The organism is Streptomyces flaveolus, from assembly GCF_000716535.1.
GTDB classification, from domain to species: Bacteria; Actinomycetota; Actinomycetes; order Streptomycetales; family Streptomycetaceae; genus Streptomyces; species Streptomyces flaveolus_A.
The window spans coordinates 1-57488 of the sequence record NZ_JNWV01000035.1 but is presented as its reverse complement, the minus strand read 5'-3'; the positions used below and the strand labels follow the sequence as shown (position 1 = coordinate 57488).

Annotated in this window: 51 protein-coding genes (1 of these 51 running past the window's edge); 27 read left to right on the top strand and 24 right to left on the bottom strand. The window is 71.4% G+C overall.

Going from position 1 to position 57488, the window contains the following annotated elements:
• On the bottom strand, positions 1-376 hold the start of the coding sequence (locus tag OO52_RS33310) for a LacI family DNA-binding transcriptional regulator (RefSeq protein WP_030650734.1). 671 nt of this gene lie to the left of the window's left edge; 376 of the gene's 1047 nt are visible here — the first part of the coding sequence; it begins with the start codon at positions 374-376; its stop codon lies off the left edge, out of view.
• Between the two features lie 235 nt (positions 377-611).
• On the opposite strand from OO52_RS33310, the gene OO52_RS33305 reads away from it, so the two are divergent.
• Genes OO52_RS33305 through OO52_RS33295 form a run of 3 tightly spaced genes read left to right on the top strand, consistent with a single transcriptional unit; the run spans position 612 to position 3747 of the window.
• Positions 612-1763, top strand: coding sequence for a Gfo/Idh/MocA family protein (locus OO52_RS33305; RefSeq protein ID WP_030650731.1), 1152 nt, complete (start codon positions 612-614; stop codon positions 1761-1763).
• Positions 1760-2911 (top strand): dihydrodipicolinate synthase family protein, encoded by a 1152-nt coding sequence (locus tag OO52_RS33300; protein ID WP_030650727.1) that lies wholly within the window; start codon positions 1760-1762, stop codon positions 2909-2911. Before OO52_RS33305 ends, OO52_RS33300 begins: the two co-directional genes overlap by 4 nt.
• Complete coding sequence (locus OO52_RS33295; RefSeq protein WP_030650724.1) at positions 2908-3747, top strand: sugar phosphate isomerase/epimerase family protein; 840 nt, start codon at positions 2908-2910, stop codon at positions 3745-3747. Before OO52_RS33300 ends, OO52_RS33295 begins: the two co-directional genes overlap by 4 nt.
• 186 nt (positions 3748-3933) lie before the next feature.
• Here the strand turns inward: OO52_RS33295 and rbsD are convergent, their stop codons facing one another.
• The 5 genes from rbsD to OO52_RS33270 all read right to left on the bottom strand — a co-directional run bounded on the left by rbsD (position 3934) and on the right by OO52_RS33270 (position 9818).
• Entirely contained in the window at positions 3934-4323 is a 390-nt protein-coding gene (gene rbsD / locus OO52_RS33290) for a D-ribose pyranase (RefSeq protein WP_030650721.1), read from the bottom strand.
• On the bottom strand, positions 4320-5222 hold the full coding sequence (locus OO52_RS33285; RefSeq protein WP_030650718.1) for a ribokinase: 903 nt from the start codon (positions 5220-5222) through the stop codon (positions 4320-4322). The genes rbsD and OO52_RS33285 overlap by 4 nt, the downstream gene beginning before the upstream one ends.
• An 81-nt stretch (positions 5223-5303) precedes the next feature.
• Positions 5304-7253: an ABC transporter permease/substrate-binding protein gene (locus OO52_RS33280; protein WP_030650715.1), complete on the bottom strand. Its 1950-nt coding sequence runs from the start codon at positions 7251-7253 to the stop codon at positions 5304-5306.
• The gene (locus OO52_RS33275; protein WP_030650712.1) at positions 7243-8763 is read right to left on the bottom strand and encodes a sugar ABC transporter ATP-binding protein; all 1521 of its coding nucleotides are present in this window, start codon (positions 8761-8763) and stop codon (positions 7243-7245) included. Before OO52_RS33275 ends, OO52_RS33280 begins: the two co-directional genes overlap by 11 nt.
• Entirely contained in the window at positions 8760-9818 is a 1059-nt protein-coding gene (locus OO52_RS33270) for a LacI family DNA-binding transcriptional regulator (RefSeq protein ID WP_030650709.1), read from the bottom strand. The genes OO52_RS33275 and OO52_RS33270 overlap by 4 nt, the downstream gene beginning before the upstream one ends.
• Positions 9819-10046: 228 nt before the next feature.
• Between OO52_RS33270 and OO52_RS51055 the strand changes: the two genes are divergently transcribed.
• The 3 genes from OO52_RS51055 to OO52_RS33260 all read left to right on the top strand — a co-directional run bounded on the left by OO52_RS51055 (position 10047) and on the right by OO52_RS33260 (position 11939).
• Entirely contained in the window at positions 10047-10445 is a 399-nt protein-coding gene (locus OO52_RS51055; protein ID WP_158712588.1) for a hypothetical protein, read from the top strand.
• Positions 10446-10634: 189 nt separating this feature from the next.
• Positions 10635-11237: a DUF2637 domain-containing protein gene (locus OO52_RS33265; protein WP_234339746.1), complete on the top strand. Its 603-nt coding sequence runs from the start codon at positions 10635-10637 to the stop codon at positions 11235-11237.
• A gap of 321 nt (positions 11238-11558) precedes the next feature.
• On the top strand, positions 11559-11939 hold the full coding sequence (locus OO52_RS33260; protein ID WP_030650702.1) for a VOC family protein: 381 nt from the start codon (positions 11559-11561) through the stop codon (positions 11937-11939).
• 20 nt (positions 11940-11959) lie between these two features.
• Here the strand turns inward: OO52_RS33260 and OO52_RS52220 are convergent, their stop codons facing one another.
• On the bottom strand, positions 11960-14113 hold the full coding sequence (locus tag OO52_RS52220) for a hypothetical protein (RefSeq protein ID WP_051818738.1): 2154 nt from the start codon (positions 14111-14113) through the stop codon (positions 11960-11962).
• 130 nt (positions 14114-14243) lie between these two features.
• Here OO52_RS52220 and OO52_RS33250 point away from each other — a divergent pair, with 130 nt between their 5' ends.
• From OO52_RS33250 to OO52_RS33240, 3 genes are all read left to right on the top strand, one after another.
• Positions 14244-14507, top strand: a complete 264-nt coding sequence (locus OO52_RS33250) for a hypothetical protein (protein ID WP_030650696.1) — start codon at positions 14244-14246, stop codon at positions 14505-14507.
• An 86-nt stretch (positions 14508-14593) separates the two neighbouring features.
• Complete coding sequence (gene recD2 / locus OO52_RS33245) at positions 14594-16846, top strand: SF1B family DNA helicase RecD2 (RefSeq protein ID WP_030650693.1); 2253 nt, start codon at positions 14594-14596, stop codon at positions 16844-16846.
• 304 nt (positions 16847-17150) lie between these two features.
• Positions 17151-18440, top strand: a complete 1290-nt coding sequence (locus OO52_RS33240) for a citrate synthase (protein ID WP_030650690.1) — start codon at positions 17151-17153, stop codon at positions 18438-18440.
• A gap of 624 nt (positions 18441-19064) precedes the next feature.
• On the opposite strand, the gene OO52_RS33235 is transcribed toward OO52_RS33240, so the two are convergent.
• Both OO52_RS33235 and OO52_RS33230 read right to left on the bottom strand, forming a co-directional pair.
• On the bottom strand, positions 19065-21035 hold the full coding sequence (locus tag OO52_RS33235; RefSeq protein WP_037671053.1) for a heavy metal translocating P-type ATPase: 1971 nt from the start codon (positions 21033-21035) through the stop codon (positions 19065-19067).
• Positions 21036-21121: 86 nt separating this feature from the next.
• Positions 21122-21361, bottom strand: coding sequence for a heavy-metal-associated domain-containing protein (locus tag OO52_RS33230; RefSeq protein ID WP_030650687.1), 240 nt, complete (start codon positions 21359-21361; stop codon positions 21122-21124).
• A 234-nt stretch (positions 21362-21595) separates the two neighbouring features.
• On the opposite strand from OO52_RS33230, the gene OO52_RS33225 reads away from it, so the two are divergent.
• On the top strand, positions 21596-22345 hold the full coding sequence (locus OO52_RS33225) for a chaplin (RefSeq protein ID WP_030650684.1): 750 nt from the start codon (positions 21596-21598) through the stop codon (positions 22343-22345).
• Between the two features lie 758 nt (positions 22346-23103).
• On the opposite strand, the gene OO52_RS33220 is transcribed toward OO52_RS33225, so the two are convergent.
• Both OO52_RS33220 and OO52_RS50070 read right to left on the bottom strand, forming a co-directional pair.
• On the bottom strand, positions 23104-23379 hold the full coding sequence (locus OO52_RS33220) for a hypothetical protein (RefSeq protein WP_030650680.1): 276 nt from the start codon (positions 23377-23379) through the stop codon (positions 23104-23106).
• Between the two features lie 64 nt (positions 23380-23443).
• Entirely contained in the window at positions 23444-24262 is an 819-nt protein-coding gene (locus OO52_RS50070) for a hypothetical protein (protein WP_030650678.1), read from the bottom strand.
• 458 nt (positions 24263-24720) lie between these two features.
• Between OO52_RS50070 and OO52_RS33210 the strand changes: the two genes are divergently transcribed.
• From OO52_RS33210 to OO52_RS33200, 3 genes are all read left to right on the top strand, one after another.
• Positions 24721-25203, top strand: a complete 483-nt coding sequence (locus tag OO52_RS33210) for a hypothetical protein (protein ID WP_030650676.1) — start codon at positions 24721-24723, stop codon at positions 25201-25203.
• A gap of 220 nt (positions 25204-25423) precedes the next feature.
• Complete coding sequence (locus OO52_RS33205; RefSeq protein ID WP_030650674.1) at positions 25424-25714, top strand: hypothetical protein; 291 nt, start codon at positions 25424-25426, stop codon at positions 25712-25714.
• A 226-nt stretch (positions 25715-25940) separates the two neighbouring features.
• Positions 25941-26228, top strand: coding sequence for a hypothetical protein (locus tag OO52_RS33200; RefSeq protein WP_030650673.1), 288 nt, complete (start codon positions 25941-25943; stop codon positions 26226-26228).
• A gap of 159 nt (positions 26229-26387) precedes the next feature.
• On the opposite strand, the gene OO52_RS33195 is transcribed toward OO52_RS33200, so the two are convergent.
• The 5 genes from OO52_RS33195 to OO52_RS33175 form a co-directional block, all read right to left on the bottom strand.
• Positions 26388-26732, bottom strand: coding sequence for a hypothetical protein (locus tag OO52_RS33195; protein WP_030650666.1), 345 nt, complete (start codon positions 26730-26732; stop codon positions 26388-26390).
• A 326-nt stretch (positions 26733-27058) separates the two neighbouring features.
• The gene (locus OO52_RS33190; RefSeq protein ID WP_158712587.1) at positions 27059-27343 is read right to left on the bottom strand and encodes a hypothetical protein; all 285 of its coding nucleotides are present in this window, start codon (positions 27341-27343) and stop codon (positions 27059-27061) included.
• Positions 27344-27508: 165 nt separating this feature from the next.
• Entirely contained in the window at positions 27509-27850 is a 342-nt protein-coding gene (locus tag OO52_RS33185; protein WP_051818736.1) for a hypothetical protein, read from the bottom strand.
• A gap of 173 nt (positions 27851-28023) precedes the next feature.
• Positions 28024-28266, bottom strand: a complete 243-nt coding sequence (locus tag OO52_RS33180; RefSeq protein WP_030650655.1) for a hypothetical protein — start codon at positions 28264-28266, stop codon at positions 28024-28026.
• A gap of 255 nt (positions 28267-28521) precedes the next feature.
• Positions 28522-29934, bottom strand: a complete 1413-nt coding sequence (locus OO52_RS33175; protein ID WP_030650652.1) for a condensation domain-containing protein — start codon at positions 29932-29934, stop codon at positions 28522-28524.
• A gap of 285 nt (positions 29935-30219) precedes the next feature.
• Between OO52_RS33175 and OO52_RS33170 the strand changes: the two genes are divergently transcribed.
• On the top strand, positions 30220-31263 hold the full coding sequence (locus OO52_RS33170; RefSeq protein WP_030650648.1) for a zinc-dependent alcohol dehydrogenase family protein: 1044 nt from the start codon (positions 30220-30222) through the stop codon (positions 31261-31263).
• 67 nt (positions 31264-31330) lie between these two features.
• Here the strand turns inward: OO52_RS33170 and OO52_RS33165 are convergent, their stop codons facing one another.
• Positions 31331-31531, bottom strand: a complete 201-nt coding sequence (locus OO52_RS33165) for a helix-turn-helix transcriptional regulator (RefSeq protein WP_030650646.1) — start codon at positions 31529-31531, stop codon at positions 31331-31333.
• A gap of 347 nt (positions 31532-31878) precedes the next feature.
• Here OO52_RS33165 and iolC point away from each other — a divergent pair, with 347 nt between their 5' ends.
• The 5 genes from iolC to mmsA all read left to right on the top strand — a co-directional run bounded on the left by iolC (position 31879) and on the right by mmsA (position 38049).
• Entirely contained in the window at positions 31879-32829 is a 951-nt protein-coding gene (iolC, locus tag OO52_RS33160) for a 5-dehydro-2-deoxygluconokinase (RefSeq protein WP_030650643.1), read from the top strand.
• Between the two features lie 134 nt (positions 32830-32963).
• The gene (locus tag OO52_RS33155) at positions 32964-33824 is read left to right on the top strand and encodes a Cgl0159 family (beta/alpha)8-fold protein (RefSeq protein WP_030650638.1); all 861 of its coding nucleotides are present in this window, start codon (positions 32964-32966) and stop codon (positions 33822-33824) included.
• Between the two features lie 7 nt (positions 33825-33831).
• Positions 33832-34656 carry a 5-deoxy-glucuronate isomerase gene (gene iolB / locus OO52_RS33150; RefSeq protein WP_030650636.1) on the top strand — a complete coding sequence of 275 codons (825 nt, stop codon included), beginning with the start codon at positions 33832-33834 and terminating at the stop codon, positions 34654-34656.
• A complete protein-coding gene (iolD, locus tag OO52_RS33145; protein ID WP_030650633.1) occupies positions 34653-36530 on the top strand; it encodes a 3D-(3,5/4)-trihydroxycyclohexane-1,2-dione acylhydrolase (decyclizing) in 1878 nt (625 codons plus the stop codon). Before iolB ends, iolD begins: the two co-directional genes overlap by 4 nt.
• Before the next feature lie 16 nt (positions 36531-36546).
• A complete protein-coding gene (gene mmsA, locus OO52_RS33140; protein ID WP_030650631.1) occupies positions 36547-38049 on the top strand; it encodes a CoA-acylating methylmalonate-semialdehyde dehydrogenase in 1503 nt (500 codons plus the stop codon).
• Positions 38050-38103: 54 nt separating this feature from the next.
• Here mmsA and OO52_RS33135 read toward each other — a convergent pair whose 3' ends face one another.
• The gene (locus OO52_RS33135) at positions 38104-38934 is read right to left on the bottom strand and encodes a hypothetical protein (protein WP_030650629.1); all 831 of its coding nucleotides are present in this window, start codon (positions 38932-38934) and stop codon (positions 38104-38106) included.
• Between the two features lie 433 nt (positions 38935-39367).
• On the opposite strand from OO52_RS33135, the gene OO52_RS33130 reads away from it, so the two are divergent.
• The 5 genes from OO52_RS33130 (at position 39368) to OO52_RS33110 (ending at position 48058) form a co-directional block, all read left to right on the top strand.
• Positions 39368-40759 (top strand): APC family permease, encoded by a 1392-nt coding sequence (locus tag OO52_RS33130; RefSeq protein WP_030650625.1) that lies wholly within the window; start codon positions 39368-39370, stop codon positions 40757-40759.
• Positions 40760-40880: 121 nt separating this feature from the next.
• Positions 40881-43529 (top strand): CocE/NonD family hydrolase, encoded by a 2649-nt coding sequence (locus OO52_RS33125; protein ID WP_030650622.1) that lies wholly within the window; start codon positions 40881-40883, stop codon positions 43527-43529.
• Entirely contained in the window at positions 43526-44380 is an 855-nt protein-coding gene (locus OO52_RS33120; RefSeq protein ID WP_030650619.1) for an ABC transporter permease, read from the top strand. Before OO52_RS33125 ends, OO52_RS33120 begins: the two co-directional genes overlap by 4 nt.
• 158 nt (positions 44381-44538) lie before the next feature.
• The gene (locus OO52_RS33115) at positions 44539-46029 is read left to right on the top strand and encodes a vWA domain-containing protein (RefSeq protein WP_030650616.1); all 1491 of its coding nucleotides are present in this window, start codon (positions 44539-44541) and stop codon (positions 46027-46029) included.
• A gap of 106 nt (positions 46030-46135) precedes the next feature.
• Entirely contained in the window at positions 46136-48058 is a 1923-nt protein-coding gene (locus tag OO52_RS33110) for an AMP-dependent synthetase/ligase (protein WP_030650614.1), read from the top strand.
• A gap of 72 nt (positions 48059-48130) precedes the next feature.
• On the opposite strand, the gene OO52_RS33105 is transcribed toward OO52_RS33110, so the two are convergent.
• Positions 48131-48535, bottom strand: a complete 405-nt coding sequence (locus OO52_RS33105) for a rodlin (protein ID WP_030650611.1) — start codon at positions 48533-48535, stop codon at positions 48131-48133.
• Positions 48536-48782: 247 nt separating this feature from the next.
• On the opposite strand from OO52_RS33105, the gene OO52_RS33100 reads away from it, so the two are divergent.
• The 3 genes from OO52_RS33100 (at position 48783) to OO52_RS33090 (ending at position 52177) form a co-directional block, all read left to right on the top strand.
• Entirely contained in the window at positions 48783-49181 is a 399-nt protein-coding gene (locus OO52_RS33100; RefSeq protein WP_030650609.1) for a rodlin, read from the top strand.
• A 236-nt stretch (positions 49182-49417) separates the two neighbouring features.
• A complete protein-coding gene (locus OO52_RS33095) occupies positions 49418-49660 on the top strand; it encodes a chaplin (RefSeq protein WP_030650608.1) in 243 nt (80 codons plus the stop codon).
• A 1218-nt stretch (positions 49661-50878) separates the two neighbouring features.
• On the top strand, positions 50879-52177 hold the full coding sequence (locus OO52_RS33090; protein ID WP_030650606.1) for a glycoside hydrolase family 26 protein: 1299 nt from the start codon (positions 50879-50881) through the stop codon (positions 52175-52177).
• A gap of 14 nt (positions 52178-52191) precedes the next feature.
• Here OO52_RS33090 and OO52_RS33085 read toward each other — a convergent pair whose 3' ends face one another.
• The 5 genes from OO52_RS33085 to murJ form a co-directional block, all read right to left on the bottom strand.
• On the bottom strand, positions 52192-53331 hold the full coding sequence (locus OO52_RS33085) for a GNAT family N-acetyltransferase (RefSeq protein ID WP_037630006.1): 1140 nt from the start codon (positions 53329-53331) through the stop codon (positions 52192-52194).
• Positions 53328-53975: a hypothetical protein gene (locus tag OO52_RS33080; RefSeq protein ID WP_030650602.1), complete on the bottom strand. Its 648-nt coding sequence runs from the start codon at positions 53973-53975 to the stop codon at positions 53328-53330. The genes OO52_RS33085 and OO52_RS33080 overlap by 4 nt, the downstream gene beginning before the upstream one ends.
• Positions 53972-55129, bottom strand: coding sequence for a glycosyltransferase (locus OO52_RS33075; protein ID WP_030650599.1), 1158 nt, complete (start codon positions 55127-55129; stop codon positions 53972-53974). The genes OO52_RS33080 and OO52_RS33075 overlap by 4 nt, the downstream gene beginning before the upstream one ends.
• Positions 55126-55818 carry a polysaccharide deacetylase family protein gene (locus OO52_RS33070; RefSeq protein WP_037630024.1) on the bottom strand — a complete coding sequence of 231 codons (693 nt, stop codon included), beginning with the start codon at positions 55816-55818 and terminating at the stop codon, positions 55126-55128. Before OO52_RS33070 ends, OO52_RS33075 begins: the two co-directional genes overlap by 4 nt.
• Positions 55819-55870: 52 nt before the next feature.
• Positions 55871-57488, bottom strand: a 1618-nt coding sequence (murJ, locus tag OO52_RS33065) for a murein biosynthesis integral membrane protein MurJ (protein WP_037671050.1), incomplete at its 5' end; no start/stop codon positions are given.

Sequence of the window (57488 nt, the reverse complement as noted above, 5' to 3'; positions counted from 1 at the left end):
CGGCGGCGGCCCGCTGCCGCTGGAGCAGGGTCAGATAGGTCAGCTCGCGCTCGGGGGAGCCGCCCGTGTTGCAGACCACCGCGAGGCGTTCGCCGCCCGCGCGCCCGCCCGGCCCGCCGATCTCCGCCTGGATCGCGCTCGCCATGATCCCGAAGAACGGGTCGGCGATGTCGTTGACGAGGATGCCGACCAGGTCGGAGGTGGCCGCGGCGAGCGCGCTGGCCGGGCCGTTGAGGACGTAGTCCAGCTCGTCCACCGCGCGCAGCACCCGCTCGCGGGTGGACGCGGCGACCGGGTAGTTGCCGTTCAGCACGCGCGACACCGTCGCGGGGGAGACCTGCGCGCGGGCCGCCACGTCCGCCAGGGTCACCGTCATCTCGTCGTCCTCCGGTCGCGCGTCGTCTGGTACGCCCTCGTAGACAGCGGGGCGTCCGTCCTGGTTCCGAGCAGACCTTAAGGCCACGACCCCCGGTTGTTCGCCCCCTCGAACAACTCGAAGCGGACACGGTCTTGTACAGACCACTCCCAGAGGCTAGCTTCTCCTCATGTAGAAAGCGCTTGCTATCCGATGGCTGAACTGCCTGCTCCACCGGCCCACGAAGGGGACTCACGTGACACGCAAGACGGTGCGTATCGCCATGAACGGCGTGACCGGGCGCATGGGCTACCGCCAGCACCTCGTCCGGTCGATCCTCGCCCTGCGCGACCAGGGCGGCCTCGACCTCGGCGACGGCACCGTGCTCTGGCCCGAACCGGTCCTGCTCGGCCGCCGCGAGCACGCCCTGCGGGAGATCGCCGAGCGGCACGGCCTGGACCAGGTCTCCACCGACGTGGACGCCGTCCTCGCCGACCCGACCGTCGACATCTACTTCGACTCCCAGGTCACCTCCGCCCGCGAGGAGGCCCTCACGAAGGCGATCACGGCCGGCAAGCACGTCTACACCGAGAAACCCACCGCCACCGGACTCACCGGCGCCCTCGCCCTCGCCCGCCTCGCCCACGACAAGGGCGTCAAGCACGGCGTCGTCCAGGACAAGATCTTCCTGCCGGGCCTGCTGAAGCTGAAGCGCCTCGTCGACGGCGGCTTCTTCGGCCGGATCCTCTCCGTGCGCGGCGAGTTCGGCTACTGGGTCTTCGAGGGCGACTGGCAGCCCGCCCAGCGCCCCTCCTGGAACTACCGCGCCGAGGACGGCGGTGGCATCGTTGTCGACATGTTCCCGCACTGGGAATACGTCCTGCACGAGCTGTTCGGCCGGGTCACCTCCGTCCAGGCCCTCGCCACCACCCACATCCCCCAGCGCTGGGACGAGAACGGCAAGCCCTACGACGCCACCGCCGACGACGCCGCCTACGGCGTCTTCGAACTGGAGGGCGGCGCCGTCGCCCAGATCAACTCCTCCTGGGCCGTCCGCGTCCACCGCGACGAACTGGTCGAGTTCCAGGTCGACGGCACCGAGGGCTCGGCCGTCGCCGGCCTGCGCAGGTGCCGCGCCCAGCACCGCAGCGCCACCCCCAAGCCGGTCTGGAACCCGGACGTCCCCGCCACCGAGGTCTTCCGCGACCAGTGGCAGGAGGTGCCCGACAACGCCGAGTTCGACAACGGCTTCAAGGCCCAGTGGGAGCTGTTCCTCAAGCACGTCTACGCCGACGCCCCCTACCACTGGGACCTGCTGGCCGGCGCCAGAGGCGTCCAGCTCGCCGAACTGGGCCTGAGGTCCTCCGCCGAGGGCCGCCGCATCGACGTACCGGAGATCTCCCTGTGACCATCCGACTCCCCGCGGCGGACGGCACCCTGCGCACGTACGAGCCGCGCACCGCACCCCTCTCCCTCGCCCCCGGCACCCCCTTCACCTCCCGTACGGTCTTCTCGGCCGCCCACGTCGTCGCCGACCCGTTCGCCGACGTCTCGCCCGACGCGCCCGCCGCCGTGGACTGGGACGCCACCCTCGCCTTCCGCCGCCACCTGTGGTCCCACGGGCTCGGTGTCGCCGAGGCGATGGACACCGCCCAGCGCGGGATGGGCCTGGACTGGGCGGGCGCCGCCGAACTGATCCGGCGCAGCGCCGCCGAGGCACGCTCGGCCGGCGGCCGTGTCGTCTGCGGCGTCGGAACCGACCAGCTCGCCGGGGGCGGCCTCGCTCGGATCCGGGCCGCCTACGAGGAGCAGCTCGCGGTCGTGGAGGAGGCGGGCGCCCAGGCCGTCCTCATGGCGTCCCGGGCCCTGGCCGCGACGGCGAAGGGCCCGGAGGACTACCTGGAGGTCTACGGCCACCTCCTGCGCCAGGCCGCCGAACCGGTGGTCCTGCACTGGCTCGGCCCGATGTTCGACCCCGCCCTGGAGGGCTACTGGGGCTCCCGCGACCTCGACGCGGCCACCGAGACCTTCCTGGAGGTCATCGCCGCGCACCCCGACAAGGTCGACGGCGTCAAGATCTCCCTCCTGGACGCGCGGCGCGAGGTCGACCTCAGACGGCGGCTGCCGCGGGGCGTGCGCTGCTACACCGGCGACGACTTCCACTACCCGGAGCTGATCGCGGGCGACGACCAGGGCTTCAGCCACGCCCTGCTCGGCGTCTTCGACCCGCTGGGCCCGCTCGCGGCCGAGGCGGTACGGGTCCTCGACACGGGCGACGCCCAGGGCTTCCGCGAACTGCTGGACCCCACGGTGGAGCTGTCCCGGCACCTGTTCCAGCCGCCCACCCGCTTCTACAAGACGGGCGTGGTGTTCCTGGCCTGGCTCGCCGGCCACCAGAGCCACTTCACCATGGTCGGCGGCCTCCAGTCGGCCCGCTCCCTCCCGCACCTGGCCCGCGCCTACGAACTCGCCGACGGTCTCGGCCTGTTCCCGGACCCGAAGCTCGCGGAGGAACGGATGAGGACCCTTCTGTCGCTGTACGGGGTGAACCGATGAGCACGGCGGAACTCGCGCGCTTCTCCGTCAACCAGATGACGGTCAAGCAGCTCTCGCTCCCGGAACTGGTGGACGCCTGTGTTGCGTTGGGCGTCCCCGGTGTGGGCCTGTGGCGGGAGCCGGTGCGGCGGTACGGCGTGGAGGCCGCGGCCAGGCTGGTGGGGGACGCGGGTCTGACGGTGACGACGCTGTGCCGGGGCGGCTTCCTCACGGCGACCGACCCCGTCGAGCGGGCCGAGGCGCTCGGCGACAACCACGCGGCGATCGACGAGGCCGCCACCCTCGGCACCGACACGCTGGTCCTGGTCTCCGGCGGACTCCCCGCCGGCAGCAAGGACCTGCGCGGCGCCCGTGAGCGCGTCGCCGACGCCCTGGCCGTCCTCGCCCCCTACGCGGCGGACCGCGGCGTACGCCTCGCCATCGAGCCGCTGCACCCCATGTACGCGTCCGACCGCTGCGTGGTCTCCACCCTCGCCCAGGCCCTGGACCTCGCCGAACGCTTCCCCGCGCACCAGGTCGGGGTGACCGTGGACACGTACCACGTCTGGTGGGACGACCAGGCGCCCGCCCAGATCGCCCGCGCGGGCGCGGCGGGCCGCATCCACACCTTCCAGCTCGCCGACTGGACCACCCCCCTCCCCGAGGGCGTCCTCAACGGGCGCGGCCAGCTCGGCGACGGTGCGATCGACATGCGCGAGTGGAAGGGCCGTGTGGAGGCCGCCGGGTACACCGGTCCCATCGAGGTCGAGCTCTTCAACGAGCGGTTGTGGGCGCGGGACGGGCGCGAGGTGCTCGCACAGACGGCGGAGCGGTTCGTGGAGCACGTGATCCGCTAGCCGGCCGCGCGGAGGAATTCACGGAAGCGGGTGCAACCATTCCGCCGCCTGTCGTGTCGTAACTGTCGTCGGAACCACGGGGGACCCGGGGGGGTCGGGTTCCGACGAGGGAGGGGAAACGCCGAGGGGGCGTCCCGGGCCCACGGGCCGGGGACGCCCCCTCGAAACGTGCCGGACGTCTCGGTCCTAGAAGAACACCCCGCAGCGCAGGAGGACGTTCGCGTACGGCCGGGCCTCGCCGGTGCGGACGATCAGCCGGGCCCCGGCCGACAGCTCCTTCAGCCGCTCGTGCGGGACGAGGGCCAGCTCCGGGAAACGGGCCAGAAGCAGCCCGGCCGCCGCCGGATTGGCCGCCCGCACCTCCTCCGCCGCCGTGGCGCCCTCCACCACCAGCTCGGTCAGCAGGCCGTCCAGCACCTCCGCGAAGGACGGCACACCGGCGCGGAAGGCCAGGTCCACCACCCGGGGGCCGTCGGGTATCGGCATGCCCGCGTCGCAGACCAGCACCCCGTGCCCGTGGCCCAGTTCGGCCAGGGCGCCGGAGAGATGCCGGTTGAGGATCCCCGCCTTCTTCACAGGGCCTCGACCTCCCCCGCCGTCGGGTACGACTCCTGCGCGCCCCGCCTGGTCACGGCCGCCGCGCCGACCCGGGCCGCGTAGGCCGCCGCGTCCGCCAGGTCCGCGCCGGACCCGAGCTTCCAGGCCAGGGCGGCCGTGAACGCGTCCCCGGCACCCGTGGTGTCCACGGCGTCCACCTTCACCGACGGCACCCGGGTCACCCCCGAGCCGTCGGCCACCAGCGCCCCCTCCGCGCCCAGCGTCACCACGACCGAGCGGGGACCCCGGGCGAGCAGCAGCCGGGCCCAGTCCTCGGGGTCGTCGCTCGCACAGGCGTCCCCGAGGACGACCCGTGCCTCGTGCTCGTTGAGGATCAGCGGGTCGCACGCCGCCAGCACCTCCGCGGGCAGCTCGCGCGGCGGCGACGGGTTCAGCACGAAGCGACTGCCCGGCGCCAGGGTCCGTACGACCTCCACGACCGTCTCCAGCGGGATCTCCAGTTGCGCCGACACCACCCGGGAGGCGTGCAGGACGTTCGCCGCCGCCCGGACGTCCGCCGGCAGCAGACGCGAGTTGGCGCCCGGCGACACCACGATGCTGTTGTCGCCGGACGGGTCCACGGTGATCAGCGCGACGCCCGTCGGGGCCCCGCCCACCAGCACGCCCACCGTGTCGACCCCGGCCGTGCGCAGGGAGTCGAGCAGCAGCCGGCCGTGGCCGTCGTCGCCGACCCGCGCCAGCAGGGCCGTGGCGGCACCGAGCCGGGCCGCGGCGACCGCCTGGTTGGCGCCCTTGCCGCCCGGGTGCACGGCCAGATCGCCGCCGAGCACCGTCTCGCCGGCGGCCGGCCGCCGCTCGACGCCGATCACCAGGTCGGCGTTGGCCGATCCCACGACCAGAAGGTCGTAGTCGTACATCAGTTGACTCCCCTGAGAGATGACGCCAGGCGGGCCGGCCCCGGAAGTGTCCCCGGGGCCGGCCGCCCGAGTCGCCTGTTGTCAGCCGTTGAAGCCGGCCACGTTGTCCTTCGTGACCACCTTCACCGGCACCTTCACCGTCGGGTCCACCTTGTCGCCCTTGACCGCCTTGAGGGCGTTGTCCACGGCGATCTTCCCGAGCTGCGAGGGCTGCTGGGCGACGGACGCGTACAGCGTGCCGTTCTTGACCGCGGTCAGTCCGTCCGGGGTGCCGTCGAAGCCGACGACCTGCACGGACTTGCCGGCCTTGGAGCCGAGCGCCTTGATCGCGCCCAGGGCCATCTCGTCGTTGGCGGCGATGACGCCCTGCACGTCCGGGTGGGCCTGGAGCAGGTTCGACATCACGTCGAGGCCCTTGGTCCGGTCGAAGTCGGCGGGCTGCTGCGCCAGCACCTGGATGCCCGGGTAGGCCTTGAGGCCCTGGGCGAACCCGGCCGCCCGCTCCCGGGCCGCCGACGTGCCCGCCTGGCCCTGGAGGATGACGATCTTGCCCTTGCCGCCCAGCTTCTCGGCGATGGTCTTCGCGGCCAGCTCACCACCGGCGACGTTGTCGGAGGCCACCAGCGTGTCCACGGACGCGTTGTTGACGCCGCGGTCGACGGCGATGACCGGGATCCTCGCCTTGTCGGCGGCCTTCACGGAGTTGCTCGCCGCGTCCGAGTCCACCGGGTTGACGATGATCGCGCCCAGGCCCGAACTGGTGAAGTTCTGGAGCTGGTTGGCCTGCTGGGACGCGTCGTTCTGGGCGTCGGTGACGGTCAGGTCCACGCCCAGCTTCTTCGCCTCGGCCTGGGCGCCCGCCCGGATCTGCACGAAGAAGGGGTTGTTGAGCGTGGACAGGGACAGACCCATCTTCGGGGTCGTGGACGACGACGAACCGCTGTGCAGGAACGAGGTCGCGCCGACGATGGCGACGGTCACCACGGCGGCGAGCGCGTACGTGGCCGCCTGCTTGCCCTTCGGCCCGCCCGTGCCGGCGGCCACCGGGGTCGCCCCGGCCTTGCGGCGCACGGTGTCCAGCAGCACCGCCAGCGCGATCACGACACCGATCACGACCTGCTGCCAGAAGGCGGAGACCGAGAGCAGGTTCAGGCCGTTGCGGAGCACCGCCAGGATCAGCGCGCCGATCAGCGTGCCGGACGCCTTGCCGGTGCCGCCCGCCAGCGAGGCGCCGCCGATGACGACCGCCGCGATGGCGTCCAGCTCGTAGCCGTCGGCGGCCTGCGGCTGCGCCGAGGACAGCCGGGAGGCCAGCACGATGCCCGCCGCGGCGGCGAACAGCCCGGACAGGGCGTAGATCGCGAGCTTCTGCCGCTTCACCCGGAGACCGGACAGCCGCGCGGCCTCCTCGTTGCCGCCGATCGCGTACATGGAGCGGCCGATGTACGTGCGTCCCAGCACGAACGCGGCGATCAGCCCCATCACCACCATGACCAGCACCGGCACCGGCAGCCAGCCGCCGAGGGTGTCCCCGAGGTGGGAGACCGAGTCCGGGAAGGCGATGGGGGAGCCCTGGGAGATCACCAGGGCCAGACCGCGGCCCACCGACAGCATGGCCAGCGTCGCGATGAACGGCGGCAGCTTGCCGTACGCGATGAGGAAACCGTTCACCAGACCGGCGACGATGCCGGTGGCGACCGCCATCAGCACCGCGAGCACCACCGGCACCCCGTGGGAGGTGGCGCTCCAGGCCAGCACGGTCGCCGACAGCGCGGCCACCGAGCCGACCGACAGGTCGATGCCCGCCGAGACGATCACGAAGGTCACACCGAAGGCCAGGATCGCCGTCACGGCCGCCTGGACGCCGATGTTGAGCAGGTTGTCCGTCGTCAGGAAGTCGCCGGACAGCGCCGACAGGGCGATGACCAGGACGATCAGCGCGGTGAGCGCGCCGTTGTCGAGGAGCAGCCGGCGCAGGCCGCCCGGGGCGCCACTCGCGCCCGCCGGCCTCTTGAGCGTGTCAGTGGCCACGGGTGGCCTCCTTGTCGGTGGTGGGGGTGGAAACGGCGAGCGCCATCACGGCGTCCTGGGTGGCCTCGTCGGCCGGGAGTTCACCGGCGATCCGGCCCTGGGCCATCACCAGCACCCGGTCGCTCATGCCGAGCACCTCCGGCAGATCGCTGGAGATCATCAGCACGGCGGCCCCGGCGGCCGTCAGCTCGTTGATGAGCTGGTAGATCTCGACCTTGGCGCCGACGTCGATACCGCGCGTCGGCTCGTCCAGGATCAGCATCTTGGTGTCGGCCAGCAGCCACTTGCCGATGACGACCTTCTGCTGGTTGCCGCCGGACAGGGTCCGCACGTGCTGCCCGAGGCCCGCCATGCGCACGCCCAGCTGCCCGGCGATCCGCTCGGCGGCGGAGTACTGCGCCTTGCGGTCCACCAGCCCGGCCCGGGTGGCCGACCGGAGGGTCACCAGGCCCAGGTTCTCCGCGACGGAGGCGTCCAGCACCAGCCCCTGGCCCTTGCGGTCCTCCGGCACGAGCCCGATCCCGGCCGCCATCGCCGCGTTCACGTCGTGCCGCTTGAGCTCGGCACCGGAGACCCGCACGACCCCGTGGTCGTACGGATCGGCGCCGAACACCGCCCGGACGACCTCGGTACGGCCGGCCCCCACGAGCCCCGCGATACCGACGACCTCGCCGGCGTGCACCTCGAAACTCACGTCGTGGAAGACCCCGTCGCGGCCCAGCCCCTCGACGGACAGCAGCGGGGCGCCCTTCTCCGGCCGCTGACGCGGGTACTGCTGCTCGATGGAGCGCCCCACCATCAGCCGTACGAGCTCGTCCTCGGGCGTGGCGGCGGGCACCTGCCCGACACTGCGCCCGTCCCGGATGACGGTCACCCGGTCGCCCAGGGCGGCGATCTCCTCCAGGTGGTGGGTGATGAAGACGATCCCCACGCCTTCCTCGCGCAGCGAGCGCACGATGGCGAAGAGCTTCTCCACCTCCTCCGAGGTGAGCACGGCGGTCGGCTCGTCCATGATGAGCACGCGCGCGTCCAGGCTGAGCGCCTTGGCGATCTCGACCATCTGGAGCCGCGCGATGCCGAGTTCCCGCACCCGCGCGCGGGGCGGGACATCGACCCCGACACGCTCCAGCAGCGTCGCGGCCTCCGCCTCCATCCGCTTCCGGTCGATCATCCCGAACCGGCGCGGCTGCCGCCCCAGGAAGATGTTCTCGGCGACGGTGAGGTCCGGCACCAGATTGAACTCTTGGTAGATGGTGGCGATCCCGAGGCGCTCGGAGTCCTGCGCACCGTGGATGCGCACCTCCTCACCGCCTACGAGAATCCGGCCGGCATCGGGGGTGTAGGCACCGGAGAGCATCTTGATGAGAGTGCTCTTGCCGGCGCCGTTCTCACCGAGCAGTACATGGACCTCGCCCCGGCGCAGGTCGAAGTCGACGCCGTCGAGCGCGACCACGCCGGGGAAGGTCTTGCGTATGCCCTCGATGCGCAGCAACTCGTCCGGGTTGCTCACGACGTGCTCCTTTGCACTGGGGAGGGGGACTGCGTGGGGGGTGCGGGGGTCTGGGAGGGCAGGAGCGCCTCTCCGCAGGAGCGGCGTACGACGAGCCGCGCGGGCAGGGTGACAGAGCGCGGGGTGCGCCCCTCGATCCGGTCGACCAGGGCCCGTACGGCGGCCCGCCCCAGCTCACCGGTCGGCTGGGCGATCGCGGTGACCGGCGGATCGGTGTGCACGAACCACGGGATGTCGTCGAACGCGGCCAGCGCGATGTCGTCGGGCACGCGCAGCCCGCGCGCGCGTACGGCGTCCAGCGCGCCGAGCGCCATCAGGTTGTCGGCGGCGAAGACGACCTCGGGCGGTTCCGGCAGGTCGAGGAACCCCTCGGTGACCTGCCGGCCGCTCTCGGCCTGGAAGTCGCCCTGCCCGATGTAGGCATCCGGCAGGGGGAGCCCGTACTCGGCGAGCGCGGCCCGGAACGCCTCCACACGCTCACTGCCGGTGGTGGTGGCGGCGGGCCCGGCGATGATCGCGAGCCGCCGGTGCCCGAGCCGGCACAGATGGGCGACGAGATCCCGTACGGCGGCCTGCCCGTCGGCGCGCACCACCGGCACGTCCACGCCGGGGATCCACCGGTCGACGAACACCATCGGCGTCCCCGCCCGGGCGGCGTCCAGCATCAGGGGCGAGCCACCGTCGGTGGGGGAGACGAGCAGCCCGTCGATGCGCCGGTCGAGCAGGTTCCGTACGTGGTGGTCCTGGAGCTCGGGCCGCTCGTCGGCGTTTCCGATGATCACGCTGTAGCCGAGCGCGCGGGCCTCTTCCTCGACGGAACGGGCCAGCTCGGTGAAGTAAGGATTCAGCACGTCGCTGATGACCAGCCCGAGGGTATGGGTCTGGTCCGTCCGAAGGGACCGGGCGACGGCGTTCGGCCGGTACCCCAGGGCCTCGACGGCCCCCATCACCCGCGCCCGCGCGTCGGCACTGACGGACGGATGCCCGTTCAGCACGCGCGACACGGTGGCCACGGACACGCCCGCCGCGGCGGCCACGTCCTTGATGCTCGCCATCGCCGGCCCCACCTCCTCGTGGACTCATGGAATCGATTACATCGCTGCCGTAGGGAGGATTGGAATCGATTACACGGGCTCGGGGCAAGGGGTCGAGGGTGGCCGAGACCCAATCGTGACCGGGGTGCGGAGGGGGCCTCCGGCCGGCACGGCCGGGGCCGGCCGCCCCGCCGGGACGGACCACCGGAATGGAAGGGTTTTCAGAATACAAACCACTCGACTCACAAGATGGCGACTGAAAAGCGAATTACACAAATGAAAAAACGCACTTCCAACGTTTCCCGCCGCGTCATGTTCACTCTTTTGCCGCGCATCTGGAGGAGAGGGGGCCGCGTTAGCTCGAATATGACGACAGCAAGGTTCCATGGCTTGCCTCACCGCGACGCGAGGAAAGACAGTCTGTCTGCGGGCCGTGTTGTGACGGCGGGAAAGTATATTTACACACCTGGTGTTGCACGCTCGCTCGAGGCGCGTGGCACCTTGCGTGGGGACGGCGTGCGCATCGAACCCCACGCCACCGAGTCGCTGCTCCGCGAGTTCCTCACGCTATTGGAAGCGGTCCAGGAGGAACTTAATCAACGATGGACCGCCCAGGCAAACTCTGACTGTCACGCGGATCGCGTCTGACGGGGGTGGATTTCCATGAACCACGACTATGCGGGTTCCTCCTTCGCTCGGCGTGAACGGTATGCGGACACACCCCCTTACACGGTGGGTACCGTCTGGCACGGCAGTCCTGTCGACGCCCTGGACTCAGAGGCGCTCCTGGTGCCCCCGGACTCGGGCTGGGACCCGGCCGAGGAACTCGCCTACCTCTTGCAGGAGGCCGTTCCGGCCGAGCAGCCGACCGTGGTCCCGCCCCCGCGCAGCGAGCCGTCACCGGCCGTCGAGTACGCCGACCCGATGGAGAACCTGGCCCGGATCACCGCACAGTTGCCGCCCATCCGACGCGCTTCCGCCGGGGCCGGACACCGCAAGAGCCGGGTTCGAAAAATCCGCATCAAATGGATGCAGACCGGCAGCTTCCTGATCGCTGCGTTCGTCTCCGTCATCGTGGCGATGGTCAGCGTGTTCGGCGGAATGGCGGCCTACGGGCCATTGCGGAACATCACGTCGGGCACGAACGGTGAGATGATCGCCTGGTGGCCGATTCTCGTGTACGGCCCCTGGATGGTGGCTTCCCTCTCCATCCTGCGAAGCGCTCTGCATCAGCGCCGAGCCCTGCACTCGTGGTTCATCGTCCTGCTGTTCTCGTCCGTCGCGATGATGCTGTGCGTCGCTCAGGCAGACCGAACGGTCACCGGCATCGCCGGCGCCGCCCTCCCCGCGTGCGCGTCACTGGCATGCTTCCAACAACTGGTCCGCCAGATCACCTTGACCCTCCCCCCACGCCAGGACAAGCCCCGCCACCGTCGATAACCCCGCCCCTCCCTCCTGAGGAGCGATTGGCAGATCTGTTCCACCCCACCTGTGGCTTCGCCCACGCCACCGGGAGCAGATCTGCCCATCCACGTCTCCAGGTGGTCGGGACCCGTGCGGGCGGTTACTTGGATCTCGCGGAACCGGAGCCCACGCCACGTTCCCGCGCGAGGTGGCGATCCTGCACGTGTCCGGCCGCCCGAAACCCCTCGCACCAACTCCCCCCGCCCGGTACGGTCTCGGGCGTGTTCCACCGCGGGGAGCCCATGCGCTTCGCGCGGCCGTACCGGCACAGTCCCACGCTGAGAGCAGGTTTCGTCCATGGCATGTCGTATCGGTGAGCTCGTGCTCGGTTGCCGCGAACCCGAGGTGCTGGCGCGGTTCTGGTGCGAGGTGCTGGACTTCGTGGTCCTCGGACGCGAAGAGGACGGCAGCATCGAGATCGGGCCGCGGGAAGGGTTCGGCGGCGCACAGCCGACGATCTTCCTCAGCCGCAGGGACGAGCCGGAGCCGGGGAAGTCCCGGCTGCACATCGACGTCAACGCCACCGACCGGGATCAGGACGCCGAGCTCGAACGCCTCTTGAAGCTCGGGGCGCGCCCGGCCGACATCGGCCAGAGCGGCGAGGAGGAGTGGCACGTCCTCGCCGACCCCGAGGGCAATGAGTTCTGCCTGCTCAAGGCCCGCCTCAACCCGCTCTGACAGCCACGCCGGCAGGATCGTCACGGCATGAGCGCGGCGAAGAGGTCCGGGATCAGCCCCGCGTTGGGATGGCTCAGGGGTACGGTCAACACCGGTTTCTCCACGCCCACTTGGTGGACGTAGATCATGCCGTTGTGCGGCTGCACGGCGCTGATCGATTCCCACGGCACGGAGAGCCGTGGCTTGGGACACGCGATGCCGCTCTGGTCCACCTTCACGCTGCCGCCGACCGTGATGGTCTCGCCACGGCGGACCTGGGTGACCAGATCGCTGAGCAACCGGGGTTCCAGGTACCGCCTGGCCAGGTTCACCAGGAACGTCCACTCGTCAGGCTGGTCGGCCCGGCGGCCCAACTGGGAGAAGTGCACGCGGACCACGGGCCCGCCGTAGTACGGGTACTTGCCGACCGCGAAGTCCCACGCGGTGTCGTGGGTCGTCGGGAACAGGAACCGCTTGGTGGCGGTGTGGGTCGCGGTGTAACTGACCCACTCCACCTGGTCGAGCGCGAGCGTGTGCCTGCCGAAGGTGATGACCTGGGGGTCGGCGTAGAGGCGTTTCCGGCGGACCAGTGTGTCGAGGACCGGGACCGGGCCGGGCTGCGCCGGACCCGGAGGTGCCGTCCGGTCCTGCCGGGGAGGGGTCGGCCGTGTTGCGGCACCTGCGGCCTGCGCGGTCGTGTGGGCCGCGGGGCCGCCCCCGTCGGCGCTGCCGATGTACGCGGAGAGCCATGCCGGTGTGTGGGCGCGCGGGTAGGCGGCCAGGTCGTCGCGGTAGTGTCCGGGCGCCAGCAGGTGGTCGTCGGGGAAGGGCCGGTCGCCGTAGTCGTACTCGGTGGTGATCCGGGCGTTCGTGCCGGCGCTGTGGCTGACGGTGAGCAGCAGGCGCCACCACGGGCCGGCCGGCATCCGCGCGGCGAGGTGTCGCTGCCGGCGGACCAGTACCGTCAGCTGCTCGGGGACCGGGACCTCGGTGCTCCGGTTCCCGGACCGGAAGCGTAGCCGGGCCACCTCGCCGGAGACCGTGAAGGAGAAGGCCGCCGTCAGGTGGTCCCACCCCGGCGGGCCGAGCAGGGCCAACTGCTGCGCGATCGGGGCGATCAGCCGGGACGCCCTGGCCGCGACCGCCTCCTCGTCGGGGGTGTCGACGGTGAACGAGCTGATGCCCGCGGAGCCTTTCGACGCGGAGTCGAGCCGCATGACCTCGTCCCTGAGGTCGGCCATGAACCGCTCCTCGGCGGGCGCGCGGCGAACGTACGCCTCTTCGGCGCCGAACATCTCCTCCGCCTGCCGCGGAGGGATCGCGCTCGATATCTCCTTGACCCGCCCGGCGTCGCTCACCAGGAACACCGAGCGGCCCACCGGCATCTCCAGGAACGCCATCGGGTCGCTCTCGTCGACGTCCACCGGCGCGTACACGCTCCAGCCCGCTTCGAAGCGATCCGCCGCGAGACCCTGCGTGGGGTAGTCCAGGCGGTGTGCCCGGATCCGTTCCACGACCAGTGAGACGGCCTGGGCCGCGGTCATCCGCCCGCCCTCGGGCGTCGGCACGTGGTCGAGCGGGTGGCCGGCCCGGCCGCTTCCGGCCGCCGGCCGGCCCGGGTAATGCTGCGTGAGGTCGAACCAGAGGCACACCTCCTCGGCGGTCTCGACATCGATGTCGGCCGCGATCACGGACCAGGAGCCGTCGGCGTCCCGGCCGTAGAGCGTGACCACGTCGCCGTCGTCCCGGCCGGCCACGACGTAGTCCGCCTCGTGGAGTTCGCCGAGTTCGGCCGCGTCGGCGAGCGCGGGCGCCGTGGGGCCGACGCGCTCGCCGAACGCTTCCCCGCTCACGTCGACGGCGGTCAACACGTACTCACCGCCGGGAGTCGGGGCGTACTCGTAGCCGGCGGGGCTGTCGTCCCAGTCCGGCTCCGGCCGGGTCAGGGCATCGTGCCGGCGGCGCAGTTCCACGACGACGGCGGCGGGGGCGCCGGCGACGAGGAGCGACCAGGTGCCGGTGGCGTCCCTGCCGTAGAGGGTGATGTCGTCGTGGCCGTGGCGGACCGAGACGTAGTTCGTCCGGTGGCTGTCGCCGTATGCGGCGGCCTCGCCGAGCGTGGGTGCCGTGGGGACGACGCGCTCCCCGAGCCGTTCGCCGCCGGCATCGGTGGCAGCCATCACATAGCCGGTCATCAGTCCTGGCTCCTGTCGCTACGAGGATCAGGGGAGCGGGGTCGCCCGTCACTCTAGTGGCTGAAGGTGTCCGTGCACCGGTGGGTCGGCCGCCACCGTTGCGGCACAAATCCCGGCACCCGTCGACGAGTTGACCGCTCAGGGTCAGACCAGGGCGGCGAGCGCGATCGACGTGCCCAGGGCGAAGCCCGTCGCGATCTTCACGCCGGACTCCGCCCGGGCCCGCCTCGTACGCGACGGCACGGACGACGTCGGTCAGGGTGAAGCGCTTCTCCCGCGGGCGGAGCGCGACCCGGTGTGGACGTCGACGGTCGGCTCGAACCCCTCCGCCGTCCCGCGCAATCGGTACGGCGTCCCCGCGGTGGCCGCCTCGACGCGGTCCCGCGACTCCTGAGCGGCGGCCCCGGTCCCCTCGGCGTCGGTCACGGGCAGGGACCGTGGCGGTGGGCCGGTGTCAGACCTCACCGGTACCGTCGGATCATGGCTCAACAGGCGGGGACCCAGACCGGCGAACGGCGTCTTGCCGTGGTCGAAGGCGTGCTGGAGCGGATCACGTACGCCAATGAGGAGAACGGGTACACGGTGGCCCGGGTCGACACCGGAAGAGGTGCCGCAGATCTCCTCACGGTGGTCGGCGCGCTGCTCGGTGCCCAGGTCGGTGAATCCCTCCGGATGGAGGGCCGCTGGGGGTCGCATCCGCAGTACGGCAAGCAGTTCCACGTCGAGAACTACACGACCGTGCTGCCGGCCACCGTCCAGGGCATCCGGCGCTATCTGGGGTCCGGGCTGGTCAAGGGCATCGGGCCGGTCTTCGCCGACCGCATCACCCAGCACTTCGGCGTCGACACCCTGAGGATCATCGAGGAGGAGCCCGAGCGCCTCGTCGAGGTCCCCGGCCTCGGCCCCAAACGCACCAAGAAGATCGCCGACGCCTGGGAGGAACAGAAGGCGATCAAGGAGGTCATGCTCTTCCTGCAGACCGTCGAGGTGTCCACCTCCATCGCCGTGCGGATCTACAAGAAGTACGGCGACGCGTCGATCTCCGTCGTGAAGGAACGCCCCTACCAGCTCGCCGCCGACGTCTGGGGCATCGGCTTCCTCACCGCCGACAAGATCGCCCAGTCGGTCGGCATCCCGCACGACAGTCCCGAGCGCGTGAAGGCCGGCCTGCAGTACGCACTGTCGCAGTCCGCCGACCAGGGGCACTGCTTCCTGCCGGAGGAGCGGCTGATCGCCGATGCCGTGAAGCTGCTCCAGGTCGACACCGGGCTGGTCATCGAGTGTCTGGGCGAGCTGGGTCAGGTGCCGCAGGACGGGGGCGATCCGGGGGTCGTCCGGGAGAAGGTGCCCGGACCCGACGGCGGGGACGAGCCCGTCAGTGCCGTGTACCTCGTCCCCTTCCACCGTGCCGAACTCTCCCTCGCCGCCCAGCTCCTGCGGCTTCTGCGCACGGACCAGGACCGGATGCCGGGGTTCCGGGACGTCGACTGGGGCAAGGCGCTCGGGTGGCTGAGATCCCGCACCGGCGCCGACCTCGCGCCCGAGCAGGAGGCGGCCGTGAAACTCGCGCTGACCGAGAAGGTCGCCGTGCTGACCGGCGGCCCCGGCTGCGGCAAGTCGTTCACCGTGCGCTCGATCGTGGAGCTGGCCCGGGCCCGGCGTGCCAAGGTGCTGCTCGCCGCCCCGACCGGCCGGGCCGCCAAGCGGCTGGCCGAGCTGACCGGAGCCGAGGCCTCCACCGTGCACCGGCTGCTGGAGCTCAAGCCCGGCGGGGACGCCGCCTACGACCGGGACCGGCCGCTGGACGCCGACCTGGTGGTCGTGGACGAGGCCTCCATGCTGGACCTGCTGCTCGCCAACAAGCTCGTGAAGGCCGTACCGCCGGGGGCCCATCTGCTCTTCGTGGGGGACGTGGACCAGTTGCCCAGCGTCGGCGCGGGGGAGGTCCTGCGCGATCTGCTCGCCGACGGCAGTCCCGTCCCGGCCGTCCGGCTCACCCGGGTCTTCCGGCAGGCCCAGCAGTCCGGCGTCGTCACCAACGCGCACCGCATCAACGCGGGGCAGCATCCGCTCACCGACGGGATGAAGGACTTCTTCCTCTTCGTGGAGGACGATACGGAGGCCGCCGGCCGGCTCACCGTGGACGTGGCCGCGCGGCGGATTCCGGCCAAGTTCGGCCTGGACCCGCGCCGGGACGTGCAGGTGCTCGCGCCGATGCACCGGGGCCCGGCCGGGGCGGGCGCGCTCAACGGGCTGCTCCAGCAGGCCATCACGCCCGGGCGGCCCGATCTGCCGGAGAAGCGGTTCGGTGGCCGGGTCTTCCGCGTCGGCGACAAGGTCACCCAGATTCGCAACAATTACGAGAAAGGCGAGAACGGTGTCTTCAACGGCACCGTGGGCGTCGTCACCTCGCTCGATCCGGTCGACCAGCGCTTGACCGTGCTGACGGACGAGGATGAGGAGGTTCCGTACGATTTCGACGAACTGGACGAACTGGCCCACGCGTACGCGGTGACCATTCACCGCTCACAGGGCAGTGAATACCCCGCCGTGGTGATTCCGGTCACCACGGGAGCATGGATGATGCTCCAGCGGAACCTGCTCTACACGGCGGTCACCCGGGCGCGGCGACTGGTCGTCCTCGTCGGTTCACGCAAGGCGATCGGGCAGGCGGTGCGCACGGTGTCGGCCGGGCGGCGGTTCACGGCCCTGGACTTCAGACTGGGGGCCTGAACCCCGGGCGGCGGTCCCCGAAGTCACGCGCGGCGGACCCTGAAGTCACGGGCCGTGGCGCTGAAGTCACCGTGGTGGCCCTGAATCCGGCCCTGCGGCGAAAATGATCGATCAAACGAGTCGTGAAGGTCACAGAGCACTTCCGGTTGCCCCTCCGAGGGGGCAGGATGAGCAGGTTGACGGCACTGAGTGCCGCCAATAGGCCCAATGGTCGACCCCGAGTGCACTCTCCTGAGCCAAATGGGGGATGGTAGAGACAGTCAGGGCACCTCGAAGATGAGGCACTACGTCGGTGAGGGAAGACGTGAGCGACAACTCTGTAGTACTGCGGTACGGCGACGGCGAGTACACCTACCCGGTGGTCGACAGCACCGTCGGTGACAAGGGCTTCGACATCGGGAAGCTCCGCGCCCAGACCGGTCTGGTGACCCTGGACAGCGGCTACGGCAACACCGCCGCCTACAAATCCGCGATCACCTACCTCGACGGCGAGGCGGGCATCCTCCGCTACCGCGGCTACCCCATCGAGCAGCTGGCCGAGCGCTCCACCTTCCTTGAGGTGGCGTACCTGCTGATCAACGGCGAGCTGCCCACCGTCGACCAGCTGACTGCGTTCAAGAACGACATCACGCGGCACACGCTGCTGCACGAGGACGTCAAGAACTTCTACAAGGGCTTCCCGCGCGACGCCCACCCGATGGCCATGCTGTCCTCGGTCGTCTCGGCGCTGTCCACCTTCTACCAGGACAGCCACAACCCGTTCGACGAGACGCAGCGCGACCTCTCCACGATCCGGCTGCTCGCCAAGCTCCCGACGATCGCGGCGTACGCGTACAAGAAGTCGATCGGCCACCCGTTCGTCTACCCGCGCAACGACCTCGGTTACGTCGAGAACTTCCTGCGCATGACCTTCTCGGTGCCGGCGCAGGAGTTCGAGCTGGACCCGGTCGTCGTCGCCGCGCTGGACAAGCTGCTGATCCTGCACGCCGACCACGAGCAGAACTGTTCGACCTCCACGGTCCGTCTGGTCGGCTCCTCGCAGGCCAACATGTTCGCGTCCATCTCGGCCGGCATCAGCGCCCTGTGGGGCCCGCTGCACGGCGGTGCCAACCAGTCCGTGCTGGAGATGCTGGAGGGCATCCGCGACTCGGGCTCCGACGTCGACACCTTCATCCGCAAGGTGAAGAACAAGGAGGACGGCGTCCGCCTGATGGGCTTCGGCCACCGGGTCTACAAGAACTTCGACCCGCGCGCCAAGATCATCAAGGCCGCCGCGCACGACGTGCTCTCCGCGCTGGGCAAGGACGACGAGCTCCTCGACATCGCCCTCAAGCTGGAGGAGCACGCGCTGTCCGACGACTACTTCGTCGAGCGCAAGCTGTACCCGAACGTGGACTTCTACACCGGTCTGATCTACCGCGCCATGGGCTTCCCGACCGAGATGTTCACGGTCCTGTTCGCCCTCGGCCGCCTGCCGGGCTGGATCGCCCAGTGGACCGAGATGATCAAGGAGCCGGGCTCCCGCATCGGCCGCCCGCGCCAGATCTACACGGGCGTGGTGGAGCGCGACTTCGTTCCGGTCGAGGAGCGCTGAGTTCTCTTCGGCGGGCGCCTGGGGTGCGGTGAGCCTCCAGGCGCCCGACGGTCCCGTCACGGCCGCACGGGCCGGAGTGCCGTAGCGGTACAGGCGAAAAGCGGAAGGCGCCCTGAGACGCCGGTCCCCCCACGGGCCGACGACCAGGGCGCCTTCCCATGTCCCGGTGCGGATTCCCCCCACGGGATCCGGCCGGGCGCTCGGAGAGGACAGCGCCTGAATCGCTGTCTGTGAGCAGAACGAGCAAAACTCGGCCTGCTCCAGTGATGCGGTGCGATCTGCCGGGACAACGCACGCCGGAAGGGCCGCTCAAAGCTTCCCGGTGTACGTGCCCCGGCAACGCATCTCTGAGGAAGTCCCCCAAGACATCCCCAGATGCCAGTCAGCGCCCCCCAAGACGCTGGTCTGACATCGCCAACTTAGACCTTCGAACCCCTTCGATGGTTACGTTCGCATCACTGTGATCTGCGTCTCTTGCATATGTCCTTTAGGTGCGCAAGAGCCCCGATACGGCGATCGGGACTCAAGCGTAAGGATGATGCGCGAGCCTTGTGAAGAGCTTATGTGAGGCTCGCGCCGGACTCCAGGGGGACCGGGACATCCGCCCCGGCAATTGCCGTCACCTCACCGGAAGGCCCGTAGCCGCAGGCTGTTGGTCACCACGAACACCGAGGAGAAGGCCATCGCCGCTCCCGCGATCATCGGGTTGAGCAGCCCCGCGGCGGCCAGCGGCAGCGCGGCGACGTTGTAGCCGAAGGCCCACACCAGGTTGCCCTTGATGGTGGCCAGCGTCCGCCGGGACAGCCGGATGGCGTCCGCGGCCACCCGCAGGTCCCCGCGCACCAGCGTCAGATCGCCGGCCTCGATCGCGGCGTCCGTGCCGGTGCCCATCGCCAGGCCCAGGTCCGCCGTGGCGAGCGCGGCGGCGTCGTTCACGCCGTCGCCGACCATGGCCACGGACCGCCCCTCGCGCTGGAGCCGTCGTACGACGTCCACCTTGTCCTCGGGCAGCACCTCGGCGAAGACGTGCTCGGGGTCGATGCCGACCGTGCGCGCGACCGCCTCGGCGACCGCCCGGTTGTCCCCGGTGAGCAGCACCGGCGTCAGCCCCAGCGCCCGCAGCTCACGAACCGCCTCGGCGCTGGTCTCCTTGACCGCGTCGGCGACGGCGAGGACCCCGCGGGCCCGCCCGTCCCAGCCCGCCACGACGGCCGTACGGCCCTCCTGCTCGGCCTCGCGGGCCGCGCGGGCCAACTCCTGCGGAAGATCGTCGTAGAGGCGCCCCACGGCCACCTCGCGGCCGAGCTGGGCGCCGCGCCCGGTGCCGACCATCAGCGCGGTCGGGGTGGCCAGGCCCAGCGCGCACGGGCAGGCGATGATCAGGACGGCGACGGCGGCGGTGAACGCGGCCACGGTGTCGCCGGTGACGCCCAGCCAGATGCCGAAGGTGCCGAGCGCGATGAGGATGACCACGGGGACGAAGACGGCGGAGATCCGGTCGGCGAGCCGCTGCACCTCGGCCTTGCCGTTCTGCGCGTCCTCGACCAGCTTCGCCATCCGGGCGAGCTGGGTGTCCGCGCCGACCCGGGTGGCCTCCACGACCAGCCGGCCGCCCGCGTTGACGGTGGCGCCGGTGACCCGGTCGCCGGGACCGACGTCCACCGGCACCGACTCGCCGGTCAGCATGGACGCGTCCACCGCGGAGACGCCCTCCACGACCGTGCCGTCGGTGGCGATCTTCTCGCCGGGCCGGACGACGAACCGGTCGCCGACGGCCAGGGACGACACCGGTATCCGTACCTCGCGGCCCTCCCGCAGCACCGCCACGTCCTTGGCGCCCAGCTCCATCAGGGCCTTCAGGGCGGCGCCCGCGCGGCGCTTGGAGCGGGCCTCCAGATAGCGGCCGAGCAGGATCAGCGCGACGACTCCGGCGGCCACCTCCAGGTAGATCGTGGAGGCGCCGTCCATGCGGGAGACGGTGAACCGGAACTCGTCGTGCGTGCCGGGCATGCCCGCGCCGCCGAAGAAGAGCGCCCACAGCGACCAGCCGAACGCGGCCAGCGTGCCGACCGAGACGAGGGTGTCCATGGTGGCGGCGCCGTGCCGGAGGTTGGTCCAGGCGGCCCGGTGGAAGGGGGCGCCGCCCCAGACGACGACCGGTGCGGCGAGGGTGAGCGACAGCCACTGCCAGTTGTCGAACTGGAGCGCCGGGATCATCGAGAGCAGGACCACGGGGGAGGCGAGCAGCGCGCAGACGAGCAGGCGGTGGCGCAGGGCGCCCAGTACGGCGTCCGGTGCGGGGGTTTCCGGGCCCGTCTCGGGTGCGGGCCGCGGTGGCGGCGGTTCCTCGGCGGTGTAGCCGGTCTTCTCCACGGTGGCGATCAGGTCGGCGACCTGGACGCCGTCGGCGAAGGTGACCTTGGCCTTCTCGGTGGCGAAGTTGACGGTGGCGCTGACGCCGTCCATCCGGTTGAGCTTCTTCTCCACCCGGGCGGCGCAGGAGGCGCAGGTCATTCCGCCGATGAGCAGCTCGACCTCGGAGGCGGTGCCCGTGGTCGCGGCCGTCTCCGCGGCTTCTGCGGTGGTGCTGGTCATGTCCGGACTCCAGACATCGGACCGGACCGTACGGGTCCAGTATCAGCTGGCCGGCACGGTCCGGTCGGGGAAACGGAGGGTTTTCCTCAGGCCTGGCCGGCCAGCTCGAAACCGGCCTCGTCCACGGCGGCGCGCACGGCCTCCTCGTCCAGCGGGGCCTCGGAGACGACGGTCACCTCGCCGGTCGACGCGACGGCCTTCACCGAGCTGACGCCCGGGATCTGGGAGATCTCGCCGGAGACGGAGCCCTCGCAGTGGCCACAGCTCATGCCGGTCACCTTGTAGACGGTGGTGACGGGGGCCGTGGTGTCGGTCTGAGCGGTCATCGTTGCTCCTCGTAGAGGCGTTCGGGGCCAGTGGGGTCCCTGAGGGGATCCCCGACGTGGTCACAGTATACCCCTAGGGGGTATGAATCGTGCACGACTCGCTGCGCCCGGGGCGGGCCGGCGGTCCGCCCCGTAGCAACTCGCGAGCGGTACGCCATAACTCCGGATGGGGCGCGTCCGTTTTATGTGGGTGCGGGTGAGTGCCCGCGATGATGTCAGGAAGGCAGGAAACCAATGAGACGGACTACCCGAAACGGTGTGTTCGCCGTCGCCGCCGCGTCCGGCGCGATGGTCGTGGCGTTCCCGGTGTCCGCCGCCTTCGCGGCCGACGGGGCCGGTGCCGAGGCAACGGCGGCCGGCTCGCCCGGGGTGCTCTCCGGCAACAACGTCCAGATCCCGGTGCACGTGCCGGTGAACATCTGCGGCAACACCGCTGACGTGGTGGGGCTGCTCAATCCGGCAGCGGGCAACACCTGTGTGAACGGCGGTGCGGCGAAGACCGCCGGTGCCGGGAAGAACGGTACGGCGAAGGCCGACGTTGCCGAAACCAGTGGCGCGGCGAAAGCCGGCAGTGCGGGCGGCAGCGGCGCATCGATCGGGTCCGGTGGTGCGTCGGCTCACGGCAGCACTGCGGACTCGCCCGGGCTGCTGTCGGGCAACGGCCTCCAGCTCCCGATCGACCTGCCGGTGAACGTCTCCGGGAACAGTGTCAACGTGGTCGGTGTGGGCAACCCGGTCTTCGGCAACCACTCGGTCAACGAATCCGGCCACCACCCGATCCCGGCCCCGCACTCAGCGGTTCCGAAGCCCCGGGCCCCCAAGCCTCCGGCTTCCTCCCGGTCCCACCCTGCCCCGCGCCCCGTGGCGTCCTCGCTGGCCCACACCGGAGCGGACCTCACGGCCCCCGCTCTCGCGGGCAGCGTCGCGCTCATCCTCACGGGTGGAATCCTGTACCGCCGATTCAGTGGGGGCCACGTCCGCTGAAGCGGCTCCCGTGTCCGCCGAGTACGCCCCGGTTCGGACCAGTGCTGCGGGCCCGCTGTGCCCTCTCCCGGATCCGCAGTTCCGAACCGGCGACGTGCCCCGGGGCCGGTGCCCGAAGCACCGACGGGCGCCGGCCCCGCCCTGCGGGACCGAGGGCCGCGTGTGCCTACGCGGCCCTCACGAAGCGTCCGCTGTCCCACTGGCTGACCGGCCACCGGCCGACAGACCCCTTCGGGCGGAACCGAGAGGGGGACGAGCGCTCGGCGGCCACAGGCCCGCGCTCGCCGGAGGGCGGGAGGAACCGGCGCGTGACTCCAGGTGCGCCGTGTCGTTGAAGGGGTGCGTTCCCTTCGGTCAGGGCCCCGGAAGTCATGCGAAGAACTTCCGGGGCCCTGACACGTTCCGGCCGGTCCGGGCAGACCGGTCCCCGCAGCAGCCTGTCGATTGCCGTACACGACAGCACCGCGTTCCCTGAAAGGTCCCGGGGAACCGCAGAACGCGGTCGCAGAGCTTGCCGATGGGCCGTCGGGAATCACGTGCACGCGGAACACGAAGGCGGCTCCCCGTCCGGCGAACAGCGGTCGCGGGCGGCCGGGACACGCGAGGGGATCCGGCCGCCGGCCGTGCAGCGGTCCGGTCGGAGGCGTCCATGCGTGGGAAAGGGCACGCACAGACCACGAGACACGCCACACGCGAAGGCATGGCGTGGTCTCGACGGAATGGTCTGTGCGTGCCCGGGGCAGAGGGCGGCGAGGCCGTCAGAGCGCCTGGCTGTTGCAGCCCATGTCCGAGCCGAGGTGGCTCTGCTGCGCGCCGGGGTTGCCTTCACCGTTCAGCAGGTTGCCCGCCAGGCCGGTGATCGCACCGATGCTGCCGATCACCTCGATGTTCATGTCGTGCGAGCGGCACTCGATGCCCTGCGTGATGTCGAGGTCGTGGCCCGGCTCACCGTGTGCGAACGCGGCGTTGCCGCCGAAGGAGCCGACACTGCCGAGGATGGCGCCCACGAGGACCGCCTTGTGAAACGTGCGCATGGGTTCTCCGTTGGTTGAGGGGACGCGATCTGCACCAGATCGGGTCGGGATTTCGGTGAGGCTGTCAGCCGAGCCGGGGAAGCCCCAGTTGGCCGACGGGTGGCGCCGCGACCTGCCCGAGGCCGACCGGAGCCAGTTCCGGCACGCTCCCCGGCGTGATCTGCGGGTTGAGGAGCGGGTTGATCTGAGGGTTCACCTGGGGGTTCACCTGCGGGGCGACGTGCGCCGGAGGTTCCGGGGCGAACGCCTGGGGCACCGCCACCTGCGGGGCGACCTGCGGCATGACCTGCGGCATGACCTGGGGTACCACCTGCGCCCGCTGCGGGGGAGCGGCTTGGACCGGCTGCGGGGGAGCGGCCTGCTGCGGGTAAGGCGTGGAGGAGGCCTGTGCCGTGCCGAGCGACGTGGCCGAGGCCGTGGCGTAGCCGGTCTGCTGTTGCGGCGCCGGCTGTGCGTACTGGGGCGGGGCCTGCTGGGGTGCCGGCTGTGCGTACTGGGGCGGGGCCTGCTGGGGTGCCGGCTGTGCGTACTGGGGCGGGGCCTGCTGGGGTGCCGGTGCGGCGTACTGGGGAGGCGGGGCCTGCTGGGGTGCCGGTGCGGCGTACTGGGGAGGCGGGGCCTGCTGGGGAGCAGGCTGTGCGTACTGAGGCGGCGCCTGCTGGGGAGCCGGTGCGGCGTACTGGGGAGGCGGGGCCTGCTGAGGGGCCGGTGCGGGCTGTGCGTACTGGGGAGGCGGGGTCTGGTAAGCGGGATACTCGGGAGCCGGCGCCGGAGCGGGACCGCCAGGTCCGACGAGCGTGTCGGCATGGCTGACGCCGACGCCGATGGCGGACAGACCGCCGGCCGCCGCTACAACGAGCGCGGCCTTGTGAAGCTTGCGCATGAAACCCTCGGCCCTTCGATACCTGAAACGTTGCCTTCAGTGCGGTCACGCGTGCGGCGGGTGCGGTTGTTCGCACTGCACGGTCAGCAGCGGTAATGCTGAGCAGCACGCGGACTGCGCGGCGGAGCCGACAGCGAATTCCCCGACCCTTGTCCGGGTGACGGCCGCTGCCCCTCTCCCCGTTGGAACGACTGCTTCTCGCTGTGGTCACGGTTCCCGAGAGCCGTCACCCGTTTGCTCCGACGGGCGGCATTACGTCTGCGGCCACGCGCCTTTGGGTCAAATGGGTGACCCCTAGGGGGCCCCCGTATCTGAGTCCGTTCCCTCCTCGTTCCTCAGGAGCCAAGCGCGATGCTCCGTCGCCGCCGCAGAGAGGGCAGCAAGAACAGCGACAACTGTGCTGCCGCATCAGCAATTCACCAGGTTCCGTGCACAGGTCAAGAAGGGCCGAGGATTCCATGCGCAAGCTTCAGCAAGTCGCGCTCGTCGTCGCAGCAGCCGGTGGTCTGTCCGCCGTCGGCGCCGGCCCAAGCTCCGCTGCCACTCCCGCCTACAACGGGGCCGTGCCGCCGCCCGTTTCACAGCCGGACGCCCAGGCTGCCGCGGCCACCTCATCTCAGGCGACCGCGCAGACGTACGGCTCACCCGCACTGCGGCAGGCGCCCCCCCAGCGGGGCACCGAAATCGCCCCGCAGATCAACCCGCAGTTGAACCCGCAGATCAGTCCGAAAGTCACCCCGCAGGCCCCGCAGTCGCAACAGGGCGCCCCGGTTCACCAGAACAACCTGTTCCGTCCGTACCAGGAGTGCAGCCCGCAGACGCTGCTCGACGCGAACATCCCGGTCGCTCTGCTCGCGGCGTCGGAGACGCACGGCGTCGAGTGCACTCAGGCCAACAGCCAGGCGAACTCCCTCGCCAGCGCGACCGCGATGCGTCAGTAGCGCTTCCGGACGCCGACACACCCCGGCGCCCGGCACGGGCTGCGGAACCGCATTCGACGGAGTCGCACGCATCTGGTACGGCCTTTCGGGTCATTGCCGTCGGAAGTTCGCGGATTCGGCGCGGCGATGTCCGTTTTGGGGTATTTCGTATTAGTCTCCCGTAGCTGAGACGAGTCGATCGCGCACAGATCGAACTCACCCACATCCACTCGGAGATGACATGCGCAAGCTTCGCAACGTTGCCGTCCTGGTCGCCGCGCTCGGCACCATCGGACTCGTGAGCGGCACGGCCCACGCGGGCCAGGGTGGCGGCAAGGGCGGTGACCACGGCGACAAGTTCAAGATCACGCAGAGCTCGCAGTGCAAGTCGCACGACCTGAACCTCGACGTCCTCGGTGAGGTGGGCCTGCTCGACGGCCTGCTGGGCAACGGGCTCAACGGCGAAGGCAACCCGGGCGCCCAGGCCACCAACATCGGCTCGACGATGGGCTGCAACAACAGCGCCCTCTAAGAGTCCTGTCCGGCGCGACAGACGTCGGACGACCAATGGTCCCGGCAACCGAGCGTCAAGCAGGGTGCCGGGACCATTCGCAGCCGCAGGCAGGCCCCTCCGTTGCGGCGAGAGCCGCTCGGATTCGGCGCGTTGCCGGCTTTTCGCAACGACGTACCAGTCTTCGTGAACGCACGAAAGTCGGTCTCTCGTAGATCGCATCCACCCTCACTTCACGGGAGATGACATGCACAAGCTTCGCATGGCTGCCGTCCTCGTCGCCGCATTCGGGAGCGTCGGGCTCCTGGGCGCCGGCGCTGCCCACGCCGACCAGGGCTGGGGCAAGGGCGGCGACAAGTTCGACGTCAAGCAGAGCAGCACCTGTTCGTCGCACGACCTGAACCTCGACATCCTCGGCGAGGTCGGCATCGGCAACGGCCTTGGCGGCAACCTGCTGAACGGCGAGGGCAACCCGGGCGCGCAGGCCACCCACATCGGCTCGACGATGGGTTGCAACAACAGCTTCGGCGGCTAGTAGAGCGGACAGCAATTCCCGGAACTCCGGCCACCGGCCGGGGTTCCGGGAATTTCTTTTGTCCGGCGAATATGCGGCCGAATTGGTGGAAAAGTGTACGTCCGCGGAAACCGAATGCCGGGCCGGGGTCGCTCCCGGCCCGGAAGTCTCCGGTATTCCTCAGAGCTCGATGTGCGGCTTCTTGAAGCCCTTGGGCAGCTCCGCCCTGTTGGAGCAGTCCACGACCTGCCCCACGTTGGCGGACCCACTGGCCGTCAGTTCGTCCTCCGGGAACACCACGCGCGGCCGGTCCGCCGTCGAGCAGTTCTGCTCCTGCTTGAGGGTGTGTGTGCCGTCCTTGTCCATCTGAGTCTCGGACTTGCGGATGCAGACGGTGCCTCCGTGCGCAGTGGTCTTGCAGTCACCCGGCATCGTGTCTGCGTAGGCGTGTCCGGCGCCGACGCACACCAGGGCGAGACCGCCGACGAGCCCCGAGACGGTGGCGATCTTCTGCAGACTGAACATGTGTTGCTTTCCTTTACGACGGAGGCCCGGGCGCCTGTGCCGTTCACCGGCGTGCGCCCGGGCCTGAGAAGGTCGGAACAGATCATCCTGCGCCTGGGTGCGCCGTGAGCCGAACGCGTAGGCGGGATGGCGGCAGCCCGGACGCGCGCCGTTGGATTGCTGCGCGTCCGGGCTGAGTTCGTGACGGGGTGTCACTCGGCACACCGCCGAACGGATCGAGCCGGCGCGAGACCGGAACGTCGAGTTCGTGAGATGTGCATCAGGCTTCCGAAGGAGGTCGATGCGCCCGTTGCCGTGGCGCCGAGGGGTGGGGCCCCGTTACTTCTTTACTCGCCCTCGTGGTCCCCGCCCTCGTGGTCCCCACCCTCGTGGTCCCCGTAGCCCTCCTCGGGCCCGGCGTACCTCTGCTCCTCCGGCTGGCCCTCGTGCTTGTCCTGCGGCTGCACGTAGTAACCGCCACCGACGGCCACGGCGTTCGCCGACGAGTTGGCCACGGCGGTGACCTCCGGCGCCGAGTCGTCGCCGCCGTGGGCGAAGCCGACCCCGGCACCGAGGGCGGACAGACCCATGACCGCCGCCGCTACGACTGCAGTGCGCTGAAACTTACGCATGTTTGACCCTTTCTGACCCAGGCACGATGCCTGGCTGACTACTCAACGTGAGCTTATGTGGACGTTGAGTAGTAATTCAGGATCTACACTCCAGATGTCGCGTTGATCCCTCTTATGTCGTAGAGGCGTCGTGAGGCGTCGGTCGGGGAGCTGTGGCTGTCGGGATCAGCGCCACAGGCTGGGCGACTCCGGTCGGCCGTCGGTCTTTTCGGGCACTCCCCTTGTGGCGGGGGAGCAGGTCACCTCGGGTCCGAGCCGTGTCTGGCCGTTGCCCAGGGCGGCGGGCAGGGTGAGGGGCTCCACCTTCTGGCAGTTCTCCTGGTGGGGGATGACGCCGTCTTCGGGAATCTCACCCGTGATCCGCTGTGTGCAGGTGAGGCCGCCCAGGAGATCCCGGGTGCAGGTTCCCGGGCCGCTTCCGGCGTACGCCTGGGAGGCGCCGACGCAGGTCACGATGAGGCTGCCGAGCAGCCCCGAGGCGGCCACGATCTTCTTCGTGCTGAACATGTGATGCGTTTTCCCTCTGTCCGGGTGCCCTGGTGGTCGGGCACCGTGCGCCCCGGGCACCGGCCGCGCCGGGCTCTGTCTTCGACGCTCGGGCGGCCGGCCGGGGAGCGGGATCCTGCGGGGGTCGGCCGCGCCGGATCCCGCGTGAGCGTCGCGCGCGATGACCGCCGGGCTCAGCCGGTGAAGGCGTTGTTGTATTGGCCGCAGGTGGTGTCCATGGTGTCAGCGAGACCGAGGACGGCGATCGGGAGGTCGTTCTCGGCCACCGTCTGCGGGCTGCACTCCTGGTAGGGGCGGTAGAGGTCGGTGACCCGCAGCCCTTCGTCGGGGGTGTCGGCGATGGCGGTGCCGGCGCCGATGGCCGACAGGCCGCCGGCCGCCACTGCTGCGATCACGACCTGCTGAAGCTTGCGCATGGAACCCTCGGTTCTTTGCTTGTTCGTTGAGGCTAGTTGCCTAGTGTGACCAAGCCGATACTAGCAGTAACGAACGGGGTGTTCCGTGCTGGGCGCCTGTGTCACGAGGGACAAGGGGCCTGAGAACCGGGCGTTCGCCAATGTCCGGGCAGGTCCAGGGCGTTGTCGCTCGGTGTCGGGCGTCGTGTCACATGAGCTCGAGCGGGTGAAGGTGCAGCGCGAGCGTCAACGGGGGGCGGGGAGGGGGCGGTTGTGTCAGAGGCAAGCCGGCTCCGCGACCCGGAGGCCGTCCGCTACCGACGCGGAGAGGATCAGGTCCCGCAGTCCCTCGACGTACCGTCGTACGTTCTTGTAGGCGACGTCGGTGTCCGGGTAACGGCAGGCGAGCCACAGCCCTTCGTGCAGCCTGTTGACCCAGACGCACACCTGGTCGCCGTACGACACCCGGATCAGCCCGTACGCCTTCCTCTCGGTCCAGCGGGCCGAGCCAGGAGTGAGTCGGGCATCCACGTACGAGACGATCGAGTACATGTCGGGTGAGGTCGGGCGGAAGTCCGCGCCGAGCAGGCGAAGTACGCGGGCCAGCGGGATGCGCGCCAGCGAGCGGTTCGCCCGCAGTTCGGCGCGGACGGCGGTGAGCGCGTCGTCGAAGTCCCGTGTCGCGGGCACCTCGATCGGCGCACCGCCGACGTACCAGCCCACGGAATCCGACCAAGCGGGCTTCAGGCGGGTGTGGAACGGGACGACCGTGCGGTAGTACGGGTGACCGCCGAGCTCGTGGACGATCAGACTGGTTGCGGCCAGGAGGCCCACCAGGCTGCCGCCATGGGGTCGGCAGCGCTTCTCGAAGGCGGCGGCCGCGTCCGCGTCGAGGAGAGGCTCGCACATCAGCTTCTGGGCCGGCAGTGGGCCGCCGGGGCGCAGGCCGAGGTCGACGGGGAACTCCGGAAGCCTCCCGTCGCACCGGCTGATGAACTCCCGCCAGCGCGCGACGATCGCGTGTGTGTCGTCGATCCCGTCCGCGTCCACCCGCTCCTGTTCGCAGAAGTCCACATAACTCCCCACGGAGGTACCGGTGGTGGGCCGGCCCGTGACGTCCGCCGTGTACAGGTCGTGGATTTCTTCCGGGATACGCTGGAGGGAGTAGGCGTCGACGTTGGTGTGGTCGAACACCGCGTACACGCTGGTGGAGTCGTCGCGGACGACGGCCGCGTAGATGAGGTTCGGCCAGCCGAGCGCGTCCGCCGCGACGTCGAACCGGTCCTGCATGTACCGGACCAGAGCCTTCGCGTCGGTGAAGTCGCCGATCACCTCGCGGCGCAGCGACACGTCCTTCTCGGCGAGCGTGAACCGGCGCAGTTCGTCGCCCGCCCACCGGAAGCCGCTGCGCAGTGTCTCGTGCCGCACCGTCCAGCGGCGCAGCGCCTGTTCGAGTGCGTCGAGGTCGGCTCGGCCCGGCAGGTCGAACGCGGTGCCCAGCCACGTCGGTACGAACAGTCCGTCTGCGCGTACCGACCGTGCCGTTCTGACGTGTGACTCCTGGATGTACGCCGGAGGCCGCGGGTCCGCCGGCAGTGCTGACGCCGCCGTGATGGTCGCCGGGCTGAACGTCCACTCGACGAGCCGTCCCGGCCGGACCTCGCAGCGCTGGATGTCAGAAATTCGCACAGTGGCGTCTCCTTCGCAGAAGACACCAGCTTGATCAGAGCGGAGCCGTGTGCGAGCAGTGGTCGCTGTGTCGTCGGCTTTTCATCGGGATGTGTGACGCCTCGAACGGCGAAGCGACTCTTCTCCCGACGGCAACCGGGCCGCGTGCGTACGGTGTTCGCCAGCGGAAACGTGGCACGAACGCGGTCGTACGAACTCGTCGTCGTCACGCCGACTTTCAGCGGCGGCGACCGGGAACCACCGCCCCTGCCCTAGCCTTCGCACAGGTTCCCGGAAGGAGCGTGTATGCGAGCCGTGGTCTTCGAGCGGTACGGCGGCCCCGCCGAGGTGACGGACGTGCCCGACCCCCGCCCCGCCCCCCATGGCGTGGTCGTCCGCGTCGAGGCCACCGGCCTGTGCCGCAGCGACTGGCACGGCTGGATGGGGCACGACCCGGACATCACGCTGCCGCATGTACCGGGGCATGAACTCGCCGGTGTCGTCGAGGCGGTGGGCGCGCGGGTGACCGGCTGGCGGCCCGGCGACCGGGTCACCGTGCCGTTCGTCTGCGCCTGCGGCAGCTGCCCGTCCTGCGCTGCGGGCGACCAGCAGGTGTGCGAACGGCAGACCCAGCCGGGCTTCCACCACTGGGGCTCCTTCGCCGAGTACGTCGCGCTCGACCACGCCGACGTCAATCTCGTCGCGCTGCCGGACGACATGACGTACGCCACCGCCGCCTCCCTCGGCTGCCGCTTCGCCACCGCGTTCCGGGCCGTGGTGCAGCAGGGCCGGGTGGCGGCCGGGGAGTGGGTGGCGGTGCACGGCTGCGGCGGCGTCGGCCTGTCGGCGGTGATGATCGCGGCCGCCTCGGGGGCCCGGGTGGTCGCGGTCGACGTGTCACCCCGGGCGCTGGAGCTGGCGCGGACGTTCGGAGCCGCCGAGTGCCTGGACGCGACCGGTGTGTCCGACCCGGCCGCCGCCGTCCGGGAGCTGACCGGCGGCGGTGCCCACCTCTCCCTCGACGCCCTCGGCTCGCCCGCCACCTGCGCGGCATCCGTGAACGGCCTGCGCCGCCGCGGCCGGCACGTCCAGGTCGGTCTGCTGCCCTCGCCCGACGGCACCACCCCGGTTCCGATGGCCCGCGCGACGGCCCTGGAACTGGAACTCCTCGGCAGCCACGGCATGGCCGCGCACACCTATCCAGGCATGCTCCACCTGGTCCGCTCCGGCGTGCTGCGTCCGGATCTCCTGGTGACCCGGACGATCACGCTCGACGCGGCTCCGGCGGCCCTCGCGGCGATGGACACGGCACCGGGCGCGGGCGTCACGGTCATCGAGCCCTGGAGCTGAGAGCTCAGCGCGCACCGCCGTTTCCGCCCGACTCGCCGCTGCCCGGCACCGTGTCCGCGAGAGCGCGTCAGTCGTCTCTGCGGCCGCGGTTGCCGGGGCGGGAGGCGACCCAGGCGCGGACGGTGTCGGCGTACCAGTAGGGCTTGCCGGCCTCGACGTGGTCGGGCGGGGGCAGCAGCCCGTGCTTGCGGTAGGACCGCACGGTGTCCGGCTGCACCCGGATGTGCGCCGCGATCTCCTTGTAGGACCAGAGCCTTCGGTCGGCCATGCGTTGCACCTCCCCGCGCGCACCACGGCGACGACCGGGAAGGGCCGCCGGGGGGACCGGGCGCTGCGCTGATCAGCAAGCCTGTGCCCGGTCAACGACGCAGAGTGACCGAGGGCGTCCCCTGTCGCCCGGGTGTGACCGAGAACCCGCGTACACGTGACATGTGTGACAGGAGGGTGCTGTTTGTGACGCACCCATCACAAAGGCACCCGCACCCGCCCACCCACGGAACCGGCACCCCGCCGAACCCCCCGGAGGCGAACTCGTCCGAATGTCTGGACAAAACATTGACATGGCTCGGCATGCGGGACTAGAAAGCCGGGGAGAGCCATGACGAAGGGAAGCCGATGGCCTACGACCTGATCACCATGGGGCGGATCGGAGTGGACCTCTACCCGCTGCAGACCGGTGTCCCGCTCGCCCAGGTGTCGTCCTTCGGCAAGTTCCTCGGCGGGTCGGCGACGAACGTGGCGGTCGCCGCGGCCCGCCTCGGCCGGCACACCGCGGTGATCACCCGCACCGGCGACGACCCGTTCGGCACCTACCTCCACGAGGCGCTGCGGGACTTCGGCGTCGACGACCGCTGGGTCACCCCCGTCCCCGGCCTGCCGACCCCGGTCACCTTCTGCGAGGTCTTTCCGCCGGACGACTTCCCGCTCTATTTCTACCGGCAGCCCAAGGCCCCCGACCTGGAGATCGACGCCCACGAGCTGGACCTGGACGCCGTCCGTGAGGCCCGGATCTTCTGGGTCACCGGCACCGGCCTGAGCGAGGAGCCGAGCCGTACGGCGACCCTCGCGGCCCTCGCCCACCGGGCCAGGGCCGGCATCACCGTCTTCGATCTCGACTGGCGCCCCATGTTCTGGTCGGACCCCGGCACCGCCCGCCCCTTCTACGCCGAGGCCCTGCGCCACACCACCGTCGCCGTCGGCAACCTGGACGAGGTGGAGATCGCGACGGGGGTGCGCGAACCGCACGCCGCCGCCCGCGCCCTGCTGGACGCCGGGGTCGAGCTGGCCGTCGTCAAGCAGGGGCCCAAGGGCGTCCTCGCCGTCAACCAGAAGGGCGAGTCGGCCGAGGTCCCGCCCCTGCCCGTCACCGTCCTGAACGGACTCGGCGCCGGGGACGCCTTCGGCGGCTCCCTCTGCCACGGCCTGCTGGCCGGCTGGGACCTGGAGACGATCATGCGGCATGCCAACGCGGCCGGGGCCATCGTCGCCTCCCGGCTGGAGTGCTCCTCCGCGATGCCGACCCCGGACGAGGTGGCCGCCGCGCTCGACGCCGGAGCGGTGCTGTGAGGGCCGGCCGCGTCACGGGCACGCACCCCGAGGGTGGCACCGGCCCCGGAACTGGCTCCGGAGCCTCCGCGAACGCTCCCCGCGAGGGCACCGGCACCCCGCAACGGCGTGTCGACGTAGGGGAACTCGTCCGGATCCGCACCCGGCACCCCGAGGCGATCGCGGAGGCCGCCGCCCGCCGGGCCCGCAGGCCGCTGCTGAACGAGAGCGGGCGGCTGATGATCGTCGCCGCCGACCACCCGGCCCGTGGCGCGCTCGGCGTCGGCGACCGCAAGCTCGCCATGGCCAACCGCGCCGACCTGCTCGAACGCCTCTGCCTCGCACTGTCCCGGCCCGGCGTCGACGGCGTCCTCGCCACCGCCGACATCCTGGACGACCTGCTCCTCCTCGGCGCCCTGGACCACAAGGTCGTCATGGGCTCGATGAACCGCGGCGGCCTGCAAGGGGCCAGCTTCGAGCTGGACGACCGGTTCACCGGTCACCGCCCGGAGGACATCGAGCGCCTCGGCTTCGACGCGGGCAAACTGCTGCTGCGCGTCGACTACGGCGACCCGGGCTCCCTGACCACCCTGGAGTCCACCGCCCGCGCCATCGACGCCATGGCCGAGCGCCGGCTGCCGGTGTTCGTGGAGCCGTTCATCAGCCGCCGTACCCCTGGGGGGAAGGTGGCGAACGACCTGTCCGCCGAGGCGGTCACCCGTTCCATCGCCATCGCCTCCGGCCTCGGCGGCTCCTCCGCCTACACCTGGCTGAAGGTGCCGGTCACCGAGAACCCCGACGACATGGCCCGGGTGATGGAGACCTCCACGCTGCCCGCCGTGCTGCTCGGCGGGGACATCGGCGACTCGCCCGAGGACCAGGTCGCCGCGTACGAGAAGTGGCGCGGCGCGCTCCAACTCCCCACCGTGCGCGGCCTGGTGGTCGGCCGCTCGCTGCTGTACCCGGCGGACGGCGATGTGGCCGCCGCCGTGGACACCGCCGTAGGACTGCTGTGAGGGCCGCATGACCAGCACCGACCTGCATCTGCCCCGGGGCGCCACCGCGAATCCCCAGTACACCGTCGACATCGATCCCAAGGTGGCCGGCTGGACACACAGCAGCCTGCGTGTCGTCGAGCTGGCGCCCGGTGGCAGTCATACGTTCACCACCGGGGACAGTGAGTGGATCGTCCTTCCGCTGGAAGGCGGATGTACCGTACATATGGAGCACGAAGAGTTCCAACTCCTGGGCCGGGAAAGCGTGTTCGCGGATGTCTCCGACTTCGCGTACGTGCCCCGGGACGCCCAGGTCCTGATCGCCTCCGGCGCGGGAGGCCGCTTCGCCCTGGCAGGAGCGAAGTGCGAGCGACGACTCCCCGCCCGCTACGGCCCCGCGCCGGAGGTCCCCGTCGAGGAACGCGGCAGCGGCACCTGCGCACGCCGGGTGCGCAACTTCGCCTCCGCCGACTCCTTCGAGTGCGACAAGCTGATCGCCGTAGAGGTGATCACGCCGGGCGGCCACTGGTCCTCGTACCCGCCGCACAAGCACGACGAGCACCGGCCGGGCGAGGAGTCCGAGCTGGAGGAGATCTACTACTTCGAGATCGACGGCCCGAACGGGCTGGGCTATCAGCGGGTGTTCCCCTCGCGGGACGGCGGTGCGGACGTCCTCGCCGAGGTCCGTTCCGGCGACGCGGTCCTCGTCCCCGACGGCTGGCACGGCCCGTCCATCGCCCAGCCCGGACACGACATGTACTACCTGAACGTCATGGCGGGCCCGGGCGAGACCCGGGAATGGCGGATCTGCTTCCACCCCGACCACGTAGAAAGCACAGGGGGATACCGATGACGATCCGGCTGACCGTCGCCCAGGCGCTCGTCCGCTTCCTCGCCGCCCAGTACACCGAGCGGGACGGCGAGCGACAGCGGCTGATCGGCGCCACCTGGGGCATCTTCGGGCACGGCAACGTCGCCGGCATCGGCCAGGCGCTGGTCGAGTACGCCGACGTGATGCCGTATCACCAGGGCCGCAACGAGCAGTCCATGGTGCACGCGGCGGTCGGCTACGCCCGCCAGTCGAACCGCCTGTCCACGCACGCGGTCACGACGTCGATCGGTCCCGGCGCGACCAACCTCGTCACCGGCGCCGCCCTCGCGACCATCAACCACCTCCCGGTGCTGCTCCTGCCCGGCGACGTCTTCGCCACCCGCCCCGCCGACCCGGTCCTGCAGCAGCTCGAGTTGCCGTACGCGGGCGATGTGTCGGTCAACGACACCCTGCGCCCGGTGTCGAAGTACTTCGACCGCATCACCCGCCCGGAGGCCCTGATCCCGGGCGCGCTCCAGGCCATGCGGGTCCTCACCGACCCGGTGGAGACCGGCGCGGTCACGCTCGCCCTGCCGCAGGACGTGCAGGCGGAGGCCTTCGACTGGCCGGAGGAGTTCTTCTCGACGCGCGTGTGGACCGTACGGCGGCCGGGCGCGGACCCGACCGAGCTGGCGGAGGCGGTCCGGGCGATCCGCTCCGCCGCACGGCCCCTCGTCATCGCCGGCGGCGGGGTCCACCACAGCCGCGCCGAGGAGGCGCTGGCGGAGTTCGCGGCGGCGACCCGCATCCCGGTCGCCTCCACCCAGGCCGGAAAGGGCTCACTGCGGTACGACCACCCGCAGGACGTCGGCGGGGTCGGCCACACCGGCACCGCGACCGCCGACGAGCTGGCCCGCACCGCCGACCTGGTGATCGGCGTCGGCACCCGGTACACCGACTTCACCACCGCCTCCGGCACCCTCTTCGAGAACCCGGCCGTCCGCTTCCTGAACCTCAACATCGCGTCCTTCGACGGCCACAAGCTGTCCGGGCTCCCGCTGGTCGCCGACGCCCGCAGCGGCCTGGAGGAGCTGACCGAGCGGCTGCAGATGCACGGCCACCGGGTCGCCGACACCTACGTCAGCGAGTACACAGAGGACAAGGAACGCTGGGAGCAGCGCGTCGACGCCTGCTTCGAAGCCGACGAGATCGACGTACGGCCGACCCAGCCGCAGGTCATCGGCGCCCTGGACGCGCTGGTGGACGAGTCGGACGTCATCATCAACGCGGCCGGCTCGCTCCCGGGCGACCTGCACAAGCTGTGGCGGGCGCGGTCGTACGACCAGTACCACCTGGAGTACGGCTACTCCTGCATGGGCTACGAGATCCCGGCCGCCCTCGGGGTGAAGCTCGCCGCGCCCGAGCGGAACGTGTGGGCGCTGGTCGGCGACGGCACGTACCTGATGATGCCGACGGAGATCGTGACCGCCGTCCAGGAGGGCATCGCGATCAAGATCCTGTTGGTGCAGAACCACGGGTACGCCTCGATCGGCGGGCTCTCGGAGTCGGTGGGCGGCGAGCGGTTCGGCACGGCCTACCGCTACACCGCGGAGGACGGCACCTTCACCGGCGCCCCGCTCCCCGTCGACCTCGCCGCCAACGCGGCCAGCCTCGGCATGCGGGTGCTGCGCGCGAAGACGGTACGGGACCTGCGCGCGGCGCTTGCGGAGGCGCGCGCGGCCGACACACCCACATGTGTCTACGTGGAGACGGAAACGTCCGACACTGTGTCGGGGGCGCCTCCGGCGCAGGCCTGGTGGGATGTTCCTGTGGCCGAGACCGCGACCCGATCGTCCGCGGTCAAGGCACGTGAGCTCTACGAACGGCACGTCTCGACCCGACGCCGCCATCTGTGAGAAGGAGTCTTAGGGCATGACGAAGATCGTCAACCACTGGATCGGCGGGAAGGCCGTCGAGGGTGCGTCGGGTGCGTACGGGCCGGTCACCGACCCGGCGACCGGCGCGGTCACCACCAAGGTCGCGTTCGCGTCGGTCGAGGAGGTGGACGCGGCCGTCGCGGCGGCCAAGGACGCCTATCTGACCTGGGGCCAGTCCTCCCTGGCCCAGCGCACGTCCATCCTCTTCAAGTTCCGGGCGCTGCTCGACGCGCACCGGGACGAGATCGCCGAGCTGATCACCGCCGAGCACGGCAAGGTGCACTCGGACGCGCTGGGCGAGGTGGCGCGCGGCCTGGAGATCGTCGACCTGGCCTGCGGCATCAACGTCCAGCTCAAGGGCGAGCTGTCCACGCAGGTCGCGAGCCGGGTGGACGTGGCCGCGATCCGCCAGCCGCTCGGTGTCGTCGCGGGCATCACGCCGTTCAACTTCCCGGCGATGGTCCCGATGTGGATGTTCCCGATCGCCATCGCGTGCGGCAACACCTTCGTGCTGAAGCCGAGCGAGAAGGACCCGTCGGCGTCGGTCCGGCTCGCCGAGCTGCTGGCCGAGGCCGGCCTGCCCGACGGTGTCTTCAACGTCGTGCACGGCGACAAGGTGGCCGTCGACCGCCTCCTGGAGCACCCGGACGTCAAGGCCGTCTCCTTCGTCGGCTCGACCCCGATCGCCCGCTACATCCACACCACCGCCTCCGCCAACGGCAAGCGCGTGCAGGCCCTGGGCGGCGCCAAGAACCACATGCTGGTCCTGCCCGACGCCGACCTGGACGCGGCGGCCGACGCGGCCGTGAGCGCGGCGTACGGCTCGGCGGGCGAGCGCTGCATGGCCATCTCGGCGGTCGTGGCGGTGGGCGCCATCGGCGACACGCTGGTGGAGAAGATCCGCGAGCGCGCCGAGAAGATCAAGATCGGCCCCGGCAACGACCCGGCGTCGGAGATGGGCCCGCTGATCACCAAGGCACACCGCGACAAGGTCGCCTCGTACGTGGAGGGCGCCGCCGCCGAGGGCGCCGAGGTCGTGCTGGACGGCACGGGCTACACCGTCGAGGGCTTCGAGGACGGCCACTGGATCGGCATCTCGCTGCTGGACAAGGTGCCGACCAGCGCGAAGGCGTACCAGGACGAGATCTTCGGCCCGGTGCTGTGCGTGCTGCGCGCCGAGACGTACGAGGAGGGCGTGGCGCTCATCAACGCCTCGCCGTTCGGCAACGGCACCGCGATCTTCACCCGGGACGGTGGCGCCGCCCGCCGCTTCCAGCTGGAGATCGAGGCCGGCATGGTCGGCGTGAACGTGCCGATCCCGGTGCCGGTGGGCTACCACTCCTTCGGCGGCTGGAAGGACTCGCTCTTCGGCGACCACCACATCTACGGTAACGACGGCACGCACTTCTACACCCGCGGCAAGGTCGTCACCACGCGCTGGCCCGACCCGGCGGACGCCCCGGCGGGCGTGGACCTGGGCTTCCCGCGCAACCACTGAGCCGGACAGCAGGGTGCCCCATCCTCCGCGCGAGAGGGCGGGGCACCGCTGCCGTCAGCCCTGCTGGTTCTGCCGCGCCTTGACCATGTCGGTGAGGTCGGCGACGCGCCCGGCGGGCGGCGCCTTCACGGTGGCCGTCCTGCCGAACTTGTCGAAGTCCATGCTGACGGTCATGACGCCGATCTTCTCCTTGAACCGCACCGGCAGGTCGTCGGGGCCGACCCACACGTCCACGAGGATCGACTTCGCGCCGGTCACCTTGCTCATGGCGCTGTCCTCGCCGAGAACGTCCTTGAGCTTGCCCATGTGCGCGCGGTCGATGACGCCGCGGTAGTGGGTGGTGTGCCGTCCGTTCACGGTCTGCGTGCCGAGGTCCTGGACGTCCTTGGCGTACTTCAGGCCCTTCATGGAGGCGGAGGGGCTGCCGTTGTCGCCGCTGAGGGCCTGCGCGCCCTTCACCCCGAAGAGGGCCGAGCTGTCGATCTTGATCCAGTCCTTGCCCTGGTACGGGCCGGAGCGGAAGCGGTCGACGTCGTAGTAGTAGGCGCCGTCGACGAACAGGACGTGCGTCGTGGGGGAGTGGTTCATGGCCTGCATGTTCGCGGCCTTGGTGTTCATCTCCGCGTCGAAGGCGTACGAGCCTCCCCAGGAGTAGGTGCCCTTCATGGAGATCGGGTCGCCGGTGCCGAGGTCGGTCGTCATCCGCACCTCGGCCGAGCCCAGCCGCTCCGTCCGGTCCGTCGCCCTGGTCAGTGCCGCCATGGCCTGGTCGGCCTTGTCGACCGCCTTGACGGCCGTCTTGGCGCTCTCCGTGCCGCAGCCCGAGGTCGCCACCAGCGCCGCCGCCGTGCATACCACCCAGGCGGCGGTGTGCCGCTTGTCCATGTCCCCACCCCGAGAGCTGTCCGTCTGCTGTCCGGGGCGCACTCTATCCGCCACCACTGACATGGACGCGACCGGTTTACCCGTCCGGATTCCGGACGGCTGACATTTTTTTGCAACCTTGGCTGCGGTTCCCGTTCAGCGTGGACGAAACGGGTGACGAAGGGATTGCGAGCAGATGACCTTCAAAAGCAAGATCACATCCGCGAGGAGCTTGATGGATGCACCTATAGGGCGTCACAGCCTGGGAAAGTGATGCAGCGAACGGTCATCCGGATGTGCGGATTCCGAAGGTAAACGGCCATTGACGTGGCGGTTTTCGTCGGGGTTCTCTATGCAGCGCCGGGAGCGGACGAGACGAACGTACGACGATCCGCCGGAGGCGATAGCGCTCCCGACCCCACCCGCAGCCGCTCACGTCGAACGGAACCGCCGTATGACCGACACGCTCCAGAAGTCCGTGGTAGACACCGCGACGGCCCCCGCACCGGGGCTGAAGCGTTCCATCGGTGTCGTCGGCGGCACTCTGCTGACGCTGTCCTGCGTCACGCCCGCCTCCACGCTCTTCGTCGTCGTCCCCGACCTGTTCGGTTCCCTCGGCACCGCGACCGCCCTGACGATCGCCATCGGCTCGCTCCTCTGTATCGCCGTGGCGTTCTGCTACTCCGAGCTGGGCACGCTGATCCCCAGCGCGGGCGGCGAGTACGCCATGGTCTCCACGATGGCCGGGCGCCTCGCGGGCTGGCTGGTCTTCGTGCTCTCCCTGCTGGTCGTGATGATCGTGCCCCCGGTCATCGCGATGGGCACCGCGGACTACCTCGCCCCCATCGTCCACCTGGACCCGTCCATGACGGGCGCCGGAGTGATGCTGCTGGCCACCCTCGCCGGCCTGCTGGACCTGCGCGCCAACGCCTGGATCACCGGCATCTTCCTGGTCCTGGAAGTCATCGCCGCCGGGGTCGTCGCCCTGCTGGGCTTCTCGCACAGCCACCGCGGGGTGGGCAGCCTGGTCTCGATGCAGGTGGCCGGCGCCCACGGTCACACGGACACCGTGACGGCCATGCTGATCGTCTCGGGCCTCGCCATCGCCCTCTTCGTCACCCAGGGCTTCTCCACCGCCGTCTACCTCTCCGAGGAACTGGAGAACCCGCGCCGCAACGTCGCCCGGACGGTCCTCGCCACCCTCGCCATCTCCACCGTGGTCATCCTCGTGCCGGTCGCCGCCATCACCATGGGCGCCTCCGACCTGAAGGAACTCACCGGCGGCGACATCAGCTCCATGGTCACCGCCTGGTCCAACTCCGCGGTCGGCACCTTCGTCAGCCTCTGCGTGGCCCTCGCGATCATCAACGCGGGCATCGTCATGGTCATCCAGAACTCGCGCGTCCTGTTCGCCTCGGCCCGCGACAAGGCCTGGCCCGGCCCGGTCAACACCGTCTTCTCCAAGCTCGGCCGCTTCGGCTCCCCCTGGGTCGCCACCCTCGCGGTCGGTGTCCCCGGCGCGGTGCTCTGCTTCGTCAACCTGGACACCCTGTACGGCGTCACCGGCGTCTCGGTGACCGGCATGTACCTGCTCGTCGCGGTCGCCGCCCTGCTCGCCCGCCGCGGCTCCCACAAGCACACGGCCGCCTGGCGGATGCCGCTGTGGCCCGCGGTGCCGGTCCTGCTCATCGCCGTCCTGGCCTACATCCTGACCCAGCAGGAGACGAGCTACCTGCTGTGGACCGGCGGCATCACCGCCGCGGCGACGCTGTACTGGGCCCTGTACCTGCGCCCGCGCCGTGACACCCACTGGCTGGTGTCGATCCCGGAGGACGCCCAGGCCTGACCCAGCCGGTGGCCGTACCACGGTCGCGGTAGAAGAGGGCGGACCCGTACTCCCAGGGGAGGGTCCGCCGTTCAACCCCAGGTCGGCAGCGCTTGTCAGTGGCGGCCCGTACCGTTGACACATGGATCTTCGACTGCCCGCCCTGCGGAACCCGCTGCGGCGGCCCCGTCGGCTCACCGCCGCCGCGGCCGCCGTCGTGGTGCTCGCCGGCGCCGGCACGTGGACGGCGGCCGTCGCCTCCGACGACCCGCGGGCCGTGCGCCGCAGCGACCAGGTGATGGCGGTCGACGGGGTGCGACTGGACACCTCGTACTTCACCCCGGCCGGCACCGGCCGGCACCCCGCCGTCCTGCTCGCCCACGGCTTCGGCGGCAGCAAGGACGACATGCGCCGGCAGGCCGAGGACCTCGCCCGGGACGGGTACGCGGTCCTGACCTGGTCCGCGCGCGGCTTCGGCAGGTCGACCGGGAAGATCGGACTCAACGACCCGAAGGGCGAGGTCGCCGACGTCTCCCGGCTCATCGACTGGCTGGCCCGGCAGCCCCAGGTGCTGCTGGACAAACCCGGCGACCCGCGCGTGGGCCTGGCCGGCGGCTCCTACGGCGGCGCGATCTCCCTGCTCGCCGCCGGACACGACCACCGGGTCGACGCCATCGCCCCGGCCATCACCTACTGGAACCTCGCGGACGCCCTGTTCCCGAACGACGTGTTCAAGAAGCTGTGGGCCGGCGTCTTCGTCAACACCGGCGGTGGCTGCGGAAAGTTCGAGCCGGCGCTGTGCCGGATGTACGACCGGGTCGCCGAGTCCGGCACCCCGGACCCGGCCGCCCGGAAGCTGCTGGAGGAACGCTCGCCGTCGGCGGTCGGCGACCGCATCAAGGTGCCCACGCTGCTGGTGCAGGGGCAGACGGACTCCCTGTTCCCCCTCGGCCAGGCCGACGCGGCCGAGAAGGCGATCCGCGCGAACGGCGCCCCGGTCGACGTCGACTGGATCGCCGGCGGGCACGACGGCGGCGACATGGAGACGAGCCGGGTCGAGGCACGCGTGCGTGCCTGGTTCGACCGGTACCTCAAGGGCGACAAGGGCACCGACACCGGCCCGGCCTTCCGGATCACCCGCACCGGTGGCGTCGACTCCACCGACGGCACCGCCCGGCTGCGCGGCGCGAGCGCCGCCGCCTATCCCGGCCTGCGCGACCATCCACGCGCCATCGCCCTCACCGGCGGCACGCAGCGCGTCGCCAACCCGGCCGGGGCCAGCCCGCCCGGCGTCTCCGCGCTGCCCGGCCTCGGCGGCGGCGGCCTCGCCCAGCTCTCCGCGCTCGGCGTCGGCGTCTCCCTGGACTTCCCCGGCCAGTCCGCGCGGTTCGACTCGGCGCCGCTCACCAGCGACCTGCGCATCACCGGCACCCCGACCGCCACGGTGCACATCACCTCCACCCGCGACGACGCCGTCCTGTTCGGCAAGGTCTACGACGTCGGCCCCGACGGCACCCGCCAGGTGCTGCCCGCCCAGCTCGTCGCCCCCTTCCGGGTGACCGGCGCCAAGACGGGCAAGGACGTCACCGTCACGCTCCCGGCGATCGACCACGAGGTGCAGAAGGGCCACCGGCTCCGCCTGGTCCTCGCCTCCACCGACCTCGGCTACGCCTCCCCGGCCGCCCCGGCCACCTACACCGTCTCCCTGAAGGGAGACCTGAGCGTGCCGACGGCCCCCTCCGTCGCCACCGCCGCCGCGCCCCTGCCGGCCTGGGTCTGGTGGCTGCCCGTGGCCGGCGCGGCCGCCGCCCTCGCCCTGCTGCTCACCACGCGCCGCCGGACGGCCGCCCCCGCCCCCGACCCCGAGCTGGCCGAGGTCCCGCTGGTGATCACGGACCTGAGCAAGCGCTACGCCGGCTCCACCGACCGGTACGCCGTCCGGGACCTCTCCTTCCGGGTGGAGAAGGGCCAGGTCCTCGGCCTGCTCGGACCGAACGGCGCGGGCAAGACCACCACCCTGCGCATGCTGATGGGCCTCATCCGGCCGGACGCCGGCGAGATCCGCGTCTTCGGCCACGCCATCCGGCCCGGCGCGTCGGTGCTCTCCCGGGTCGGCGCGTTCGTGGAGGGCGCCGGCTTCCTGCCCCACCTGTCCGGCCGGGAGAACCTGGAGCTGTACTGGCGGGCCACCGGCCGCCCGCCCGAGGACGCCCGCCTGGACGAGGCCCTGGAGATCGCCGGGCTCGGCGACGCGCTCGCCCGCGCGGTCCGCACGTACTCGCAGGGCATGCGCCAGCGCCTCGCCATCGCCCAGGCCATGCTCGGCCTGCCCGACCTCCTCATCCTGGACGAGCCCACCAACGGCCTGGACCCGCCCCAGATCCGCGAGATGCGCGAGGTGATGATCCGCTACGCGGCCGCCGGCCGCACGGTGATCGTCTCCAGCCATCTCCTCGCCGAGGTGGAGCAGTCCTGCACCCACCTGGTGGTGATGGACCGCGGCCGGCTGGTGCAGGCGGGCCCGGTCCGGGAGATCGTCGGCTCCGGCGACACCCTGCTGGTCGGCACCGCCGTACCGGTGCAGGAGCCGGTGGTGGAGAAGGTGGGCGCGCTGGACGGCGTCGCCTCCGCCGTGCGCACCGACGACGGGCTGCTGATCCGGCTGGAACCCGGCGGCACCGCCGAGCGACTGGTCGTGGAACTGGTGCGGCTGGAGGTGCCCGTCGCCTCCGTCGGCCCGCACCGCCGCCTGGAAGACGCCTTCCTCACCCTGATCGGAGGTTCCGCATGAGCACGCTCACCGAGGTCGCCTCCGGCTATCAGGCGGGGCGCACCCTGCCGCTGCGGGTCGAGCTGGTCCGCCAGCTCAAGCGGCGCCGCACGCTGGTCATGGGCGCCATCCTGGCCGTACTGCCGTTCGTGCTGCTGATCGCCTTCGCGATCGGCGGCGACCCGGGCGGCCGGAACAACCAGGTCACCCTGATGGACACGGCCACCGCCTCCGGCGCCAACTTCGCCGCCGTGAACCTCTTCGTCTCGGCGGGTTTCCTGCTGGTGATCCCGGTCGCCCTGTTCTGCGGGGACACGGTCGCCTCCGAGGCGAGCTGGTCCTCGCTGCGCTATCTGCTCGCCGCGCCGGTGCCCAGGGCCCGGCTGCTGTGGTCCAAGCTCGTGGTGGCACTCGGGATGAGCCTCGCCGCGATGGTGCTGCTGCCGCTCGTGGCGCTCGCCGCCGGCACGGCCGCCTACGGCTGGGGCCCGCTGGAGATACCGACCGGCGGCGCGCTGGACACGGGTACGGCGGCCCAGCGGCTCCTGGTGGCCGTGGCGTACATCTTCGTGTCCCAGCTGGTCACCGCCGCGCTGGCGTTCTGGCTGTCGACCAGGACGGACGCCCCGCTCGGCGCGGTCGGCGGCGCGGTCGGCCTGACCATCGTGGGAAACGTCCTGGACGCCGTCACCGCCCTCGGCCACTGGCGTGACTTCCTGCCCGCGCACTGGCAGTTCGCGTGGGCCGACGCCGTCCAGCCCCGTCCCGAGTGGTCCGGCATGATCCAGGGCACCGCGCTCTCCATAACGTACGCCCTGGTGCTGTTCGCCCTGGCCTTCCGCGGTTTCGCCCGCAAGGACGTCGTCTCGTAGGTCACCGGCGCGTCACTCACCGGTCACGGCCGGCCGCCGTCGTGGCCGGTTCGAGATCCATCCGCAACTCCCCGGGACGCACGTTCCGGGCCTCTGCCCCGTCACAGTCGGCAGCGGACGCACATGTCCGACGCCAACCGGCTGACGGGGAGGACCAGATGGAGCGGTACGGGGATCACCGGATACGGCGGGCACGGCGGGCGCTGCTCGCGCTCACGGCGGCGGGCGGACTGCTGCTGACGGCCTGCAGCGGGGGCGGCGCCGCGCGGACGGCCGACGGCAAGGCCCGCGGCGGCGGGCCCGACGCGGTGCGGGAGGACGCCGGCGGCCGGCTGTCCACCTTCGCGCTGGACGTCGACACCGCGTCCTACGCCTACGCCCGCCGCACCCTCGCCGAAGGCCGCAGGCCCGATCCGCGGACCGTGCGGCCCGAGGAGTTCGTCAACAGCTTCCGCCAGGACTACCGGCGGCCCGACGGCAATGGCTTCACGGTCACCGTCGACGGCGCCCGCACCGGCGAGCCGGACTGGTCCCTGGTCCGGGTCGGCCTCGCCACCCGGCCCGCCGCGCCGGACGCGCACCGCCCGCCCGCCGCGCTCACCTTCGTCATCGACATCTCCGGCTCCATGGGCGAACCCGGTCGCCTGGACCTCGCCCAGCACGCCCTGACCACCCTGACGGACCGGCTGCGCGACGACGACTCCGTCGCCCTGGTCACCTTCAGCGAGGACGCCGAGACCGTGCTGCCGATGACCCGGCTGGGCGGCCACCGCGGCACGGTCCGCGACGCCATCGACAGCCTGGAGGCCGAGAATTCCACCAACCTCGGCGCGGGTGTCGAGGAGGGCTACGCCACCGCCGTGGAGGGCGCCCGCAAGGGGGCCACCAACCGGGTCGTCCTCGTCTCCGACGCCCTCGCCAACACGGGCGAGACCAGCGCGGACGCGATCCTGCGCCGGATCGACGACGCCCGCCGGGAACACGGCATCACCCTCTTCGGCGTCGGCGTCGGCAGCACGTACGGCGACTCCCTCATGGAGCGCCTCGCCGACCGGGGTGACGGCCACACCGTGTACGTCTCCGATCCCGGCGAGGCCGACAAGGTCTTCGCCGGTCAGCTCCCGCGCAACATCGAGCTGACCGCCCGGGACGCGAAGGCCCAGGTCGCTTTCGACCCGCACACCGTCATCGACTTCCGCCTCATCGGCTACGACGACCGCAAGGTCGCCGACGAGGACTTCCGCGACGACCGGGTCGACGGCGGCGAGGTCGGCCCCGGCCACACCGTCACCGCCCTGTACGCCGTCCACACCCGGCACGGTGCCCGCGGTCACCTCGCCACGGCCACCGTCCGCTGGCTCGACCCTGAGACCCGCGACCCGCACGAGGCGTCGGGCGCCTTGGAGACCGGGGCCCTGGCCGGCTCGGTCTGGCGGGCGAGCCCCCGCTTCCAGGTCACCGCGGTCGCCGCGTACTTCGCCGACGCCCTGCGCACCGGTTCCTCGGACCGCCCGGCCCTCCCCGGCGCCCCCAGCCTGACCGGCCTCGCCCGCAGGGCAGCCGGGCTGGCCGTCACCACCGAGGACACCGACGTACGCGGCCTCGCCGACGCCCTCCGCCAGGCCGGCGGCACCGAGCCCGTGGAGTGAACGCCGAACGGTCCCTGCGGGCCCCATTGACCTTTCCTTACTTGTGAGTAAGTTTACCCTTCAGTAAGAACCTTGGGCAGGCCACGCACCGCCACCGGGAGCCGTCATGGGCGTACGCAGGGATCTGAAACGGGCACGGCAGCGCACCGATCTCGCGGACCGCGCAGCGGTGGAGATCGTCCGGGACGCCACGGGCGCGGTCCGCGAGGTGCGCGCAGCCCCCCTGGCTCCTCCGCTCACCTCCGGTTCCCTGGCCGACCTGCCGTTCACGCACGCGGCCGAGACCCCCGACGCGGTGCTGCTGCGCCGCCGTGACCGCGGCGGCGCCTGGCACCCGGTCACGGCGGCCGCCTTCGCCGCCGAGGTCGCCGCCGTCGCCAAGGGGCTCATCGCCGCCGGGCTCGAACCCGGCGGCAGGGTCGCCGTGATGTCCCGCACCCGCTACGAGTGGACCGTCCTGGACTTCGCGATCTGGGCGGCCGGCGGCCAGTCCGTGCCGGTCTACCCGACCTCCTCCGCCGAGCAGGTCGAGTGGATCGTCCGCGACTCCGGCGCCCGGTTCGTCGTCACCGAGACCGCCGCGAACGCGGCCACCGTCACCACCGGCACGGCCGGCCACGCGCACCCACCCCGGCTGTGGCAACTCGACGCGGACGCCCTCGCCGACCTCACCGTCCTCGGCCGGGACCTGCCCGACGACGAACTCGCCAAGCGGCGCGGGGCGCTCGGCCCCGACACCATCGCCACCCTCTGCTACACCTCCGGCACCACCGGACGGCCCAAGGGGTGCGTCCTCACCCACGCCAACCTGCACGCCGAGGCCGCGGGCACCGTCGAGCTGCTGCACCCGGTCTTCCAGGCCGTCACCGGCCAGGCCGCCTCCACCCTGCTCTTCCTGCCGCTCGCCCACATCCTCGGCCGCACCCTCCAGCTCGCCTGCCTGCTGGCCCGCATCGAGACCGGCCACTTCCCGAGCGTGAGACCCGACGAACTGCGGCCCGCGCTCAAGGAGTTCCGGCCCACCTTCCTGGTCGGGGTGCCGTACCTCTTCGAGAAGATCCACGACACCGGACGGGCCACCGCGGAGAAACTCGGCCGGGCCGCCTCCTTCGACCGCGCCGAACGCGTCGCCGTCCGCTTCGGCGAGGCCCACCTGCGGAAGTTCCTCGGCACCGGCAAGGGCCCGGGACCCGGTCTCCACGCCGCCTGGGCGCTGTACGACCTGCTGGTCTACCGCCGCATCCGCAAGGAGCTGGGCGGCCGGATGCGGTACGCCATCAGCGGCGGCTCCCCGCTGGACCGCGACCTCAACCTGTTCTTCCTCGCGGCCGGCATCGTCGTCTACGAGGGCTACGGCCTGACCGAGACCAGTGCCGCCGCCACGATCGTGCCCCCGCTCGGCCCCCGCCCCGGCACGGTCGGCCGGCCGGTGCCCGGCGTCGCCGTGCGCCTCGCCGACGACGGGGAGGTGCTGATCAAGGGCGGGGTGGTCTTCGCGTCGTACTGGAACGATCCGGCCGCCACCGACGCCGTACTGGACGACGGCTGGTTCGCGACCGGTGACCTCGGCGCGCTGGACGACGACGGCTACCTCAGCATCACCGGCCGCAAGAAGGACATCCTCGTCACCTCCGGCGGCAAGAACGTCTCGCCGGCCGTCCTGGAGGACCGGCTGCGCAGCCGCTCACCCGTCGGCCAGTGCCTGGTCGTTGGCGACAACCGGCCCTTCGTCGCCGCCCTGATCACCCTCGATCCGGAGGCGGTCGCCCACTGGCTGTCCGTGCGGAAGCTGCCACCGGACACCCCGCTGTCCACGCTGGTCCGTGACGAGCGGCTGCGCGCCGAGGTGCAGAAGGCGGTCGACCACGCCAACGAGGCGGTCTCCCGCGCCGAGTCGATCCGCGCGTTCGCGCTGGTCGAGGGGGAGTTCACCGAGGAGAACGGGCTGCTGACCCCGTCGCTGAAGGTCAGGCGGCACGCGGTGACGGCGGCGTACGCGAAGCAGATCGAGGCGCTGTACCAGCGCTGACACGCCGACGGGGGCCGTGGAAACGCCGGAGCGGGCCGCCGAGGACTCGGCGGCCCGCTCCATGGACCGGGATCAGCGACCGGACTCGGAGTTCTCGGACAGGATCGACACGTCCTCCAGCAGGTGCGCCAGCGCGCCGTCGCGCTTGACGTTCGAGGAGTTCTCGGTGCACTGCTGCTGCATGTGGTCCGACAGGATCGGAACATCCTGGAGCGCGCCGCCGATGGCCGCGTCGACGGAGGCCGGAAGGTCGTTCACCGCGATGCACGGCTTGTTGAAAGAGCCCTGGATCAGGGCGATCTGCGGGCTCATGCTCCCGTACGTGGCCGAGTTGCCGTAGTTCTGCCATCCCGCGTTGCCGTTCGCGACGGTCGGGCCGTCGTCGTTCCCGAGTGCCAGCGCCTGCGGTGCCGCGGCGGCGGAGGCGCCCATGGCGGAAGCGGCGACGGCCGCAGTGGCAACAATCTTCTTGATCACTGGCCAGTCCTTTCTGAGGAAACCCCGTCCACCGGAGCGCACTGGTCAACTCCGCGGACCCTTCGTGGTTTCTCCCGTTCACTCCGTCGGCCGATGCGGTGGGCTGGTGGTGTGCTTTTCGGATTGATGGCTTCTCGTCACCCCCCAGGGCATTGCGCTCCAACCGAGTGAATCAGCGGAACCATTCCCGATGCGCCGGGTTGATGAGGCCGTAGGGCATGCGTCGTTACGAGGAAAGGAACGCGAAGTGCTCAAGAAGGCAATGGTCGCCGCCGCGACCGCCGCTTCTGTCGTGGGAATGGCGGTGGCGGCCGCGCCGCAGGCGCTTGCCATCGGCAACGACGACGGGCCGACCGTCGCGAACGGGAACGGAGCCGTGTCGTCGTTCGGCAACTCGGCGACGAAGGGCAACATGAGCCCGCAGCTCTCCCTGGTGCAGGGCTCGCTCAACAAGCCGTGCGTCGGTGTCCAGGACGTCGACGTCGCTGTCGACGCGGCCATCGGCGGCACGGTCCAGGACATCCCGGTCCTGTCGGACCACCTGCAGCAGCAGTGCTCCGACAATTCCACGAACGCGAAGCGTGACGGCGGGCTCTCCCATGTCCTGGAGGACTTGTCGGTCCTCTCGGCCAACGGCGAGAGCTGAGCCGATCTGTCGGCCCGGGCCGTCCGCTGCACCGACTGCGGGCCGCCCGGGCTCTTTTCGTGAGAACGGTGGGCGGGAAAGCGCGTGAGACAGGGGTGCGATCGGGTGATTCTCGGGGTTTTCGCGTTCTGTGGCCTTCCGATGTGTCTATCTCTCGTTCCGTGCCGCGACCGTTCACGTCGTGCTCACACGGTTCTGGCCGTCATTGGGGCATGACCCCAGAGAAGGGAACATCCATGAAGAAGACCGTTGCTGTCATTACGGGTGCCATTCTGGCCCTGGGGCTGGCCGGACCCGCTTTCGCCGACTCCGGGGCCAATGGTGCCGCCACGAACTCCCCGGGTTTCGTGTCCGGAAACGTCGTCCAGGTCCCGATCCACATTCCGATCAACATCTGCGGCAACACGGTCAACATCATCGGTCTGCTGAACCCGGCGGCCGGCAACACCTGCATCAACGGCGACGTCCACAAGAAGTGACGACGCGACACTAGGCACCAGCCTCCCGGCTGCGGACTGGCCGGCCCCGGACCGCCGATCCGTCGATTCCGCGTTCCGGGGCCGGCCTTCCCCTGGCCGCGGTCGTGGCCGGCGTGCTGTCCGGGGGCGACATCCAGCCCCCGCGAACCTCCCGGTCAACGTCTGCGGCAACTCGGTCGGCGCGGCCGCGGCGCCGAACCCGCGATGCCCCGCCGACTCGGGGAACGACGGCTCGGGCAGTCCGGGCCACGGTGGTTCGGGGGTTCCCGCGCACAGCGGCTCGACGGACTCGGGTCATGGAGGTGCGGAGAACTCGGGTCACGCCGGCACGGACGGTTCTGGGTACGGCCGTTCGCAGGACTCCGGGTACGGTGGCTCGACGGACTCGGGGTTCGGTGACTCAGGCGGCCCCGGATACGGCGGCTCTGACCACTCCGGCGGACGGCCCGGTTTCGACGGCGACCACTCCACGCCTCCTTCCGACGGCAAGAGGGCCTCTCCTCCGTACGGCGGAGAGGAGACCCCCGCCCCCCTACGGCGGAGGTGAGAGCACGCCCCCTGGTGGTGGCCACAGCACGCCTCCCGGTGGCGGGCACACCACAGCACCGAGCGGTGGCGCGGCCACGTCCCCGGTCACACCCCGTCGCCCGGCCGTGGGGGACGGGGAGTCCCCCGGGCGGCCGCCCACGCTGCCGCACACCGGTGGTGCCGGCCCGGCGACGGCCGTCGGCGCCACCCTGATCGCCGCCGGGGCGATCCTGTACCGACGAGGCCGTTCCGCCTTCCGCCGTCAGCGCACAGGGCGCCGGACCCAGCACCCGGCACCTGGGCGCACCCGCCGCTTTGCCGTTCCCCTCCCGCCGTGCACCTCGCGCTCCCGTGCCCGGCGTGCGGCGGCTCCGCGCATCTCGCCGCCCCCGGCCCTCGCGGCCGGTCACTTGCCTCGCCCACGCCTCGCAGGCTGCGGCATGTCCCCGCACCCTGCGCCTCATCACTCCGACACCCGCCGTGTTAGGCCACCTCCCAGCGCGCAGGTACCGGTCCCACTCCGACCGCGGCCCGACTGCCCGTGCAGTGTGCGCCCATTCACCCGTGCGGGGGTTCGGCAGGCCGAAAGCGATATGCGTACCGGCATCAGTCGTATTGATATGACTGCGCGCCGGTTGCCGGATGACGCGACGCCGCGACATCGAGTGGCGAGTGCAGAAGGGAGCGGGCATGGCTCCGCAACAGCGCAGGGCCCGGGCCGGGTGGCCGGCCACCGTCGTCGCGGCGGCACTCTTCGTGTCGGCCACCCTGGCGGCCGGCCCAGGGCTCGCGGTGGACCACCCGGGACCGTCGGGGGCCGCCGTCCCGGTCACTCCCGTCCCGACGACTCCGGCGACGACCCCGGCAGCGCCGTCTCCTCCGCTCCTTCCACCAACTCCCACGTCGGCCATGCCTCCCGCCCCTCTCCTCCCGACGCCGTCGCAGACCCCCGTGCCTACCGGCTCCGGCCGCCCCGTTGCGGACTTCGGGGCGTTTCTCGACTCCGGGCCGCGCGGCGTCACTCGCATGGCCGAGTTGAGTCACTGGCTCGGCGGGACCGAGTTGAAGGTCGCCCACACCTATCTGCCCGGGGGGCGCTGGCGCGACATCGAGGGGGAGCCCGGCTTCCTGGACGTATGGGCGCAGTGGCGGCGTGAGAAGGCGGACCGGACGCTCGTCCTCAATGTGCCGATGCAGGAGCGCAACGAGGAGAACCTCTCGGACGTCCAGGTGCGCTGGTTGCTGCGGCAGGCGGCGGACGGCGCGTTCGACCATCACTTCAGGACCCTGGCCGAGCGGCTGGTGGAGCTGAAGGTGCCGGACACGGTGATCGTGCTGGGCTGGGAGATGAACGGCACCACCTACACCCACCGCTGCGGACCGGACCCTGCGGCCTGGAAGACGTACTGGAACAGGATCGTCGCCACCATGCGCTCGGTGCCGGGGCAGGACTTCCGGTTCGACTTCACGCCGAGCCGTGGCCGGGACGCCGTGCCGTGGACGGAGTGCTATCCCGGGGACGCCACGGTCGACATCATCGGCATGGACGCCTACGACCAGCCCAGCGGACTGTCGTTCGACGAACAGGTCACCGAGCCCTACGGCCTCCAGCAGCACGTGGATTTCGCCCGAGCCCACGGCAAGGCCATCTCCTACCCGGAATGGGGGCTCTTCCGCAACGGTGACAACGCCGAGTACATGCGGCGCATGCTCGCCTGGATCGACGAGCACAAACCGCTGTACAACACGCTGACCGACTACTGCCCGCACGGCGTGTGGCAGTGCTCGGCCAACCCCCGTTCGTCCCGGATCTACCAGGCCGCCCTCTACGGCCGCACCGAGCAGCCGGCCCAGGTGCCCACGCCGACTCCGGCGCCCGCACTCGAGCCGGCGCCCACCACCGGACCCCCGGACCGCTGCCCGCCTCCGGCCCTGGGCGACTGGGTCGAGTACTGGCTCGGCGAGCGACTCTGCATCCCCTTCGACTGACGGACGCGGAGCCGTCAGCGCTGGGCCTGCTCCCGCCACCGGAGCAGCACTTCCCTGCCCCGCTGCCGGGCGTTCGCGTCGCACAGCGCGGCCATCAGCACCGGGGCGGTCCGCCACCGGGCCATGAGCAGCCGTCTGTTGACGACCTGTTCGGGCCGCCAGTGCCGCTTGTACGGCTCGTCGCCGCGCAGCAGACTCAGCGCGCGGGGCTCGCTGCCGCCGGTGTACTCGGCGCAGGCGTCCAGCAGCATCACCGCCACGTCCACCTTCCGTTCGCGCAGGCCCGGATGGGCGCCGTACAGGTAGCCGCCGGCCAGGCTGCCCGAAACGAGGGTCAGATCGACGGCCACCACCTCGTCGTCGATCCGGAACTCGGTGACCACCGCGTTCCCCGAACGCACCATCGGGCCGACGGCGCGCACCAGATGCTCCCGGAACCGGGGCCGAAGGTGTTCGCTCGTCACCTTCCGGTCCTGCCATTGCAGCCGGTGCAGTTCCAGCAGTCGGCCGATCGCCGCGTCCACCTCGTCCGGGCCTGCCGCCCGCCGCTGGACACCCAGCGCGGTCAGCCTGCGCAGCTTCGCCCGCGCCCGCTGGCCGGATTTCCCCGAGGGCAGCCGGGCGATCAGCTCGTTCATGGGTACGCCGGGCAGTTCCAGGCACAGCGAGTCGTCCACCGTGCGGCGAGGCCCGCGCCAGCGGTCGTAGATCCGCTCCACCGCACCGCCCGGGCGTACCTCGCGGAAGTCGATCAGCGCCGTACCCGCCGCGACCGTGAGCGCTTCGGTGAGCGCGCCCGCCGCCCGCCCGTTGTCGTCGTCGTCCAGCAGCACGTCGGCGTAGTCGGAGATCGTCCCGCCGAGCGGTACCAGCGCCGGCAGCGGCCGGAACACCAGCATCAGGGGCGCGGCGGCCACCAGTTCCCGCCCGGCGTGTACGACCAGCAGCCGAAGCCGCCCGGGCAGGCCGTACGACAGCCACCACGAGTACAGCCAGGCGTGGCTCTGGAACGGCGTCGCGGCGGCGCACCGCGCGAAGAGCCGCCCCCAGGCGGGGGCCAGCGCGGCGAACCTCGCCTCGTCGGTGACGAGTTCGCTGATCAGTCCCGTGGCACGGGCGGGGCGCGTGGTGCCCGCCGGGTACGTGGAGATCACCGCTGGCCGTGTACGTCGGCGGCGACGGCCGGACCGGGCACCGAGGGCGACCGAGTGATCTCCTCGTGCGCACGCCGCTTCGGGCGTACCAGCAGCATGAGGGCGCCGAGCAGCCCGCCCGCGCTCGCGCCGACCAGTCCGGTCACCGCAGGGGACGGTGAGCTGGGCGCGCTGGGCTTCCCCGCGCGGGAGAACTGCAGCAGCCCGACGTGGGTGGCGGCCTTGGTGGTGTCGGCGTGGCGGATGAGCGCGCGGGCGACGGCGTTGGCCATGTCGGCGGCCTGCTCCGGGTGGACGGAGGTGGCGGAGACGGCGACCATGGGGGCGTCCGGCGATGTCGCCGTGCGCACGCTGTCGCGCAGGGTGCGCACCGGAACCCCGGCCCACACCTGGGCGTCGCCCAGCACCGCCACCTGGGTGGCGACCCGGCCGTAGGCCTGTGCGAAGCCGAGCGCGGTGGCGGTGTCGGTCCGCTCCCCGGGGACGGCGACGACATAGCTGGTCGCCGTGTACTCCGGGGACTTCAGGACGCCGTACCCGCCGCCCAGCAGGCCGCCCGCCAGGACACCGGCCGCCACCAGCGACCAGGGTGGGAGCGCCCGGAGGCGGGACGTTCTGCGGTGCGGGACGTGGTTCTCGGTCATGACGGGCTGACTCCCTCGATGGATCGGGACGGGGGGACCGTGCGGGTGAACGCCGCCGTGTAGACATCCATGAGCCGGGCGGCGCTGCGGGTGATGCAGTAGTGGCGGGCGGCCTCGGGGGCGGTGCGCGGGCCGGGCCCGGCGGCGCGGACCTCGGCGAGCGCGCGGGCGTAGGCACCGGCGTCGCACGGGACCCGCACCGCGTCCGGGGCGGCCCCGGGCGGCAGATCGTCCAGGGCGGGGCAGGAGGCGTACCGCACCGGCAGGCCGGCCGCCAGCGCCTCCACGACCGCGAGGCCGAACGCCTCCTCGGGGGAGGGCGCCGCGAGTACGTCCATCGCCGAGGCCAGCGCGGGCAGCCCCGGCCCGGACGAGCCGTCGGGCAGGTACGGCCGCTCCCCGGCGAACAGCACCCGCCCGGCGACCCCGGCCGCGTGCGCGGCCCGCCGCAGCGCGGGCTCCTCCGGGCCGCCGCCGACCAGCAGCAGCCTGCAGTCGGCGGGGAGGCGGGCGAGGGCCTGGACCAGGACGTCGAAGCGTTTGCCGGGGACGAGCCGGCCGATGCCCCCGATGACGAACGCGTCGGCGGGCAGCCCGAGCCGGTCGCGGGTGCGCCGGCGGGCGTCCGGGTCGAAGGCGAACCGCGCCAGGTCGATGCCGTTGGGCACCACCGCGATGCGCGGCTCGGGCACCCCCCAGCGGGCGAGCCGGACGGCGACCGTGGGGGAGACGGCGACGGTGGACCGGCCCAGCCGCTCGCCCAGCAGGTACAGCGCGCGGACCCCCGCGGTGAGCGGCCGGCCCTCCAGCTGCGAGTCGCCGAGGGAGTGTTCCGTGGCGACGACCGCGCGGACCCCGGCCAGCCGGGCGGCGATCCGGCCGTACAGGCAGGCCCGGTACAGATGGGTGTGCACGAGGTCGTACCGGCCGCGCCGGATGTGCCGGGCCAGCCGGGGCAGCGCGGCCAGATCGCGGTTCCCGGCCATGCCGAGGTGGGTCACCCGGACCCCGTCGGCCGCCAGCCCGTCGGCCACCGGCCCGGGGTTGGTCAGCGTCACCACCTCGCACGCGACCGGCAGGTGCCGTAGCAGCAGCCGCAGTTGCTGCTCCGCGCCGCCCACGCCGAGCCCGGTGATGATGTGCAGGGCCCTCACCGCAGCCCCTCGACGGGCCGCCGGCGCAACCGGTGCAGCCGGTACTTCAGGAACAGGCGCACGGCGGTGTCGTCCTGCCCGATGTAGACGCGCGGCAGGACGTACGGGCCGGTCAGCTCACCGGGGTCGATGGCGCATGCGTAGGTGTAACCGGCCTCCCGTACGGCCTCCACGGCACGGCGGTCGACCGTGCCGTACGGATAGCAGAAGCCGGTGACCGGGGTGCCGGTCAGCTCCTCCAGCGCCGCCCGGCTCTCGGCGGTCTCGGCCTTCAGCACGATGTCGTCGGCCCGGGTGAGGTCGACGTGGGTGAGGCCGTGTGAGCCGATCTCCACGCCCGCGGCGGCGGCCCGCCGGATGCCGTCGGCGGTCAGCAGCGGCTTGCGCGGGCCGAGGGGGTCCCAGGCGTTGTCGCCACCGAGCCGGCCGGGCAGCACGAACAGGGTCGCCGTACACCCCCAGCCGTCCAGCAGCGGCAGGGCGTTGTCGAGGAAGTCGGCGTACCCGTCGTCGAAGGTGAGCGCCACCAGGCCGCGCCCCTCACCCCGGGCCCGGGCGGCGAGCAGCTCGGCGACCGACACCCCGCGCAGCCCCCGCCGGCGCAGCCAGCGCAACTGCCGCTCCAGCCGGTCCGGGCTGACCGTGATGTGGTACGGGTCGTCGGAGCAGTCGCCGACCGAGTGGTACATGGCGATCCACGGGACCGGGCCGGGGGCGAGGTGCCGGGTGGGGGCCGGGGACTCAACGAAGGACGGCATGAGCGAGCTTTCGGGTGAGGGTGCGTACGGAACGGAGTGCGGATGCGAAGCCCTGGGCGTCCAGGGCCCGGCCGAGCAGGAGGAACACGACGGTCACCGTGGCGCCGCCGGCGGCCAGCCCGGCGAGCGGGGCCGACGGCAGCCTCCCCACGAACCCGCCGACCACGGTGGCCACCACCGCCGCCCGCAGCGGCCGGCTCAGCTCGTGCAGCACCGGCCCGGTTCTGATGGGTACGCTGCGGCGCTGCATCCCGGCGAGGAGCAGGAGGGCGGTGAGGGTGATGCCGGTGGCGTTGGCGGCGGCGATCCCGGTGACCCCCCAGGAACCGAGCGTCCACGCGCCGACCCAGGAGGTCGCGACGATGCCCGCGGTCATCGCGGCCAACGGGTACCAGGCAGCGCGCCCCGCCGAGAAGTAGGAGCGGACCAGGACGCCGGTCAGGGTCTGGCCGAGCAGGCCGATCGCGTACACCCGCATCACGCCGGCGGTCGCCGCGGTGTCCTGGGCCGTGAACGCACCCCGCTGGAACAGCAACTCGATGAGCTGCGGTGCGCAGGCCACGACCGCGGCCGTACCGAGCAGCACGAGGCAGCCGGCCAGCGCCAGATCCTGCTCCACCCGGTTCCGGGCCCGCTCGGTGTCGCCGTCGGCCAGCGCCCGCGCCACCACCGGGAAGGTGACCGTGCACAGCATCATGGAGAGCGTCATCGGGATCTGCGCGACCTTCTGCGCGTAGTTCAGGTGCGAGATGGCTCCGGCGGGCAGCTCGGAGGCGAGGAACCGCTCGATCAGCACCTGCGATTGCCGGCACAGCGCGAACAACAGCACCGTGGCCAGCAGCGGCACGTCCAGCGGCTGCGCCGCGGCGGCGGCTCCGGCCTGCGTCCCGCTGATCCGACGGCGGCGCAACTGCCTTACCAGGGAGGGAAGCTGGACCGCCACCATCAGACAGCCGCCGGCCGCCACCCCGATCGCGGCCGACCGCACGCCCCACCGGCCGCCGAGCGTGTACATCGCCGTGATGATGCCGACGTTGTACGCGAGGTAGATCGCGGCCGGTGCCAGGAAGCGGCGGTGGGCCCTGAGGGCCGCGCTGGCGTACCCGGCGAGGCCGAAGCTGAGCACGCACGTCGCGGTGAGCCGGGTGCAGTCCACGGCGAGAGCGGGGTCGGGCAGGCCCGGGGCGAGCGCGGTGACGAACTGCGGCGCGGCCACCGCGAGCAGCGCCCCGACCGCCGTGAATCCCAGGGCCAGCCGGGGCAGGGTGCCGGCCACCAGCGACCGCACGGGATCCCCCGGGGCGCCTCGCGCGCGGCGGGCCAGGGCCATGCTGAACGCCGGGATCAGCGCGAAGGCCAGCCCGTCCTCGATCAGCAGCGTGGCCGCGAACTCCGGCACGGTCCACGCGACCAGGAAGGCGTCCGTGTCCGGCCCGGCCCCGAACAGCCGGGCCAGTGACTGGTCCCGCACCAGCCCGAGCAGCGCCGCGGCGATGGAGAGGGAGGCGGTGACGAGGGTGGCGTGAGCGAGGAAACGCCGGGTGGGTGGGGCGTGTTCACGGCCCGGGGGGGTGGGGGCCGGAGGGGGGAGAGGCGGCTGG

Bases quoted from the DNA above. Each gene is read 5' to 3' on its own strand.
- OO52_RS33295 (WP_030650724.1), top strand. From the start codon at position 2,908: ATGAGCACGGCGGAACTCGCGCGCTTCTCCGTCAACCAGATGACGGTC.
- OO52_RS33285 (WP_030650718.1), bottom strand. From the start codon at position 5,222: ATGTACGACTACGACCTTCTGGTCGTGGGATCGGCCAACGCCGACCTG.
- OO52_RS33270 (WP_030650709.1), bottom strand. From the start codon at position 9,818: ATGGCGAGCATCAAGGACGTGGCCGCCGCGGCGGGCGTGTCCGTGGCC.
- OO52_RS51055 (WP_158712588.1), top strand. From the start codon at position 10,047: ATGGCGACTGAAAAGCGAATTACACAAATGAAAAAACGCACTTCCAAC.
- OO52_RS33260 (WP_030650702.1), top strand. From the start codon at position 11,559: ATGGCATGTCGTATCGGTGAGCTCGTGCTCGGTTGCCGCGAACCCGAG.
- OO52_RS52220 (WP_051818738.1), bottom strand. From the start codon at position 14,113: ATGACCGGCTATGTGATGGCTGCCACCGATGCCGGCGGCGAACGGCTC.
- recD2 (WP_030650693.1), top strand. From the start codon at position 14,594: ATGGCTCAACAGGCGGGGACCCAGACCGGCGAACGGCGTCTTGCCGTG.
- OO52_RS33235 (WP_037671053.1), bottom strand. From the start codon at position 21,035: ATGACCAGCACCACCGCAGAAGCCGCGGAGACGGCCGCGACCACGGGC.
- OO52_RS33230 (WP_030650687.1), bottom strand. From the start codon at position 21,361: ATGACCGCTCAGACCGACACCACGGCCCCCGTCACCACCGTCTACAAG.
- OO52_RS33225 (WP_030650684.1), top strand. From the start codon at position 21,596: ATGAGACGGACTACCCGAAACGGTGTGTTCGCCGTCGCCGCCGCGTCC.
- OO52_RS33220 (WP_030650680.1), bottom strand. From the start codon at position 23,379: ATGCGCACGTTTCACAAGGCGGTCCTCGTGGGCGCCATCCTCGGCAGT.
- OO52_RS50070 (WP_030650678.1), bottom strand. From the start codon at position 24,262: ATGCGCAAGCTTCACAAGGCCGCGCTCGTTGTAGCGGCGGCCGGCGGT.
- OO52_RS33210 (WP_030650676.1), top strand. From the start codon at position 24,721: ATGCGCAAGCTTCAGCAAGTCGCGCTCGTCGTCGCAGCAGCCGGTGGT.
- OO52_RS33205 (WP_030650674.1), top strand. From the start codon at position 25,424: ATGCGCAAGCTTCGCAACGTTGCCGTCCTGGTCGCCGCGCTCGGCACC.
- OO52_RS33200 (WP_030650673.1), top strand. From the start codon at position 25,941: ATGCACAAGCTTCGCATGGCTGCCGTCCTCGTCGCCGCATTCGGGAGC.
- OO52_RS33195 (WP_030650666.1), bottom strand. From the start codon at position 26,732: ATGTTCAGTCTGCAGAAGATCGCCACCGTCTCGGGGCTCGTCGGCGGT.
- OO52_RS33190 (WP_158712587.1), bottom strand. From the start codon at position 27,343: ATGCGTAAGTTTCAGCGCACTGCAGTCGTAGCGGCGGCGGTCATGGGT.
- OO52_RS33185 (WP_051818736.1), bottom strand. From the start codon at position 27,850: ATGTTCAGCACGAAGAAGATCGTGGCCGCCTCGGGGCTGCTCGGCAGC.
- OO52_RS33180 (WP_030650655.1), bottom strand. From the start codon at position 28,266: ATGCGCAAGCTTCAGCAGGTCGTGATCGCAGCAGTGGCGGCCGGCGGC.
- OO52_RS33170 (WP_030650648.1), top strand. From the start codon at position 30,220: ATGCGAGCCGTGGTCTTCGAGCGGTACGGCGGCCCCGCCGAGGTGACG.
- OO52_RS33165 (WP_030650646.1), bottom strand. From the start codon at position 31,531: ATGGCCGACCGAAGGCTCTGGTCCTACAAGGAGATCGCGGCGCACATC.
- iolC (WP_030650643.1), top strand. From the start codon at position 31,879: ATGGCCTACGACCTGATCACCATGGGGCGGATCGGAGTGGACCTCTAC.
- iolB (WP_030650636.1), top strand. From the start codon at position 33,832: ATGACCAGCACCGACCTGCATCTGCCCCGGGGCGCCACCGCGAATCCC.
- iolD (WP_030650633.1), top strand. From the start codon at position 34,653: ATGACGATCCGGCTGACCGTCGCCCAGGCGCTCGTCCGCTTCCTCGCC.
- mmsA (WP_030650631.1), top strand. From the start codon at position 36,547: ATGACGAAGATCGTCAACCACTGGATCGGCGGGAAGGCCGTCGAGGGT.
- OO52_RS33135 (WP_030650629.1), bottom strand. From the start codon at position 38,934: ATGGACAAGCGGCACACCGCCGCCTGGGTGGTATGCACGGCGGCGGCG.
- OO52_RS33130 (WP_030650625.1), top strand. From the start codon at position 39,368: ATGACCGACACGCTCCAGAAGTCCGTGGTAGACACCGCGACGGCCCCC.
- OO52_RS33125 (WP_030650622.1), top strand. From the start codon at position 40,881: ATGGATCTTCGACTGCCCGCCCTGCGGAACCCGCTGCGGCGGCCCCGT.
- OO52_RS33120 (WP_030650619.1), top strand. From the start codon at position 43,526: ATGAGCACGCTCACCGAGGTCGCCTCCGGCTATCAGGCGGGGCGCACC.
- OO52_RS33115 (WP_030650616.1), top strand. From the start codon at position 44,539: ATGGAGCGGTACGGGGATCACCGGATACGGCGGGCACGGCGGGCGCTG.
- OO52_RS33110 (WP_030650614.1), top strand. From the start codon at position 46,136: ATGGGCGTACGCAGGGATCTGAAACGGGCACGGCAGCGCACCGATCTC.
- OO52_RS33095 (WP_030650608.1), top strand. From the start codon at position 49,418: ATGAAGAAGACCGTTGCTGTCATTACGGGTGCCATTCTGGCCCTGGGG.
- OO52_RS33090 (WP_030650606.1), top strand. From the start codon at position 50,879: ATGGCTCCGCAACAGCGCAGGGCCCGGGCCGGGTGGCCGGCCACCGTC.
- OO52_RS33080 (WP_030650602.1), bottom strand. From the start codon at position 53,975: ATGACCGAGAACCACGTCCCGCACCGCAGAACGTCCCGCCTCCGGGCG.
- OO52_RS33070 (WP_037630024.1), bottom strand. From the start codon at position 55,818: ATGTACCACTCGGTCGGCGACTGCTCCGACGACCCGTACCACATCACG.